The 54,804-nt window shown below is 63.8% G+C and carries 59 protein-coding genes and 1 tRNA gene (2 of these 60 cut by a window edge); 19 read left to right on the top strand and 41 right to left on the bottom strand.

The genetic code is table 11. From position 1 onward, the window contains the following. On the bottom strand, positions 1–65 hold the start of the coding sequence (locus BN2694_RS04475; protein WP_135662991.1) for a universal stress protein. The gene continues 355 nt to the left of window position 1, outside the view; the window shows 65 of its 420 coding nt (coding positions 1–65); it begins with the start codon at positions 63–65; its stop codon lies off the left edge, out of view. Positions 66–162: 97 nt separating this feature from the next. Here BN2694_RS04475 and BN2694_RS04470 point away from each other — a divergent pair, with 97 nt between their 5' ends. Continuing rightward, the gene (locus BN2694_RS04470; RefSeq protein ID WP_135662989.1) at positions 163–1,416 is read left to right on the top strand and encodes an MgtC/SapB family protein; all 1,254 of its coding nucleotides are present in this window, start codon (positions 163–165) and stop codon (positions 1,414–1,416) included. Between the two features lie 49 nt (positions 1,417–1,465). Here BN2694_RS04470 and BN2694_RS04465 read toward each other — a convergent pair whose 3' ends face one another. Genes BN2694_RS04465 through BN2694_RS04455 form a run of 3 tightly spaced genes read right to left on the bottom strand, consistent with a single transcriptional unit; the run spans position 1,466 to position 5,186 of the window. Beyond that, on the bottom strand, positions 1,466–2,221 hold the full coding sequence (locus BN2694_RS04465) for a metallophosphoesterase (protein ID WP_135662988.1): 756 nt from the start codon (positions 2,219–2,221) through the stop codon (positions 1,466–1,468). Continuing rightward, complete coding sequence (locus BN2694_RS04460; RefSeq protein ID WP_135662987.1) at positions 2,221–3,915, bottom strand: hypothetical protein; 1,695 nt, start codon at positions 3,913–3,915, stop codon at positions 2,221–2,223. The genes BN2694_RS04465 and BN2694_RS04460 overlap by 1 nt, the downstream gene beginning before the upstream one ends. Next, positions 3,912–5,186: a Single-stranded DNA binding protein gene (locus BN2694_RS04455; protein ID WP_135662984.1), complete on the bottom strand. Its 1,275-nt coding sequence runs from the start codon at positions 5,184–5,186 to the stop codon at positions 3,912–3,914. Before BN2694_RS04455 ends, BN2694_RS04460 begins: the two co-directional genes overlap by 4 nt. 116 nt (positions 5,187–5,302) lie before the next feature. Between BN2694_RS04455 and BN2694_RS04450 the strand changes: the two genes are divergently transcribed. Both BN2694_RS04450 and BN2694_RS04445 read left to right on the top strand, forming a co-directional pair. After that, positions 5,303–5,962 (top strand): 2,5-diamino-6-(ribosylamino)-4(3H)-pyrimidinone 5'-phosphate reductase, encoded by a 660-nt coding sequence (locus BN2694_RS04450; RefSeq protein ID WP_135662982.1) that lies wholly within the window; start codon positions 5,303–5,305, stop codon positions 5,960–5,962. Positions 5,963–6,087: 125 nt separating this feature from the next. Next, positions 6,088–7,500: an Hvo_1808 family surface protein gene (locus BN2694_RS04445; RefSeq protein WP_135662980.1), complete on the top strand. Its 1,413-nt coding sequence runs from the start codon at positions 6,088–6,090 to the stop codon at positions 7,498–7,500. 137 nt (positions 7,501–7,637) lie between these two features. Here the strand turns inward: BN2694_RS04445 and BN2694_RS04440 are convergent, their stop codons facing one another. Continuing rightward, entirely contained in the window at positions 7,638–7,946 is a 309-nt protein-coding gene (locus BN2694_RS04440; RefSeq protein ID WP_135662978.1) for a DUF7545 family protein, read from the bottom strand. A 160-nt stretch (positions 7,947–8,106) separates the two neighbouring features. On the opposite strand from BN2694_RS04440, the gene BN2694_RS04435 reads away from it, so the two are divergent. Both BN2694_RS04435 and BN2694_RS04430 read left to right on the top strand, forming a co-directional pair. Further along, positions 8,107–8,433 carry a 4Fe-4S dicluster domain-containing protein gene (locus BN2694_RS04435; protein ID WP_135662976.1) on the top strand — a complete coding sequence of 109 codons (327 nt, stop codon included), beginning with the start codon at positions 8,107–8,109 and terminating at the stop codon, positions 8,431–8,433. A gap of 100 nt (positions 8,434–8,533) precedes the next feature. Beyond that, the gene (locus BN2694_RS04430; protein WP_135662974.1) at positions 8,534–8,962 is read left to right on the top strand and encodes a hypothetical protein; all 429 of its coding nucleotides are present in this window, start codon (positions 8,534–8,536) and stop codon (positions 8,960–8,962) included. Positions 8,963–8,973: 11 nt separating this feature from the next. Here BN2694_RS04430 and BN2694_RS04425 read toward each other — a convergent pair whose 3' ends face one another. The 3 genes from BN2694_RS04425 to BN2694_RS04415 form a co-directional block, all read right to left on the bottom strand. Then, positions 8,974–9,474, bottom strand: coding sequence for a GNAT family N-acetyltransferase (locus BN2694_RS04425; RefSeq protein ID WP_135662972.1), 501 nt, complete (start codon positions 9,472–9,474; stop codon positions 8,974–8,976). Then, complete coding sequence (locus tag BN2694_RS04420) at positions 9,471–9,839, bottom strand: universal stress protein (protein WP_135662969.1); 369 nt, start codon at positions 9,837–9,839, stop codon at positions 9,471–9,473. Before BN2694_RS04420 ends, BN2694_RS04425 begins: the two co-directional genes overlap by 4 nt. Positions 9,840–9,982: 143 nt before the next feature. Continuing rightward, positions 9,983–10,336 carry a winged helix-turn-helix transcriptional regulator gene (locus BN2694_RS04415; protein ID WP_135662967.1) on the bottom strand — a complete coding sequence of 118 codons (354 nt, stop codon included), beginning with the start codon at positions 10,334–10,336 and terminating at the stop codon, positions 9,983–9,985. A gap of 139 nt (positions 10,337–10,475) precedes the next feature. Between BN2694_RS04415 and BN2694_RS04410 the strand changes: the two genes are divergently transcribed. Further along, a complete protein-coding gene (locus tag BN2694_RS04410; protein WP_135662965.1) occupies positions 10,476–10,892 on the top strand; it encodes a DoxX family protein in 417 nt (138 codons plus the stop codon). Positions 10,893–10,952: 60 nt separating this feature from the next. Here the strand turns inward: BN2694_RS04410 and BN2694_RS04405 are convergent, their stop codons facing one another. The 3 genes from BN2694_RS04405 to BN2694_RS04395 all read right to left on the bottom strand — a co-directional run bounded on the left by BN2694_RS04405 (position 10,953) and on the right by BN2694_RS04395 (position 13,452). Next, positions 10,953–11,882, bottom strand: a complete 930-nt coding sequence (locus tag BN2694_RS04405; protein WP_135662963.1) for a ring-cleaving dioxygenase — start codon at positions 11,880–11,882, stop codon at positions 10,953–10,955. Between the two features lie 237 nt (positions 11,883–12,119). Further along, complete coding sequence (locus BN2694_RS04400) at positions 12,120–12,581, bottom strand: SHOCT domain-containing protein (RefSeq protein WP_135662961.1); 462 nt, start codon at positions 12,579–12,581, stop codon at positions 12,120–12,122. Positions 12,582–12,678: 97 nt separating this feature from the next. Beyond that, on the bottom strand, positions 12,679–13,452 hold the full coding sequence (locus BN2694_RS04395; protein WP_135662959.1) for a fumarylacetoacetate hydrolase family protein: 774 nt from the start codon (positions 13,450–13,452) through the stop codon (positions 12,679–12,681). 103 nt (positions 13,453–13,555) lie between these two features. Here BN2694_RS04395 and BN2694_RS04390 point away from each other — a divergent pair, with 103 nt between their 5' ends. The 3 genes from BN2694_RS04390 to surE all read left to right on the top strand — a co-directional run bounded on the left by BN2694_RS04390 (position 13,556) and on the right by surE (position 16,607). After that, positions 13,556–14,320 (top strand): prephenate dehydrogenase/arogenate dehydrogenase family protein, encoded by a 765-nt coding sequence (locus BN2694_RS04390; protein WP_135665448.1) that lies wholly within the window; start codon positions 13,556–13,558, stop codon positions 14,318–14,320. Next, complete coding sequence (locus BN2694_RS04385; protein ID WP_135662957.1) at positions 14,313–15,728, top strand: methyltransferase; 1,416 nt, start codon at positions 14,313–14,315, stop codon at positions 15,726–15,728. Before BN2694_RS04390 ends, BN2694_RS04385 begins: the two co-directional genes overlap by 8 nt. Before the next feature lie 81 nt (positions 15,729–15,809). Beyond that, positions 15,810–16,607 (top strand): 5'/3'-nucleotidase SurE, encoded by a 798-nt coding sequence (gene surE / locus BN2694_RS04380; protein WP_135662956.1) that lies wholly within the window; start codon positions 15,810–15,812, stop codon positions 16,605–16,607. 27 nt (positions 16,608–16,634) lie between these two features. Here the strand turns inward: surE and BN2694_RS04375 are convergent, their stop codons facing one another. The 3 genes from BN2694_RS04375 to BN2694_RS04365 all read right to left on the bottom strand — a co-directional run bounded on the left by BN2694_RS04375 (position 16,635) and on the right by BN2694_RS04365 (position 18,241). Next, entirely contained in the window at positions 16,635–16,808 is a 174-nt protein-coding gene (locus BN2694_RS04375) for a DUF5786 family protein (protein WP_135662954.1), read from the bottom strand. Between the two features lie 65 nt (positions 16,809–16,873). Next, the gene (locus tag BN2694_RS04370) at positions 16,874–17,713 is read right to left on the bottom strand and encodes an HD domain-containing protein (protein WP_135662952.1); all 840 of its coding nucleotides are present in this window, start codon (positions 17,711–17,713) and stop codon (positions 16,874–16,876) included. Positions 17,714–17,764: 51 nt separating this feature from the next. After that, positions 17,765–18,241, bottom strand: coding sequence for a redoxin domain-containing protein (locus BN2694_RS04365; RefSeq protein WP_135662950.1), 477 nt, complete (start codon positions 18,239–18,241; stop codon positions 17,765–17,767). A gap of 145 nt (positions 18,242–18,386) precedes the next feature. Here BN2694_RS04365 and BN2694_RS04360 point away from each other — a divergent pair, with 145 nt between their 5' ends. From BN2694_RS04360 to BN2694_RS04350, 3 genes are all read left to right on the top strand, one after another. After that, a complete protein-coding gene (locus tag BN2694_RS04360; RefSeq protein ID WP_135662948.1) occupies positions 18,387–18,686 on the top strand; it encodes a Sec-independent protein translocase subunit TatA/TatB in 300 nt (99 codons plus the stop codon). A 63-nt stretch (positions 18,687–18,749) separates the two neighbouring features. After that, a tRNA-Arg gene (locus BN2694_RS04355) sits at positions 18,750–18,822 on the top strand. A 413-nt stretch (positions 18,823–19,235) separates the two neighbouring features. Beyond that, the gene (locus BN2694_RS04350) at positions 19,236–20,768 is read left to right on the top strand and encodes a cryptochrome/photolyase family protein (protein ID WP_135662946.1); all 1,533 of its coding nucleotides are present in this window, start codon (positions 19,236–19,238) and stop codon (positions 20,766–20,768) included. A 19-nt stretch (positions 20,769–20,787) separates the two neighbouring features. Here BN2694_RS04350 and BN2694_RS04345 read toward each other — a convergent pair whose 3' ends face one another. Next, entirely contained in the window at positions 20,788–21,825 is a 1,038-nt protein-coding gene (locus BN2694_RS04345) for a sulfite exporter TauE/SafE family protein (protein ID WP_135662944.1), read from the bottom strand. A 3-nt stretch (positions 21,826–21,828) separates the two neighbouring features. Then, positions 21,829–21,978: a DUF7512 family protein gene (locus BN2694_RS16975; protein ID WP_167879962.1), complete on the bottom strand. Its 150-nt coding sequence runs from the start codon at positions 21,976–21,978 to the stop codon at positions 21,829–21,831. 380 nt (positions 21,979–22,358) lie between these two features. Between BN2694_RS16975 and BN2694_RS04340 the strand changes: the two genes are divergently transcribed. Further along, positions 22,359–23,198, top strand: a complete 840-nt coding sequence (locus BN2694_RS04340) for a universal stress protein (RefSeq protein WP_135662942.1) — start codon at positions 22,359–22,361, stop codon at positions 23,196–23,198. 304 nt (positions 23,199–23,502) lie between these two features. Here the strand turns inward: BN2694_RS04340 and BN2694_RS04335 are convergent, their stop codons facing one another. Together BN2694_RS04335 and BN2694_RS04330 are read right to left on the bottom strand one after the other, a co-directional pair. Beyond that, the gene (locus BN2694_RS04335; protein WP_135662940.1) at positions 23,503–24,312 is read right to left on the bottom strand and encodes a mechanosensitive ion channel family protein; all 810 of its coding nucleotides are present in this window, start codon (positions 24,310–24,312) and stop codon (positions 23,503–23,505) included. Then, a complete protein-coding gene (locus BN2694_RS04330; protein WP_135662938.1) occupies positions 24,309–25,304 on the bottom strand; it encodes a hypothetical protein in 996 nt (331 codons plus the stop codon). The genes BN2694_RS04335 and BN2694_RS04330 overlap by 4 nt, the downstream gene beginning before the upstream one ends. Positions 25,305–25,457: 153 nt before the next feature. Here BN2694_RS04330 and BN2694_RS04325 point away from each other — a divergent pair, with 153 nt between their 5' ends. Continuing rightward, a complete protein-coding gene (locus BN2694_RS04325) occupies positions 25,458–27,440 on the top strand; it encodes a PAS domain S-box protein (protein ID WP_210408911.1) in 1,983 nt (660 codons plus the stop codon). A 10-nt stretch (positions 27,441–27,450) separates the two neighbouring features. Here BN2694_RS04325 and BN2694_RS04320 read toward each other — a convergent pair whose 3' ends face one another. The 5 genes from BN2694_RS04320 to BN2694_RS04300 all read right to left on the bottom strand — a co-directional run bounded on the left by BN2694_RS04320 (position 27,451) and on the right by BN2694_RS04300 (position 31,785). Then, positions 27,451–28,623 carry an inorganic phosphate transporter gene (locus tag BN2694_RS04320; protein ID WP_135662936.1) on the bottom strand — a complete coding sequence of 391 codons (1,173 nt, stop codon included), beginning with the start codon at positions 28,621–28,623 and terminating at the stop codon, positions 27,451–27,453. 23 nt (positions 28,624–28,646) lie between these two features. Continuing rightward, positions 28,647–29,096, bottom strand: a complete 450-nt coding sequence (locus BN2694_RS04315; protein WP_135662934.1) for a DUF6691 family protein — start codon at positions 29,094–29,096, stop codon at positions 28,647–28,649. Continuing rightward, on the bottom strand, positions 29,096–29,587 hold the full coding sequence (locus BN2694_RS04310) for a YeeE/YedE family protein (RefSeq protein ID WP_135662932.1): 492 nt from the start codon (positions 29,585–29,587) through the stop codon (positions 29,096–29,098). The genes BN2694_RS04315 and BN2694_RS04310 overlap by 1 nt, the downstream gene beginning before the upstream one ends. 9 nt (positions 29,588–29,596) lie before the next feature. Continuing rightward, on the bottom strand, positions 29,597–30,790 hold the full coding sequence (locus BN2694_RS04305) for an MBL fold metallo-hydrolase (protein ID WP_135662930.1): 1,194 nt from the start codon (positions 30,788–30,790) through the stop codon (positions 29,597–29,599). Positions 30,791–31,191: 401 nt separating this feature from the next. After that, a complete protein-coding gene (locus BN2694_RS04300; protein ID WP_135662928.1) occupies positions 31,192–31,785 on the bottom strand; it encodes a winged helix-turn-helix transcriptional regulator in 594 nt (197 codons plus the stop codon). Positions 31,786–31,915: 130 nt separating this feature from the next. Here BN2694_RS04300 and BN2694_RS04295 point away from each other — a divergent pair, with 130 nt between their 5' ends. Continuing rightward, positions 31,916–33,289, top strand: a complete 1,374-nt coding sequence (locus BN2694_RS04295) for a PQQ-dependent sugar dehydrogenase (protein WP_135662924.1) — start codon at positions 31,916–31,918, stop codon at positions 33,287–33,289. Positions 33,290–33,309: 20 nt separating this feature from the next. Here BN2694_RS04295 and BN2694_RS04290 read toward each other — a convergent pair whose 3' ends face one another. From BN2694_RS04290 to BN2694_RS04270, 5 genes are all read right to left on the bottom strand, one after another. Next, positions 33,310–33,903 (bottom strand): DJ-1/PfpI family protein, encoded by a 594-nt coding sequence (locus tag BN2694_RS04290; RefSeq protein ID WP_135662922.1) that lies wholly within the window; start codon positions 33,901–33,903, stop codon positions 33,310–33,312. Between the two features lie 110 nt (positions 33,904–34,013). After that, positions 34,014–35,387, bottom strand: coding sequence for a hypothetical protein (locus tag BN2694_RS04285; protein ID WP_244605357.1), 1,374 nt, complete (start codon positions 35,385–35,387; stop codon positions 34,014–34,016). Continuing rightward, positions 35,384–36,178 carry an ABC transporter ATP-binding protein gene (locus tag BN2694_RS04280; RefSeq protein WP_135662921.1) on the bottom strand — a complete coding sequence of 265 codons (795 nt, stop codon included), beginning with the start codon at positions 36,176–36,178 and terminating at the stop codon, positions 35,384–35,386. Before BN2694_RS04280 ends, BN2694_RS04285 begins: the two co-directional genes overlap by 4 nt. A gap of 146 nt (positions 36,179–36,324) precedes the next feature. Continuing rightward, positions 36,325–37,812, bottom strand: coding sequence for a PH domain-containing protein (locus BN2694_RS04275; RefSeq protein WP_135662919.1), 1,488 nt, complete (start codon positions 37,810–37,812; stop codon positions 36,325–36,327). 2 nt (positions 37,813–37,814) lie between these two features. Next, positions 37,815–38,267 (bottom strand): PH domain-containing protein, encoded by a 453-nt coding sequence (locus tag BN2694_RS04270; protein ID WP_135665442.1) that lies wholly within the window; start codon positions 38,265–38,267, stop codon positions 37,815–37,817. A 480-nt stretch (positions 38,268–38,747) separates the two neighbouring features. Between BN2694_RS04270 and BN2694_RS04265 the strand changes: the two genes are divergently transcribed. Then, the gene (locus BN2694_RS04265; protein WP_135662917.1) at positions 38,748–39,305 is read left to right on the top strand and encodes an NAD(P)/FAD-dependent oxidoreductase; all 558 of its coding nucleotides are present in this window, start codon (positions 38,748–38,750) and stop codon (positions 39,303–39,305) included. A 49-nt stretch (positions 39,306–39,354) separates the two neighbouring features. On the opposite strand, the gene BN2694_RS04260 is transcribed toward BN2694_RS04265, so the two are convergent. From BN2694_RS04260 to BN2694_RS04250, 4 genes are all read right to left on the bottom strand, one after another. Then, complete coding sequence (locus tag BN2694_RS04260) at positions 39,355–41,097, bottom strand: hypothetical protein (protein WP_135662915.1); 1,743 nt, start codon at positions 41,095–41,097, stop codon at positions 39,355–39,357. 74 nt (positions 41,098–41,171) lie between these two features. Next, positions 41,172–41,333, bottom strand: coding sequence for a hypothetical protein (locus BN2694_RS16970; protein ID WP_167879961.1), 162 nt, complete (start codon positions 41,331–41,333; stop codon positions 41,172–41,174). Between the two features lie 78 nt (positions 41,334–41,411). Beyond that, positions 41,412–42,389, bottom strand: a complete 978-nt coding sequence (locus BN2694_RS04255; RefSeq protein WP_135662913.1) for an aldo/keto reductase — start codon at positions 42,387–42,389, stop codon at positions 41,412–41,414. Between the two features lie 59 nt (positions 42,390–42,448). Next, positions 42,449–43,792 (bottom strand): FAD-dependent oxidoreductase, encoded by a 1,344-nt coding sequence (locus BN2694_RS04250; RefSeq protein ID WP_135662911.1) that lies wholly within the window; start codon positions 43,790–43,792, stop codon positions 42,449–42,451. A 118-nt stretch (positions 43,793–43,910) separates the two neighbouring features. On the opposite strand from BN2694_RS04250, the gene BN2694_RS04245 reads away from it, so the two are divergent. Continuing rightward, entirely contained in the window at positions 43,911–44,123 is a 213-nt protein-coding gene (locus BN2694_RS04245; protein ID WP_135662909.1) for a hypothetical protein, read from the top strand. Positions 44,124–44,170: 47 nt separating this feature from the next. Here BN2694_RS04245 and BN2694_RS04240 read toward each other — a convergent pair whose 3' ends face one another. From BN2694_RS04240 to BN2694_RS04225, 4 genes are read right to left on the bottom strand one after another with little or no spacing between them, the layout of a single operon-like run. Then, positions 44,171–45,346 (bottom strand): radical SAM protein, encoded by a 1,176-nt coding sequence (locus tag BN2694_RS04240; protein WP_167879960.1) that lies wholly within the window; start codon positions 45,344–45,346, stop codon positions 44,171–44,173. Positions 45,347–45,402: 56 nt separating this feature from the next. Continuing rightward, complete coding sequence (locus BN2694_RS04235; protein WP_244605418.1) at positions 45,403–46,452, bottom strand: ABC transporter permease; 1,050 nt, start codon at positions 46,450–46,452, stop codon at positions 45,403–45,405. A gap of 46 nt (positions 46,453–46,498) precedes the next feature. Next, the gene (locus tag BN2694_RS04230) at positions 46,499–48,334 is read right to left on the bottom strand and encodes a PrsW family glutamic-type intramembrane protease (protein WP_135662907.1); all 1,836 of its coding nucleotides are present in this window, start codon (positions 48,332–48,334) and stop codon (positions 46,499–46,501) included. Positions 48,335–48,336: 2 nt separating this feature from the next. Beyond that, positions 48,337–49,251: an ABC transporter ATP-binding protein gene (locus tag BN2694_RS04225; protein ID WP_135662905.1), complete on the bottom strand. Its 915-nt coding sequence runs from the start codon at positions 49,249–49,251 to the stop codon at positions 48,337–48,339. Between the two features lie 99 nt (positions 49,252–49,350). Here BN2694_RS04225 and BN2694_RS04220 point away from each other — a divergent pair, with 99 nt between their 5' ends. Both BN2694_RS04220 and BN2694_RS04215 read left to right on the top strand, forming a co-directional pair. Next, positions 49,351–50,064: an SDR family oxidoreductase gene (locus BN2694_RS04220; protein ID WP_135662903.1), complete on the top strand. Its 714-nt coding sequence runs from the start codon at positions 49,351–49,353 to the stop codon at positions 50,062–50,064. A 262-nt stretch (positions 50,065–50,326) separates the two neighbouring features. After that, complete coding sequence (locus BN2694_RS04215) at positions 50,327–51,709, top strand: sodium-dependent transporter (RefSeq protein WP_135662900.1); 1,383 nt, start codon at positions 50,327–50,329, stop codon at positions 51,707–51,709. Positions 51,710–51,776: 67 nt separating this feature from the next. On the opposite strand, the gene BN2694_RS04210 is transcribed toward BN2694_RS04215, so the two are convergent. From BN2694_RS04210 to BN2694_RS04190, 5 genes are all read right to left on the bottom strand, one after another. Further along, positions 51,777–52,403 carry a uracil-DNA glycosylase family protein gene (locus BN2694_RS04210; protein WP_167879959.1) on the bottom strand — a complete coding sequence of 209 codons (627 nt, stop codon included), beginning with the start codon at positions 52,401–52,403 and terminating at the stop codon, positions 51,777–51,779. Between the two features lie 71 nt (positions 52,404–52,474). After that, positions 52,475–53,476: a DUF5784 family protein gene (locus BN2694_RS04205; RefSeq protein ID WP_135662898.1), complete on the bottom strand. Its 1,002-nt coding sequence runs from the start codon at positions 53,474–53,476 to the stop codon at positions 52,475–52,477. Between the two features lie 60 nt (positions 53,477–53,536). Continuing rightward, entirely contained in the window at positions 53,537–54,361 is an 825-nt protein-coding gene (locus BN2694_RS04200; protein ID WP_135662896.1) for an inositol monophosphatase family protein, read from the bottom strand. A gap of 56 nt (positions 54,362–54,417) precedes the next feature. Beyond that, a complete protein-coding gene (locus BN2694_RS04195) occupies positions 54,418–54,684 on the bottom strand; it encodes a hypothetical protein (RefSeq protein ID WP_135662894.1) in 267 nt (88 codons plus the stop codon). Between the two features lie 69 nt (positions 54,685–54,753). Next, positions 54,754–54,804, bottom strand: partial view of a hypothetical protein gene (locus BN2694_RS04190; RefSeq protein WP_135662892.1) — the final stretch only. The gene runs 159 nt beyond the window's last position; 51 of the gene's 210 nt are visible here — the last part of the coding sequence; the start codon falls outside the window, past its right edge; it ends in the stop codon at positions 54,754–54,756.

Genomic DNA, 54,804 nt, shown 5'->3' with positions numbered 1-54,804 from the left:
GTGACTGCTTCCTCGATTGCCTTGCGGGCCGGCTGTGACCCGTCGTATGGGACCAGTACTGCCATACGACCGCTCGGACCGCGGCGACAATAAAACTCGACCTCCAATGAGGTCGATCCGCATGGGGTATCTTGACAAGCGTTCCCCCGAGACGTCTAGACGATGGTCGATCCGACAACGGCCCCACTGTTCGGGGTGGTCCTTCATCTCGCACTCGCGTTCGGCCTCGGTGCACTGATCGGGCTTGAACGCGAGCAGAGCAAGTCGGGCGGGACCTTCGCCGGGAGTCGAACGTTCCCGCTGCTCGCGCTGTACGGAGCACTCGTCCAGGCGTTCTTCCCGGACGCACTGGCCATCGCGATCGCCGCACTCGTCGTGCCACTCACTGTCGCCTACGTCGGGAAAGTCGTCTCCGAGGGTGATATCGGTCTGACCACGTTGCTGGCCGCGCTAGTGACTGTTCTGTTGGGTGCGTTGTCGATGCATTCCGATCGGGGGGCGATCGTCGCGATCGTCGTCGGCGGTTCCGTGACGATCCTGCTCTCGGTCAAGGACCCGATCCACGAGTTCGCAGACCGGATCGAGGAGCGCGAGCGCCGGGCCTCGGCGAAGTTCATCCTCGTCGCTCTCGTCGTCTTGCCGGCACTGCCGGATCGTTCGGTCGATATGCTCCACGGACTCAACCCTCGTTTCGTCTGGCTGATGGTCGTCTTCGTGACCGGACTGGGTTTTGTCGCCTACGTGCTCGGCCGGATCGTCGGGCCGGAGCGTGGCATCGCCCTTACGGGGATCCTCGGCGGGTTCGTCTCTTCGACCGCGACGACCGTCTCGATGGCCGGGAAGACGATCGGAAACGAGACGCTGTATCACGTCTGTGGCTTCGCGGTCGTCACGGCCTCGATCGTCATGTTCCCGCGCGCACTCGTCGAGGTCGCCGTCGTCAATCCGAGGCTGGCCCCCAGTGTCGCGCTCCCGCTCGGCGGAATGACCGTCGTCGGCGCGATCGCCGCCGCCGCACTCTACTGGTGGACGACCGCCGAGCAGACGGTCGAACCCGATCGCCTCAAGAATCCGTTCCGTCTCAGGCCGGCGTTGCTGTTCGGGGCCGTCTTCGCCGTCGTGTTGCTCGTCTCTGAGTATGCCACCGAATGGTTCGGATCCTCGGGGCTGTACGCGACCGCGTTCTTCTCGGGGCTTGCCGATGTCGACGCGATGACGATCACGGTGAGTCAACTCGCCTCCCAGGGGGCCGTCTCGACGCCGGTTGCGACGACGGCGATCGTGATCGCGGCGATCGCGAACACGCTGGTCAAGGTGGCTCTGGTGTGGATCCTCGGCACCCGTCGTCTGGGCACCCTCGTCTCGGCCGTGCTGGGCGTCGTCATCGTGAGCGGCCTCGTCTTTCTCGCACTCTGAGTTCAGGCCCGTCTCGGTGTCTGCGTTCACACTCGGCTCTTCGCATGATTTAGATCTGGTCGTACGGACCCAGACGCGTCCCGTCGAGCAGGTAGGCGTCGCCCGCTTCGAGGGCGTCCGGTAGGAACGGCGAGAGGAAGGATTGCCCCTCGACGTTGACCCACGTCCCGCCGGAGAGGTCGTTGAACGCCGGGCAAACGACCAGTTCGCCGTCGATTTCCGGGCAGTCCTCGCCGTAGTGCGCCTCGAACGGCGCCGGATCGATCGGTCCCCGTAGCCACACTCGCTCTTTGCGGCCCCCTCCCACTTCGTCCTCCAGCCGGACCACAGGGTGTTCGTGGCCGACACACACTGTCTCCGCACCGAGAACAGCCCGGGCGGGCCAGGTATGGCCGTGTGCCAGGCCGAGGCCGCCGAATCGGATGCCTTCGCCGCCGGTGATCGTCACCCCGTCGCGATCGGCCAGTAACGACTCGATCTCGCCGTCGTGGTTGCCCTTCACTATCGTCAGCGGCACGCGCTCGGTGACGGCCGAGACCAGCGTCTCGAGTTCCTTGCGTTCCTCGCGCGAATGACTCCCGATCGCGTGGCCGACGTCTCCGAGGACGATCAGGCGGTCGGCGTCCGTCCGCGCGAGCAGGTTCAAGATCGTCTCGCGACGTTTTCCAGCTTCCGACGGGAGTTCGACACCGTTTCGGCGGAGTCCAGCCTCGATGCCGGCGTGGATGTCCGCGAGCAACAGTCCGCGTCCATCCGGGAGCTCAACCAGCGCGGCGGGGGTGTCGGGGACCGGTTCGACGACCATCAGATCGGCTTCAGCGTCCGTTCACCCGGTTCGTAACACCGGCCGTTCATCAGCGCTTCTTGGATGGCGTCCTCGACATCCCCGATCGGTACGCCGTGGTCGTTGCTCACCTGTTCGATCACGGCCTCCCGGTCGGCACCGTCGCCCTCGTCGAGGGCCGCCATCGCGTCCATCACCGCGTCCTCGAGGTCGACCGCTGTGTCTTCGTCGTCTCCCTGCGTCTCGTCCTGCTCGACGGACGTATCGGTCGGCGCGTTGGATTCGGTCGTCGGTTCCGTGGTCGTCTCTGGTTCTATCGTCTCCTCGTCGGTGGTTTCCGGCTCCGGATCGGGCGTGTCGATGCCGGCCTCGCCGGGTTCCTCGACCTCCGTTCCGGACGTGAACTCGGTACCGAACTCCGATTTGATCTCCTCGCGCTCCTCGTCGTCGAGTTCGAACTCGCCGTCGAACTCGCCGAGCTCGGCCCCCTCGCCGACCGCCGCCCCATCGTCCGCCGTCTCGACGGTGCTCGATGCGTCGGCTTCGCGGCCTGTACTCCTTGAGGCGTCGGTGGCACTGTCGGCGGATTCGTCACCGCCGTCCTCGCCGCTTTCGGCCGCCGTCGTGGGATCGGCTTCGGTGGCGGTATCCGTCTCGGTCGACCCGGGTTCAGGCGTGCCTTCGGTTTCCGTTCCCGTCTCGGGTTCCGATGTCGCTTCGGCCGCTCCGCTCTCCGCTTGCTGTGTTGACTCGGCGGTCTTGCTCTCCGCTTGCTGCGTTGACTCGGCGGTCTTGCTCTCCGCTTTGGACGTAGCGGTGGCGTCTTCGCTCCCGGCTTCCGCCCCGGTCTCGGTACCCGTCGCTGATTCGGCCTCCGTGGTTAGGTCTGACTCCGTGGCAGTTCCCGCAGGCGTCGTCGTGTCTTCCGACCCAGCAGTGTCTGTTGCCGACTCCGTTGTCGCTCCGAGGTCGGCAGCCGCCACCAGGGCATCGAGAGCAGCTTCGCCGCCCTCGTCGGGGGATAGCGCAAGTGGTTCGACTTCTTCTCGCTCATCGGCGACGATCTCTGCCGCGGAACGGGCCAGTTCCCGCACTGCAGCGAGGTACCCGGACGTCGTTCCGTAGTGTTCCAGGGCGAGCGGAATACCGGCCGCCAATCCCTGGGGGACGCCGCGTTCGCTGAGTGCGGCGGTCAATTCCTCGCCGTCCGCGTCGAGCTCCATCGCGGTTGCCATCGTCCCGATGCGTTCTATGGTCTGTCGGGCTGCCCCGACGGTCCAGCGGTCGCGCGTGGCCGCGTCGACTTCGTTGAGGCTCTCCGGTCGGATCGAGGTGTAGACCACGCTGCTGTCCTCCGGCTGGAAGGTTCGCGCTTTCCCGGTGACGGCCACGTATGTCGGTGGCTCGGCGCGTTCGAGGAACGTCTGGGCGTCCGGTTGGTACTGGCCCGCGTAGACGACGAACGTCCCCGTCGGATCGGCGATCCGGGCGCGTAGAACCTCCTCGCCGGCGGGCTGGACCTCCGTCAGCACGCCCACGGCGAAGACGCGATTGACTCTCCCGCCGGTGGGCGTGATCACGTAGTTCGGTGCCCGTTCCTCGTCGCTCTCTGAGTACCCATAGTCGGCGTCGTCGAATTCGGCGGCGAACAGCCGATAAGCGACCTCGCGACGGCCCGGGCTTGTGCCACTGCCCTCGCTGTCGTCGGTGCTCATCGGCCCACCTCTGCGAGCAACTCGCGGGCGCGATCCGCCGGATCGTCCTCGCAGGCGTCGAAGGCGGTGGCGTTCAGTGTCGCGCCGTAGTCGTCGACGCTCAGCGATCCCCGGATCTGGAACTCTTTGCCGACGATCGCTTCACGGATCGCGTCGGTCACGACTTCTCGATCCATCGCGTCGCGTGCGTGTTCCCGGGCGTCCTCGAGACCGCCGCCGTAGACGTCTGCGGTCAGGTCCTCGTCGAGAACCGCCGTTACCGTTGCCGTCCCGTCGTCGATGATCACCTTCGTCCGGAGGTCGTCCTCGCCCTCGACCGCACCGTGGCTGCGACACTGGCCGTTCTGGACGACCCGGCCACACTCGGGACAGCGCTCGATGAGTCCCGAGCCGTCCCGGACGGCGATCGCCGACCCCACTACCGCCACGTCGAAGAGCCCGCCGCTCTCGACGGCCTCCTGGATCGTCATTCGCGGTGCCTCCTCGGTCACGCCGACTGCTCGGTCCAGGGCCGTCACCGTCGAGAACTCCGAGACGTTGATCGACGGCGCGCCCCGGAACTCCCGGACGAAGGCGTCCTCGATCCGGACTGACGCACGCTCTTCGATCGCGTCGTGAGGCTCCCAGTCGGTGAAGGGCAATCGGGTCGACTCGTCGCCGACCACCCCGCTCAATATCTCGGTCTCACCGTCACGGCCCTCGATAAGTTTACGTTCGCACTCAAGCACCTGTACCGTGACGTTGACGCCGCGATCACCGGCTGCTAGTTCAGCAAGCGCCCGGTCGCCACCGATCTCGTAGGGGATATCGAGGTCCTCGTCGCTTACGGCTATCGTCGTACGCTCGCCCAGGTTGAGTTCCGGATCGCCCTCCCACTCGCGGATGCCAGCGTTCTCTATCCGTACGATGTCGCCGGGCTCGATTCCAAAGTCGTTCCAGGCCGTATAAGAGATCTTCCCCGTTTCGTCGGCGAACTCCCCCTCGAATATGACCTCCTCTGTGCCCTGATACTGGATCGAGCGCTTGCCGACGGTCAGGACGACCCCGCCCACGGTGACGCCGTCGTCCGCTGTCGTGATCTCGGCGACGTCACGCTCCGGCGGTGCGTCGTTTCCGCCGCTTCCGCCCTCGCCGTACTTACGTCGGAGACTCCCGACGGCCTCCTCCAGCGGTACGCTGTAGGAGACGAGATTCTCCAAGTCTTCTTTGACCTCCTCTTTGTCGACGCCGAGGTCGGAGGCGAGTTCCTCGGCTTTGTCTTCGACATCCATGCAGAACCGTTCGACCGGAGTGAATAAAAAGGCCGTCCTCGCAGCCAGCGTCCCGGAGACGCGCTCACTGCTCGCCGTCGAAAGTGGTTTTCGGCCCCCGCCCCGACGTGGCACCGATGCACGTCGTCGTCAATGCTGCGATGAGCGCCGACGGCAAGCTCTCGACGCGCGACCGCGAGCAAATCGCCATCAGCGGCCCGGCGGACTTCGAGCGCGTCGATCGGATGCGAGCCGCGAGCGACGCCGTAATGGTCGGGATCGGGACCGTCCTCGCTGACGACCCATCCCTGACGGTCGACGCCGAGGAGCGTGTGGCTGACCGGCGCGACCGTGGCGACGCGCCACAGCCGGCCCGCGTCGTGGCCGACTCGCGGGGCCGCACCCCCGCTGGTGCCCGCGTGTTGAACGGCGACGCCGAGACGTACGTCCTCGTGAGCGAGGCGGCCCCCGAAGACGAACGCGAGCGGCTGGCCAGCGACGCGACTGTGATCGTGGCCGGCGAAGAGCGGGTAGACCTAGATGGTGCTCTGGACGAACTCGACGCACACGGCGTCGACCGACTCATGGTTGAGGGCGGTGGCGAACTCATTTTCTCGCTGTTCGAGGCTGGTCTCGTCGACGAGTTGTCGACGTTTGTCGGCCCGACGGTTCTCGGCGGCCGTGAGGCCCCGACCCTGGCCGACGGTGAAGGGTTCGTGGGTGACTTCCCTGACCTCGACCTGCACGACGTCGAGCGCCTGGACGGGGGCGTCTTGATGCGGTGGCGGGTTCGATGAGACGGCTGTCAGTCGGTGAGTTTCGGCCACAGGCAGACGTTCGACGTGCTTTCCTCGGAGTTGTTGTCTTGATCGTTTTCGGGGCTCTAACTCTCGTTGCCATTCCGATGGGAGGGGCCGCACAGGTGGACAACGCCACCGCCCCGGCTGATCCCGAGACGGACGTACTCGGGTGGGAGAACCGGTACTGGCACAACGAGTCGATCGATGTAGAGCAGTCCGACGGTCTCACAGCGCCCGAGCGCGAGCGGCTTCTCGCCCGGACGATGGCGCGAGTCGAGCACCTTCGCAGACTGGAGTTCGAAGAGACTCCCCGGATCAAGTTCGTCTCCCGCGAGGGTGTCGAAACCTACGTCGACCGCAACGTCACGCAGTTACCCGGGGGGAACCAGACGTGGGAAGCGCTGTTCGTCTTCGGTGAAGATACCGACGCTCGTCTGGCGGTACGGGAGACGATCCTCGCGAGCGTCGGTGGCATGGCCGCCGAGGAAGGGGTCGATCACGTCGTTCTCGTGACTGATGACTCCGAACGGCCCCAGGTCTCGGGATACGTCCTCGCCCACGAACTCGTGCACGTCCTCCAGGACCAGCACTTCGACCTCTCTGGGCCCCGCTACCGACGCTCGACGCTCGACGGGGAACTCGGAAAGGACGGCCTCGTCGAAGGCGAGGCCTCGTTGATCGACGGCCTCTATCGGCGCCAGTGTGCGAGCGGCGAGTGGTCGTGTCTCTCCGGTGGGATAGCGCCGTCGTCGAGTGCTTCGGTCACACCGGCAGTCGCTAGCCTCCTGAGTATGCCTTACCGGCAAGGGGCGAGCTACGTTGCTGCACTCCGGGACCGTCGCGGCTGGGAGAGCGTCGTCGCCGCCCACGAGTCACCACCGTCGACCGTGAAACCGGTGTTGCATCCCGGTCGCGACGCGGTCCTCTCAGAACCGATCGAATACACGGATCGCTCCGGTTCGGAGTGGTCTCGAACCGACGGCGCCCAACGCCTCGGCGAGGCGGGAATCCGGACGCTGTTCGCCCGGCAGAACGCGACTCGACGTGTGGCGCTCCCGCGCCCGAACGGGACAGCCAGTCTTCGCACGGTCGTCACGTCGCTGGCCGACGGGTGGGAAAACGACTCGTTGTACACGTACACGAACGGCAGCCACGAGGGCTACGTCTGGGTGACTGAGTGGGACTCGCGGACGGATGCCGCGGAGTTTGCGGCCGCCTACCGTGCTGTACTCGATAGCTACGAGCCCCTCGGGGTCGGCGACTCGCAGTACGTCATTACGGACGGTCCCTTCGCGGACGCGTTCGACATTCGACACGACGGGACGCGCGTGACGATCGCCAACGCTCCCGACCGGTCGGCGCTGGCCGAGCTATCGGACCGGTTCGAAGTCGATCCGGGAGAGACACCACAGCGTGACACTACTGCGACTGCCACCACGACGACGAACGGACCCGGGTTCGACGTTGCGTCGACACTCGTTGCGTTCGTTGCTCTGGTCGTGAGTTTCCTCTCGGCTGGCAGGCATCACCGGTAGTGACTGATAGGGCGTGGTCCGTACTGTCCGGGGTCGTCGAAGATTGTCCGGGCGTGGTCCGTACTGTCCGGGGTCGACGAAAACTGACCGGTCGTGATCCGTGCTTGCAGGCGCGGTCAGTGACTATCCGGGCGTCGTCAGTGGCTGTGGTCGAGGAGGTCTTCGAAGCTTGAGCCGAACCGTTTCTGGAACTCCTCGTCGGTCGCGGCCTCGATGGCTTCGAGGTCAGCGTCGAGGCCCGCACTCGGGTCGCCGTCGCTGTGGTGGACTGCCGTGTGGACCCGCTGGGCAAGTCCAAACATCGCGATGTCACCGACCACCGTCGGGACATCTTCGCTGTCCTCGTCGGTCAGTAGGTCGATCAGCGCGATCGGGATCTCGAGCGTATCGGTTGCATCGTCTGTTTCCACGGTTACCGTCGTCGTTTCGAGTTCGTCTGTTGCCATGGGCCTCGTTCGCGGACCGGACTTATCCGTCTGTTGGGACGAGTGCGATCCGGGATCGTCCCTGTACGCGCCCGAGTCCGACGACGTGACGAGTGGTTCCCCGGTCGAATCTTCCCGCTGACGTGGATTTAAGGGGGCTCACGTGCGAGTACTAGCCATTGTGCCTATCGATCCGGCGTTCAGCGTGAACCGGGAGGTCGTCGACGAACACGAGGGTCACGACGTCTGGGGACCACTCGAAGAACCCGAAACGCTCGGCATCCACGGGACACACGTCGCTGTCGACTTCGACGCCTGTCTGGCCGATGGGGCGTGCCTGCAGGACTGTCCCGTCGACGTCTTCGAGTGGGTCGAGACACCAGACCACCCGGTTAGCGAGCGGAAGGCAGATCCGGCGAACGAATCCCAGTGTATCGACTGTATGCTCTGTGTCGATGTCTGCCCAGTCGACGCGATCGACGTCGATCCGACCCGGGCGACGGAGTGACCTCGCCGTCGGGTCCCACTACGGCGGATCCGGTAATCTCGTGGGGTATCCGTCAGCAAATAATGTGAAGAATGCGTGTCTCGATCAGGGGGATACCGATATGTGTCGCACGTATCGCATCCGCATTGCGGCCCTCGCCGAGCGGGCCGGGCGCGCACGAAGCGGTTTCCTTCCGCCCGAGGAGCCGCCGGCTCGCGACCGGGCGCTGGAGTATCTCCGGGACGGCGTCGGCCCGGCCGTGGCGCTCTACCAGGAAGCGTCGATCGATGGGGCCGAGACGCTCTCGCCTCCCGAATCGCGGCGACTGGACTGCGTCTTCGAGGAGTGGATCGAACTCTACGCGGCGTGTTACGGCGTCCACCTCGACGTCGAGGCGTCCGTGGCGGAGGCGGCGACGCTGCTCGGGGACGGTCGTTCCCTCCGGGAGACGGCCAGACGGTTGACGGGTGTTCCCGAGCGCGCTGCCGACGGCAGGCAGTCCACATCAAACGCCCGCGTCGGGGCGCGAACGCGTTCAGAACACGGCTGAGACTCCTCCTTCTAGCTCTCCTCGAAGGTCAGGCTCATCTCGAGTTCAGTTTCACCGGACTCGACCGGTTCGAACCCGACCGAGCGGTACAGCGAAACCGCGACCGAATTGCTCGGCCTGACACACAACCAGACATCCTCGACGTCGGCCTCGCGTCCACACGCGAGTAACGCACGGATCAGCCGGGAACCGATACCTGCGAGCTGATAGTCCTGGTGGACGAAGATCATCAGTTCGTGATCCTCCGGGCCAGCCAGCAATGCGGCGTGACCCACTGCTCGATCGTCGTGCCAGGCGATCACGTGCAGCCCTGCCTCGATCGTCGTCAGCCACTCTTCGATGCGCTGGCGACCGGCCGGTGGGAGTCCCTGGGCGCGTTGGTGCGGTGCGAAGCTGTCGTACATGGTGACCAGGGCGTCCCGGTCCCCCTCGCTCCGTTCGATCCGAATCGGTCGCCCCTCCTCGTCGACGAACGTCACCGGCGGTGGCTCCAGCGGGGGAGACTCGTTCATCGAACGAGCTTTACGGTGACGTGGGAGTTAAAGAGGACGAATTGTGCGATACTGTCCAGCTGGATCTTCCCCATCGGCGTCCGCGCCCCGTTTCCGATCACCAACTGGTTGAACCCGCCGGTCTCGGCGATCTGTACGAGCTGTGATCCGGGATCGCCGTCGACCTCCATGAGGGGTGGATCAACCCCGCGCTCGGTCACGATCTCCCGCACTCGATCCCGTACCTGTGCCCTGGTCAGGCCCGCCGATGGGTCGTCGAAGACCGCCACTGTAAGTTCATCGTCCGCCTGCTTTGCCCGCTCGACGGTACTCTCAAGCGCCTCGAAGGACCGCCCCGTGCCGCCGACACCCACCAGGACTTCCATAATCGATTGTCCACGTCGCTTGCTCAAAGGTTTTGGCCTCGTGACACTGTCCGGCGGGACGTTCCGCAGCCGATCAGTGGTCGCTGGTGTCCAGTGGATCAACCGGCTCCATTCCGTCCGACCGTCCCACCCCGGACCACGCTTCACCCCTCGACGCTCTCGATCCACTCTCCCGCCCAGGATTCCAGTTCCGCGAAAACCGGACACAACGCTTCGCCCTTCTCGGTCAGTGAGTAGTACGTCGCGATCGGTCGATCCTCGACACGACGGTCGACTAACCCGGTATCCTCGAGGTCGTCGAGGACTCGCGAGAGTGTCCGCGAGCTCGCGCCCGTCGAGCGCTTGAGTTCGTTGAACCGCTGTTCGCCGTCGGTCAGATTCTGTAGTACGATCAGGCGCCACTCCGAGCCGATCTGTTCGACCGCCTCGACGACTGGGCAGGCCTCGGCGTTCTGTTCGTCAATCGTCTCTGTCCCGGTGACTGTCTCGGGTGACATCGGTGTTATCTGGTCACGATATTGTCGCCGAGATCATAAGTAGGTTCGGAAACGAACCAACTAACGCAATGACACTGACTATGGGAGCCACGAGAGACTGGATTGATATCGACACACCGGGACGAGGGGTGGTCGTCTGATGGCGTTCACTGGAACCGAGGGGGCAATCCTCCTCGCTGGTCGCGTGCTGTTTGGAGTCGTCCTGGCGTTCATGGGGCTGAATCACTTCCAGCAGCGCGAGGCGATGACCGGCTACGCCGAGCACAAAGGTTTGCCCGCCCCCGGCTTCTCGGTAATCGCGTCGGCTGTTGTCCTCATCGCGGGGGGACTCAGTATCGTCGTCGGGTTCTATCCCGTCGTCGGTGCGATGGCCATCGCCGGGTTCCTGCTGGTCGCCGCGGCGACGATGCACGACTTCTGGGCAGTTCCCGAGGACCAGCAGCAAGACGAGATGACACAGTTCCTGAAGAACGTCGTGATGGCTGGCGGGGCGCTTATCGTCGCCGCGGTCGCCAGCCAGTCCTGGACGTATAGCGTCGGCGTCGGTCTCTTCTAATCCGGATTGAGACCATCCCGATAGTTGCGAATAGTCCGACAGCACCGAGTAGACGACGTTTCAACCGTCAGTCGACAGCGACGGCAGTCCGCTCTCGATTTGCCCGCGGCGGTCCTCGAGCCACTCGGGCAGGACGAGCCGTTCGCCCAGCCCTTCGAGGTCTTCGTCGACTGTATACCCCGGCCCCTCCGTGGCGTACTCGAAGAGGACACCGCCCGGTGTCCGGGTGTAGACCGACTCGAACCACTTGCGGTCGATAATCTCCGTCGGGCGCAGTCCCAGGTGCTGTAACTTCTCGCGCCAATCGGCCTGATCGTCGCTGGTGACGCGGAACGCGACGTGGTGGATCGTCCCCGCACCAGGTCGCCCGTCGGCCACGTCGGGATCGTCGAGCAACTCGACGACGTATCCGAGGTCCCCGTCGGTTTCGTAGCGGAGCCGGTTCCCCTCGTTTCCCGTCCGTTCGTAGCCCATCGTCTCGAGGACCCGTTCCGTGGCGTCGGTCTCCGACAGCGCGAGCGTCACGCCGTAGAACCCGCGGATCGCGTGCTCGGCGGGGACCGGCCCCTCCGGCGGATCGCCGGCAGGAGCGTTCTCGACGCCGATCAGTTCCAGGGGGAGGCCGTCGGGATCCTCGAATGAGAGGACAGTGTCGCCGAAGCGCTCGTGGGGGTCTCCCGCGTCGACGCCTGCCTCGGCGAGGCGATCGACCCAGTAATCGATGGCTTCGGCAGGGATCAGGAACTGCGTCGTGCTGACCTGCCCGGTGCCGACCCGCCCCGGCCGTGCGCCGGGGTACGGGAAGAAGGTCATGCTGGTGCCCGGCGATCCCGAGTGGTCGCCGTAGAAGAGGTGATAGACCGAGGTGTCGTCCTGGTTGACGCTCCGTTTGATTAGCCGGAGGCCGAGTGTCTCGGTGTAGAACGCCAGGTTCTCACCGGGATCGCTCCCGATCGCTGTCACGTGGTGGATACCGGGGATGTCGCGCATGTGGTCGAGAAACGTTCGCGAGCCTGATAGCCGTTCGGACAGTGGTAACGTTTCCTACCGGCCGGCTGCCTGGATGCAAATCCGATTACGGCGACGGAGCCACATTGCCGGGGCGATCGGCTCGTTGACCGACCATACTGCGGACGGACTGAACGCCGTCGGCCCATCGTCGACACGTTGTGAACCTCACAGGCGGGTGCCCGGAAACGAGTGGTGATGGTACTCCACTGGAGTTCGTCACGTCGAGCGTTCCTCGTCCATCAGGTGCTCCATCTCGCGCTCGAACTCTTCGTCGCTGATCTTGCCGTCTACGTACTGCGATTTGAGTTGTTGCTGTCTGTCCTCGACTGTCGGTTCGACCCGTTTTGAGACATCGAACTGTCTCAAGAGGGGATACTCGTGTTCGAGTCGCTCGACGATCGCGGCGAGTCGGTCATCGCGATGTAACGAGGTGTTCCGGAGCACAGAGACGATCGTCGCAACGAGGAACAGGACGGCAATGAGACCAACGACTACGGCCGCGACGACCCACTCGCCAGCCCGTCCGAGCATCGCCAGCAATACGAACTCCTCGCCATAGACAACCGCGCCGCTGGAGAGCACTGCCAGCGCGTCGAGCACCCCCATCAGAACGACTACGACGAGTGCCAGTCCCGTGAGGACAAACCCTCCGAAGTACAGCCAGTGTCGGGATGCCATGAGCGGTGGTGCGTTCCTCGAGCAAAAAATAGCCACGAAACGTCGTTATCGCCCCATCAACACGTCGTGTGCGGTTTCGATTGGGCGAGAGCTGCGATCACGGGATGTGAACGCCGTGTTCGAGCGTCCCGATGCCCTCGATCTCGATCTCGACGGTGTCGCCGTCGGCGAGCGGACCCACACCTTCGGGCGTCCCCGTTGCGACCACGTCCCCGGGTTCAAGGGTCATGTAGGCGGTGATCTCTTCGATCAGTTCGGGCACGGCAAAGACCATGTCTTCGCGGCTGCCCGACTGACGCGTCTCGTCGTTGACGCGGCACTCGATGGTCGCATCTGCCGGGACCTCATCGGGGGTCGCGAGCACCGGTCCCATCGGCGCGGCGTTGTCGAAGGCCTTCCCGCGGACCCAGTTGGTTTCGACGCGCTGGTCGTCGCGGTTGGAGATGTCGTTGAAGCAAGTGTAGCCCGCGATGACGTCCTCGGCGTCGTCGGCGTCGACGTTGTGACACGTCTCGCTGATGATCACTGCGAGTTCGGCTTCGTAGTCCAGCCGTTCCTTGTCGGGCAGCAACGAGACCGTCGAGCCGTGGCTGGCGACGGTGTTGGGGGGTTTGAGAAAGAGTAGCGGCCGATCGGGGACATCGGCGTCCTGTTCGTCGGCGTGGTCGGCGTAGTTGCGACCGATCGCGACGATTTTCGTCGGTTCGGCGGGCGGGAGTACGTCGACCGACTCGGCCGGATACGTGTGTTCGTCCGTCGCGACCGTCTCCGGTTCACCCAGTGCCGTCGTCACGTATTCTTGGCCGTCCTCGACGAGCCATCGACCGCCGCGGATGGTACCCGTCGGGTCGCGAAAGCGGACGCGTTTCATGTCTTTCGCTATCGCGTCGGGCCTGTTAGCGTTTTCGACCCGGACCGACGCCGCTGGCCCGGCAGACGAACGGCTTTTGACTCATCCAGCGGTACGCCAGGACATGGACCTACTCGTCGTCGGCGCGGGGGAGATGGGCCGGTGGTTTGCCCGCACGCTCGACGATCACCTCGACGATCCGCCAGCCGTCGCCTTCACTGACGTCGACTCCGCTGTGGCTCGTGCTGCGGCCGAGGAACTCAACGGCCGCGCGGTCGCCCCGGACACCGACGAGCGCTTCGATCTCGTCTGTGTGGCCGTCCCGATCCCGGTGACGGCCGATACGATCGAGACCCACGCATCCAAGGCCAGTGTGGCGATCTGCGACCTCGCGGGCGTCATGGCCCAGCCCGTTGCAGCGATGGCCGAACACGCTCCCGATTGCGAGCGTGTGAGCTTTCATCCGCTGTTTGCGCCGGCGAACGCGCCAGGTAACGTCCCGCTGGTGGCCGACCAAGCGGGACCGGTCACCGACCGCGTCCGCGCGGCGCTCGCGGCGGCTGGCAACGACCTCTTCGAGACGACGCCAGCCGAACACGACGCAGCGATGGAGACCGTCCAGGCTCGCGTTCACGCTGCGATTCTCGCCTTCGGCCTGGCCGCCGAGCCGATCCCCGAGCGCTTCCAGACACCGATTTCGGCCGGCCTCTTCGATCTTCTGGAGGGAGTGACTGGCGGGGAGGCCCGCGTCTACGCCGACATCCAGACCGCCTTCGAGGGGGGCGCTGACGTGGCCGAGGCCGCTCAGGAGTTGGCCGCAGCCGACGAGGAGACCTTCGAGCAACTGTACGAACAGGCCACACGCCGGAGCCATCCCGACGATGAGTGACCAGCGACAGGCGATCGTCGACACGGCGAAGTACCTCCAGAACGTCCGGCCGATCGATCCCGAGGAGATCCAGGACTACGTCGAGGAACAGCCCCACCCGGGCGTGATCAAGCGGACGCTCCGCGAGGAGGCCTTCGAGTTGGGACTGCGCGAGCGCGAGGACGGGACGTTCGTTCCGGCGCCGACGGGGCCGCTCGATGCGTCGGTCGAACACGTCCAAGCGTTCCCCGAACGGTACGCACGCGTCCTCGAAGACCTGCTCGTTGCGGAATTCGGTGCCGGGTGGCCCGAGGGCGAGTCGGGCGATCGACTCCGCGAGCGGATCCGCGAGGTCAAGGCGGCCTACCTCGAGGATGCGGCCGTCGAGTACGACCGGCTCACCGCTCTGGCCTACGCGGTTTATCATCTGCCGGACTACTACGCCGTCGGGCAGTACGCACTCGATTCGTTGGTGGAAGACGATCGGCTTCCGTCTCGGGTTCGCGTCCTCGACGTGGGTGCCGGCGTGGGCGGCCCCGCGCTCGGACTACTCGATCTCCTGACCGATGCCGGCGGGATCGTCGAGTACCACGCCGTCGAACCGGGCGACGGGGCCGCGACGGTCCTCGAATCGGTCCTCGCGGAGACGGGACCGAACGTCCACACGACGATCCATCGAGACCGTGCCGAGACGTTCGAAGCCGATGGCGAGTTCGATTTGATCGTCTTCGCAAACGTCCTCGACGAACTGGACGAGCCGTCGAGCGTCCTCCGTCGCTACGCGGACGCGCTGGCAGGGGACGGCTCGATCCTGGCGCTCTCCCCGGCGGACAGGCGGACCGCTACCGGCCTCCGGGAGACGGAACGGGCTGTCGAGGACACCTACTCGGTCTACGAGCCGACGGTCCGCCTCTGGCCCGGGGAGACGCCCGGCGGCGAGTGCTGGTCGTTCACCCGCGAGGGCGATCTGGCGATCCCCCCGTTCCAGCGGCGACTCGACGAGGCTTGCGACGACCACGACCACGATCCCGGCGAGTTCGTCAACGTCGATGTCCAGTACGCCTACTCGATCCTCCGAAGGGACGACGAGCGGGCCATCGACTACGTGCCCGATCAGTCACGCGTCGCCAGGATGGCCGACGCGGAGGGATACGTTACCGACCGGATCAACGTCGTGGGGATCAAACTCAGCCCGGACCTGCGCGAGGATCCCGACGCCAACCCGGTTTTTCTCGTCGGCGACGGTAGCGAGCGGATCGATCACTTCGCCGTATTGACTCGCGAGTCGGTCCTCAACGAGGAGCTGCGGACGAGCGAGTACGGCGATCTCCTCTCCTTCGAGAACGTCCTTGCGCTGTGGAACGACGACGAGGGCGCCTACAATCTGGTCGTCGAGGCCGAGACGGTCGTCGAACGGATCCCGGTGTGAGGCCGACTCGGACGCTGGATGGTCACGCTGCCCACGGTCGAGCGAGGACAGGCTTTTGCCCGATTGGATCGGAACCCACCCATGGACGAGGAGCCGAGGATTCTGTTGACCAACGACGACGGGATCGACAGCGTCGGCCTGGGTGCGCTCTATGAGGCACTCTCGGCCGTCGGCGAAGTGACGGCTGTCGCGCCGGCCGACGATCGGAGTGCAGTCGGACGATCGATCTCAACCAACGTCGAGGTGAGCGAACACGAACTGGGGTATGCAATCGACGGGACACCGGCCGACTGCGTCGTCGCCGGCCTGGAGGTACTCGTCCCCGAGACAGACATCGTCGTGGCAGGTTGCAACGACGGCGCCAATCTCGGGGCGTACGTCCTCGGGCGGTCTGGCACAGTCAGTGCGGCAGTCGAGGCAACATTCTTCGACGTCCCTGCCATCGCCGTCTCGATGTACGTCCCTGTTCGGGACGACGAGAAGTGGGAGCCACTGACCGAGGATCCGGCCTCCTACGCCAACGCGACTCGCGTGGCCCGCTATCTGGTCGAGCACGCTCCTGATGCCGGCGTCTTCGAACAAGCCGACTACCTCAACGTCAACGCGCCACTCGCCGAAAACGGCGTGGCGACGGCCCCTGTGGAGATCACAGAACCGTCTGACGTCTACGAGATGGGCGCTATCCGCGAGGGCGAAGAGATCGAACTCCACGATCGTATCTGGGAGTGGATGGCCGACGGGACCATTCCCGACCCGGATGGAACAGACCGGCGAGCCGTCTTCGAGGGGCGGGTAAGCGTCTCGCCGCTGACTGCACCGCACACGACCGAACACCACGAAACGCTCGATGTACTCGCGGACAAATACGAAACAGAGTAGAGAGCGGAAAGAGAGTTCTCGGCTGCGTCAGTCCTTCATGTCCTGGAGTTTGTCCAGAAGTTCGTCTTGGGACGCGTTGGACTCGAAGTTGACCTCGCCGTCGTGGTCGGTCGCGTCTACATCGACGCTCTCGCTGTCGTCGATGTCTGCCCCGTTGGCCTGGTTCCCCTGTTCGGATTCATCGTAGCTACCAAAGCCCATAACAATGTAATAGACAACCCGGACGCCCTAAAACCGTCCGGTGTCCGTTCCAGGGGCTGGTCGGTTCACAGTTCGATTCGCTCGACGATTCGATCCGCATCCTCGCGAGTGTTTATCGCGACGATCCGAAGATACGCTTCCAGTCCCGAGTCGTGAAGCTTCGCCTTCAAGAGGTTGTCAACCTGGTAGACGCCGGCCGCGTTGGTCATTCCGATCTCGACGAGGACCGGAACATCCTCGCCTGGCCGGAGGTTCACTGCCTCGATAGACTGACTTGACACAGTGTTGATCCCGCGCCCGCCCTGTTCGTATGGGAACCGCGATCGGCCACTCTCCATGTCGAGGGCGTCGGCAACGCGAACGACACCGGCCTCCAGCGTCAGGGGTTCCTCCTCGGTGTGGTGACAGAGGATTGCGTGGAGAACTTCGGCTTTGAGGCGGACTGTCTCGGCCACGTCGTAGAAAGACAATTCGGGGAGGATCCGATCGAGCAGATCCGCGGCCAGTGGGATCGAGTAATAGGGGTGGTTGTCACGGTGGACGACATGGCCGATATCGTGTAACGTGGCTGCTAACGCGATAATGACGGGTTCGTCAGCTTCCCCGAGATCCTGTTCTCGCGCACCGTTGAATGTGACACTACCCTGTTTCAGCAGGTCGTACAGACACAGCGCCCGATTGCGGACGATCTCGACGTGTTTCGTGCCGTGGTCGTTGTACTGTTTGCGCGTCACCGGGTTGACGTTCTGGGCAGTGAGGTACGCCTGGATCTCCGGGTCGTCCTCGAGGTACTCCAAGACTTCGTTGAGTCGTTCGTCCGGGAACGCGTGTTCGGCGTCGGGATCGTAAATCCGTCCTTCGGTTTTGCCTTCGTCACCCGTGCCCACGTCTGTCGTATCACTCATACGAACACCCAACAGTCGTATCGAGAAAAGTCGGTCGGGTCGGCGAGCCGATCAGGCTGCGTCGGTGGCGGCCTCGATTACTTCGTCGTAGTCCGGTTCGACGCCGGGATCGTCGCTAACCCACGCGTACGTGACCTCGCCGTCCTCGTCGACGACGAACACCGAGCGCTTGGCGACGTCGTAGACGCCGAGTTCGCCGAAGTCCATCGTCAGATCGTACTTCTCGACGATCTCCTTCTCGGCGTCACTGATCAGGCCGAACGGGAGTTCGAGCTTGTCGCGGAACTCGTTGAGTGCGAACGGCGAGTCGACGCTGATCCCGTATAGCGTCGCGCCGGTGTCCTCGACCTCTTCGATCCGGTCGCGGAACGCAGTCATCTCGTGGCTGCAGACACTGGTAAACGCGCCCGGGAAGAACGCCAGCACGAGCGGTGCATCGTCGAGATTTTCCGTGAGTGTGAACGAATCGACGTCGCCGTTCGCGAGCGGTGCGGTGAAATCGGGGGCTGTGTCGCCTTCGGTAACCATTGCACTGCCGAGTATGACTGGCGACCCAAAAGATGTGCCGCTCGCGACAATAGGCGAAGCGGCCGCTCGGAACTGTCAGTGGACTCCGTTGGGACTGAGCGGAGCAAAAAGACTATAATAGACAGTAGGTAAATCCCAAGTAGCGATGATCGATGGATTGATCCTGCAACTCGGTGGCATCCCGGGCGGGCCCGAAGTACTGCTGATCCTACTGTTGGCAGTGCTCCTGTTCGGCGCGAACAAGATCCCCAAACTCGCCCGATCGACGGGTCAGGCGATGGGCGAGTTCCAGAAAGGACGCCAGCAGGTCGAGGAGGAACTCGAAGAGATGCAAGGTGGAGACGACTCTCCGGCAGAGCCCAACACGGCGAGCGAGGGGACGACCACGACGAGAACCGCGGACTCTTCCAGTGAGTCCACCGAAACGAACACGACCTCGGAATAAGTCCTATCGTTTTTTCGCGGCGTATCACAACCGTTTTTCTCTGGCCAGGTATACCATGGGGCAGGACGCGTGGCCTAGGGGACAGGGCGAGGGGTTCCTAACCCCTCGATCGCGGGTTCGAATCCCGCCGCGTCCGTCAAGGTTCCTCGCGTCCGCTCGTCACACACGACGGACGCGGCGACCTTCGCGAACGCCCCGCGTTCGCTCAGTCCCGCCGCGACCGCTGAGTGACGAACGCAGTGAGGAACAAAGCGGTCGCGGCGTAGATCGCAAACGCTTCGCGTTTGCTCACTCCCGCCGCGTCCGTAGCAACGAACAAAGTGAGGAGCGGAGGACCAAGGAATTCGAATCACGCGAGACGAACACAGCAAGTCTCGCCATCGGGTTCGAATCTCCGATAGACTCGCATACGCTCGTCTATCGACGTTCGCTTCGTTTCACTCAGCGAACTCCCGCCACGTCCGTCGCGGTTCCTCGCGTCCACTCGTCCCAGGCGTGCATTTAGGGAGCGGGAGCGAGAATTCGGCCTATGCCAGTGAGGTGTCCCCAGTGACGGTCTGGGTGCTGGGTGACCAGCTCACGACCCACCACGGGCCTGTTGAGGATCGTCCGGAAGAGTCGATTCTGCTGATCGAGGCCCACTCGTTCGCCAAGCGCTTGCCCTACCATCCCCAGAAGCTCGTTTTGGTGTTCAGCGCCATGCGTCACTTCCGAGACAAACTCCGCGAGAGCGGTCGCGAAGTACGGTATTACCAGGCAGAGACCTTCGGTGACGGGCTTGACATGCACTTCGAAGAGTATCCCGACGACGAATTGACTCTCATGCGTCCAGCCGGGGGTGGAACCGATCGTCTCGAAGGGATGGTCGAAGATCGTGGAGGCTCGCTGAACGTCGTCGAAAACACGCTCTTTTGCTGTTCGAACGAGCAGTTCGACGACTGGGCAGCCGACAGGACCGGCGATGGCTACCGCCACGAGGATTTCTACCGGTTCATGCGTCGAGAGACGGGCTATCTGATGGACGGCGACGAACCGGTCGGCGGCGAGTGGAATTACGACGACCAGAACCGCGAGACGCCACCCGACGACTGGACGCCGCCCGATACACCCGAATTCGATCCCGACGCGACCACTCGCGAAGTACGCCAGTGGGTGACCGATCGGTTCGACGGCAGCTACCACGACGCGCCCTACGGCGGGTCCTGGGCCGATCCGGAACCGTTTCGGTGGCCCGTCACCCGCGATCAGGCACTTGTGGGACTCGAGGACTTCTGTCAGAACCGCCTCGCGGAGTTCGGTCCGTATCAGGATGCAATGGGGCGTGATTCATGGGCGATGAGTCACTCACTGCTGTCGAGCAGCCTGAATCTCGGGTTGCTCCATCCCCACGAGGTCATCGAGCAGGCGATCGAGCGCTACGAGCGGGGCGAGGCGCCGCTCAACAGCGTCGAGGGGTTCGTCCGGCAAGTGTTGGGCTGGCGGGAATTCATGCGTCACGTCTATCGTCGAGAGCAGGACACCTTCGCCGGGGCAAACCAGCTGGACGCGACCGAACCGCTCCCCGAGTTATTCTGGACCGGCGAGACCGACATGGCGTGTCTCGCGGGCGTGATCGACGGCGTTCGACGACGGGGTTACTCCCATCACATCGAGCGGCTGATGGTGCTCTCGAACTTCGCAACCACGTTCGGGATCGATCCGCAAGCTATCAACCGCTGGTTCCACGCCGCCTACGTCGACGCGTTCCACTGGGTGACGACGCCGAACGTCGTCGGGATGGGAACGTTTGCCAGCGATGCCCTCTCGACGAAACCCTACGCGGCTTCGAGTAACTACGTCGATCGGATGAGCGACTACTGTGGGTCCTGCCCGTACTACAAGACGAAGACGACCGGCGAGAACGCCTGTCCGTTGAACGCACTGTACTGGGACTTTCTGGGGCGCAACGAGGATCGACTCCGGTCGAACCACCGGATGGGACTGGTTTACAGCCACTGGGACGACAAAGACGAAACAGAGCGAGAGGCGATCACCGATCGAGCGGCGGCGATTCGACAGGCGGCGCGCGACGGCGAACTGTGACCGGTCGGCGACCGGCTGATCAGTCCGCCGGGACGACGTCAGTCGACTCCCCCTCTTCACGGATCGCGCTGACGGCACTGTAGATGACGGCGCTTCCGACAGCCAGGGCCGAGAGCATGATCAGGACGAAGCTGATGAGCTTGAGTTCGTTGATTCCGTATGCGTTGCCGAGTTGTCGCAGTGCGACTGCTATCGATCCTCCAAGCAACATCAGCCCGAAGTAGATCTTGATCTCGCTTTCCTCGACCAGACTGGTCGCCGTCGAGCCGATCCGGGCGCCGAGTGCGCTCCCGGCGAGCAAAGGCACGACGATCGAGAGGTCGACAGCCCCTTCCAATCCGTAGAGGAACGAGCCGAGACCGCCCGAGAAAACGATCTCGAAGAGGTCGGTCCCCACGGCGATCGGGACGGGCACGCCGATCAGATAGAACATCGCGGGCATCCGGATGAACCCGCCGCCGACGCCGAGAAACCCGGAGAGCAGTCCCGTCGCGAAGGCGACGCCGAGCACCATCCACAATGAGACCTTGATGCCGCCGCCGATCGTCATCATCGGCGGAATCGTGTAGGATTGGATCTTCTTCGCGATGTCCGGGATATCGTCGGGGTCGATCTCTGCGTTGGCATCGTGGTGGTCGACATCGCTCTCCTCGCGGTCGTCCGTGAGCGCGTTCCGGGTGACGAACAGGCCGACGCCGCCGAGCAAAACGACGTACGTGACGCCGACGATCAGGCCGGCCAACCCCCGGTCCTGGAGGAAATAGAGTCCGATCCGTCCGACTTCGATGCCAGCGGTCGTCCCGACGATCATCAGCCCCCCCAGCTTGTAGTCGACCTGGCCGAGATCACGGTGCTTCAGCGTCGCGATCACCGCCGTCCCGAAGACAAACGCCATCCCGCTCCCGACGGCTGTGGTCGTCTCAAAGCCCATGATCATCAGCGCGGGCGTCACAAGGAACGACCCGCCCATCCCGAAGAACCCGAACAGCACACCGACCATGAAGCCGAAACCGACGAACAGCAGTAGCATGCTCGCGGCGAGTCCGAACAGTTCCATGGGTCAGAGAGTGCGAATGCGTTCGACGAGTGGTTCGGCGAGTACGTTCGAGAGTGCACCGTATCCCAGATAGAGGACGACCGCCTCGAGCAACACCGCGCCCACGGGTGCGGCCGCCCCGAGAATCTGGGCCTGCGATCCGAGTCCGATCATGCGTTTCCCCTCTCCAGTGCCAGCGGTTGTGTGCGGCTCATGGTTGACCCTTCAATACTCCTATTCCACGGGTGCGTAAAATGCTTTTGAACATACCACACAATATTACAAACGCGTATCTGCCACATAACCGACGAAAATATTTTCTTAAGTTATATGGATATAGAATATGCGGCAGGAGCCGTCTGATACTGCCTGTCAAAAACCGCGATAGGAGATATTTGCCGGCTATTCCGCCCTGGTTCACGATCCTTCAGTTCTCGCGGTATCACTATCTACGCTGCAGTGCAAGCACAGGGTCCCGATGGTGGGTCGGCCGGTGATGGATATAGTATTGTCTAATCGAAGCAATATTATGGGGCCAGCGTCAAGGGTGTCGTATGAAGGCCGTCTACGCGACAGATCTCTCGGCAGCGAGCGAAGCGACGATCGCCAACGAGACGTGTCTCGAGTGTCTGGACAGGATCGGCGTCGAGGAGTTTCACCTCGTGACAGTCGTCCCGTCGAACGTCCACTCCGGGATGCCAGGGATGGACTTCGAGAAGCGCCGCAAGACAGCGTTAGATCGCTATCGAAGGGCCTTCGAGGACGCCGGATTCGGGGTCGAAACCCACGTCGTGCGCGGGACACCGCATCGTCGCATCAACGGGATCGCCGAGTCGATCGGCGCGAACCTCTCGATCGTCGGATCACGGGGGTCGAGTCCGCTGGAGAACCGCTTTATCGGCTCGACGGCCCGGAACCTCGCGCGTACGTCCGTGACGCCGCTGCTGGTCAACCGGATCCAGCGAGCGACTGACGATCCTGACGTACTGGAGGAACACCTTTTCCAGCGGATGCTCTACGCGACGGACTTCTCTGATAACGCCGGGGAGGCCTTCAAGGCGTTTTCGTACCTCCGGCACGCGACCGAAGAAGCGACGCTGGTCCACGTTCGGACACCCGCCGATCCGGACACGGACGAGGACCCTCACGATCAGCTCGACGAGCTGGCTGGCCGACTCGCGGGGTGGGACATCGAAACACGGATCGACGTGCGAGAGGGTGATCCCGTCGAGGAAATCCTCGCCGCCGAGTCCGATCACAACCCGAGCACGACGCTGGTCGGTTCGCGGGGCCACAGCCGGCTGCGACGGCTGCTGCTGGGGAGCGTTTCCGAGGACATCGTTGCGAAGGCCGACGGTAACGTGATGCTCGTTCCGCCGAAGCGGGTGGCCTGATGTTTCCTGCTCTTGGTGGATCTGTAGAGAACGGATTGAGGGCGTTTTGTATTCCATCACACATTTCTTGAAAGATGTGGTATACGATCTGAAGTGGAAGGCGTTGCCTATCCGATACTCATCACCAAAGATGTGCCAGATATAACCTATCTATTCCGCAAAATCACACGTTCATTTCAGGGAGTTGGAAGTGGGCCAATCCGTCACAATGAGCTGGTATTCACCGGGTGTAGACAATTGCCTCCAGCATTGTCCATCGGGACATTCGTTTCGATCAGATGAGACTGATAGGCGACATGCAGAGTCAGCGGTGCTCGGAAATGCGAACGGACGTCTCGGGCATTTCGATCCCTTCGCTGGCGAAGGCGGCCATCGAACGCTCTGTCACGTCCGAAGCGAACGCGAACTCGTCTCGCAGGTCGGCCACGTAGGCCTTGCCGCGGATTGTCCGATAGTAGGACTCGTCTTCGATGATCACCGCGAACGGATGGTCATCGTCGACGTAGACGTACTTCGAGGTCACCATGGCCTCCTCGACGATCGCACTCGCTCGCTGGACGTCGGCCTTGGATGTGACCGAAAGCTCGATAACGACCATCATTTCGGGGCTGCCGGTGTTGGCATTCGAGACGTTTGCGGTGAACAGCGTGGCGTTTGGCACCCTGACGGCGGTGTCGTCGGGCGTCACCACCGTCGTCGCCCGGAGACCGATGTCGGTCACTTCGCCGTAGTCCCCGTCGATGGTGACTTTGTCCCCGACCTGGTACGGACGCTCGGTGATGAGTACCAGCCCGCCGATCATCCCAGCAAAGAGGTCCTTGAGGCCGAACCCCAGGGCCGCCCCGAGCAGTCCCGATACCGCGAGCAACTGTGACGTTGACAGTTGGAGCAACGGCCCCAGAACGAGAAACGCTGCGATCCCGTAGATGAGAAACCGCGCGATGGGAACCACCATCTTGATACTGATCCGCCGGGTGGGGCTCCGCTCGGCGATAGCGATAAGCCCATACCCGACGAGGCGACTGGCCAGATACGCGGCCACGACCACACCCACGATCCCCACGATCGTCCCCTGGTCGATCCCCAGTTCCACCAGCACCTGCAGTGGAATCATAGTATCTGGCCCCGTTCAGTCTTCTTGGTGGCAGCCGGCACCGCCGCCGGTATTAGTTCCACGAGGCCATCCTCGACCGTGACGAGGCCATCGCGCGAAAGCCGCCCGAGGACCCGGTCGAGTCGGTCAACCATTCCCGTGAGCTGTGTCCGGGTGACCCGCTCTTTCGCGAGGACGATCCGCAGACAGAATGCCTCCTCGCGATCCAGGTCCCGATCGGATGTGGGGGCCGCGGCATCGCTCGGCCGCACCTCCAGCCCGTGATTGGTCTCCCAGATCGCCGTGGCGACACCGAGGTTCCCGTTCGAGACCGCAGCGAGTCGGCCGAACGTGACATCCTTTGGATCCAACTCCCCATCCGAAAACTGGCTCTTGACTGCGACTGGGTCTAGCTTCGGAATCGGAACCGATACCGACCAGTCCCGCCAGCCAAACTGGTGTCGCGTCGTGACGATCAGGCTCCCTCCATCCGGATCCTCTGGGACGAACGTCGGCATCTCGTCGTATCGATCTAGCACGAGCTCAGCGATCCGTTCTGCGGAAAGGGGCTGGGCCTCAGCGACGACGGGAAACTCCCGGTCGAGCTCTTGCACCGCCGCGAGGTACGCCCACGCGTACTGGTTCCAGCCGGTCACCACTCTCGTATCGATGCTCACCAGGTCCTCGAGAAACGCAGACAGCTCCTCGAACCCCCCAATTCGACGTTCGTAGAGGTGCTGGCAGTCTTCGATCACGATAGGTCCCCCGTTGATTTTCGCCCGGATTTCGTCGATCCCGTCGCCGGGGGCAAGGCTGACCCGTTCTGCGTCTAGTTCCTGAACAGCACGGTCTAAGACTGCCCCGCGTCCGGAGAACGGTTCGCCGACGACGGCAACCGGTCCGGCTTCCTCGCCCGAGAGGACTGCCGTGAACGCCTCGTGATCCTCACCGAGGAGCGTCGGGACGTCGATGTCTGGCTCTTGACGTCCTCCTTTGACGGCATCGTCAATCATTATCTTCTCGCTTTTGCGTCCAGGCGATTGAAAATATCGAATCCGGGTTGTTTCGGCCAAACGATCCAAAGCGTGTGGCGTAGATCGTCGGAGACCAGTCACCCGCGTACCGGACGCCGAACTGTTTAACTTCGGTCGGTGGGTGGGCTGTCTATGGTCGAGACGATCCGCGTCCTCTACGTCGGCAGCGATCGGGATGCGGACACACCGCCGGAGATGCACCTCGAATACGCGGACGACCGACTCACCGTCGAGAGCGTGCCGAACGCCGACGCCGGAGTGGATTCGATTGCTACTGGAGTCGTCGATTGTGTCGTCGCCGAGTACACGCTCCCGGAAACGACCGGCGTGGCTCTTCTCAAGGCTGTTCGCGAGGACTACCCGGAGATCCCGTTCGTGCTTTTCAGTGCTGATGGATCAGAAGCCGTTGCCAGCGAGGCGATTTCGGCCGGCGTGACCGAGTACGTCCGCCGGGACGAACAAGACGCATACGACAGACTCGCGGCGCGGATCGTCGATGCCGTTCGAGGTAGTGACACTGCTGTGCCGGGGCCGTCGTCCGGAAACGCCGAGACGTCAGCGTCCACCGACGAGCGGGCGACGCGCCTGCGGGAACTCGAACGCACCGAGGCGCGCTTCGAGGCGCTTGCCCAGCAGACGACGCTCGGCGTCCTGACCATCGACGCCGAGAGCGTCGTCCAGTACGCAAACGACGGCATCACGGAACTGTTCGGCTATCCGCCCGAGGAGATGGTCGGCGAGTCGTTACTGACGATCATACCCGAGCGATTCCACGACGATCATCGTGCCGCGATCGCTCGCTATCTCGACAGTGGGGACCGACAGCTCGACTGGGAGTGGATCGAACTCCCGGGTCGCCACCGCGACGGCACGGAAATTCCGCTGGGGATTTCCTTCGGCGAGACGACGATCGACGGCGAACGCCGGTTTACCGGGATCGTCCGTGACATCTCCGAACGCAAGCGACAGCAACGCCAGCGCACGGAGACCCTCCAGGCCCTCCAGCAGTTGTACGAGATCACGGCCGACACAGACCGCTCGTTCGAGGAGAAAGTCACCCGCCTGCTCGAGTTTGGCTGTGAGCGGTTCGACTTCGAGTACGGCTTTCTCTCTCGGATCGAGCCGGGACCGGACGGTGGCGAGGGGTCCGGCACTCAACGGATCGTCTATGCACACGGCACGCACCCGTTGCTCCAGCCGGGCGAGACGTGCCCACTCTCGGAAGCGTACTGTCGAAAGACGATTCAGGTTGAAGATCTGCTGGTGGTCGCCGACGCCGTCGAGGCTGGATGGGAGAGCGATCCCGCCTACGAGACGTTCGAACTGGGGAGTTACGTCGGGGGCAAAGTCCGTGCCAACGGCGAACTGTACGGCACGTTCTGTTTTGCGTCGAGCGAACCACGCGAGACGCCGATCACGGACGCCGAGCAGACGCTCGTCCGGTTGATGAGCGAGTGGGTGAGCTACGAACTCGAAACCGGCCTGGTCACGACCGAACTCGAACGCCAGAACGAACGCCTTGATGAGTTCGCCAGCGTCCTCGCCCACGACCTCCGGAACCCGCTGAACGTGGCGACGGGTCGCGTCGAGATACTCCGGGACGAATCCGAGAACGAACACCTCGAAACGGTCTCCGACGCGCTCGATCGGATGGACACGCTCATCGACGACGTCCTGACGCTCGCCGAGGGCGGCCGGACGGTTACCGACACCACAGCCGTCGAGCTATCGGTTATCGCCGCCGAATCCTGGGAGACCGTCGAGACCGACCGGGCGACACTCCAGACGGAGGGGAACGTGACGCTGCAGGCAGACAGAAGCCGCTTTCGACAACTGCTGGAGAACCTGTTTCGCAATGCGATCGACCACGTCGGCGAGGACGTCACGGTCACTGTCGGCGCGCTCGAGAACGGCTTCTTCGTCGCGGACGACGGGCCGGGAATACCATCCGAGCAGCGGGGTCAGGTCTTCGAGAGTGGCTATACGACCGCCGAGGACGGGACCGGCTTCGGGCTGGCGATCGTCCGGGAGATCGCCCAGGCACACGACTGGACGGTCTCCGTCACCGAGGGCGACGACGGCGGCGCTCGCTTCGAGATCATGACCGGGTCCTGAGCACACTTCGTCATCCCGCAACGAACAGCGTCGCTGTTCCATAGCCAAGTCCCAGCGACAGTGCGAGTGAGCCGATCCAGGCGAGAACGGTCACGCCCAGTTTCCGGCGGCTGACGTCGGCTCCGCCGACGGCCAGGCCACTGCCGACGATCCCGCTGACGATGATCTCGTTGAACGAGACCGGCACGCCCAGTAGCACCGCGAGTTGGGCGATCAGAAACGAGGGGACGAGCGTCGCGATCGACCGGCGCGGCCCCAGCGAGGCGTACTCCTGGGAGAGGGCGGTGATCATTCGCGGCGCGCCGGTCCAGGACCCGACGAGCATCCCGACGCCCCCACCCAACAGGATGGCGACCGTCGGAACGACCGACTGCCCCTCGAACAGGGGAACCAACGGCCCGACGGCGAGGCCGACCTGACTTGCGCCCGCCGAGAACGCGACGAGCGAGCCGAGTGCGAGCAGGAACCGCCGGAGTCCACCGGTCAGATCACGGCGAATGTCCCACCGGACGACGAACGCGCTCGCGACGGCAGTGAACGCAGTGACGAGCGCCATTGCCAGACCGCGACCGACGGGTATCACGCGCCCGCCAGCGGCAGCCATCGTCCCGCCCACGCTCGCCAGAAACGCGAACTCCAGGTTCACGACGACGGCTCCAACGAGCGCGGCGAGCATCGGGACGCTCACGTCTTCGGGGATGTCCGGCCGCGGGAGCGTCCGGGCGATAGCGAACGCGACCGCGCCGCCGCCGAGCGGCGTCAGGATCCACAGTGCACCGACTTCCCGGTATTTCGCCCACGCGGGATCCCCTCCCAGTGCCAGCCCGACACCGATCACCGCGCCGGTAACGGTGAACGCAGTCGCGATCGGGTAGCCCGTCTTTATGCCGATCGCCATCAATCCGGCACCGATCAACAGGACGGCGATGACGCCCGTCGGCGGGAGCGTGACTCCCTCGACGAGCCCGCTCCCGACGGCTTTCGAGACGGTTCCACCCTGGGTCACTGCGCCGAGAAATCCAAGTATACCGACGACCAGCGCCGCCCGGAGCGTCGAGATGGCGTTGGCACCCACGGCGGGGGCAAAGGGTGTCGCGCCGCTGGACCCGGCGCCGATGACCCACGCCATGAACAGGCTTGCGAGGCTCGCGACGACAAACAGTCCGATCGTGGCTGGATCCATAACGTGATAGAGAGAAAAGACGATCAGCTAATCAGTTCGCGCCAGACGCCCTGGAGATACGCGCCCATGAACATGCCGCCGATCGCGATCAGGATCGGCCAGTTGCCGATTCCGAGACTGGCGTACCCCGATCCCGGGCAGACCCCGGAGATGCCCCAACCGAGGCCGAAGATGGCCCCGCCGATCAGAACGTTCCGATCGAAGGACTTCAGTCGACGACCGTAGGTGTCCCCCGTCAGGGGCGCACGCTCGCGGAGCTGTGGAATCACCGCGAAGGCGATCCCCGAGACGATCGCCGCGCCGAACATCACGAACAGCAAGCCGAGGTCCGTGAGTTGCAGAAAGTCCAGCACGACCTCCGGCCGTGCCATGTGACTGACGGCCAGTCCAAAGCCAAAGACGAGTCCGCCGAGCAGGATCACCGGCATGAACAGTGGATGCCGACCACCGTCGGGTCCATTTGCGCCCGCCATTAGGGGCTCACCCCCACGGCCATGACGAGTTGAGCCGTCGCGATGGCGACCGCCAAGAAGGTGATCACGCCAACCAGTGACGTTTTCGAGCGCGAGCCGATCCCACAGACGCCGTGCCCGGAGGTACAGCCCTTCCCGATTCGAGTGCCGATTCCAACGAGGATCCCGCCGGCCAGGAGCCGCCACCACTGGACGTCGGTCGTCCAGACCTCGCCTTGCCAGATGACGGCATAAACGGCCGCCCCGAGGACGATCCCGACGGTGAAGACGATCCGCCAGTCACGGGAAGCGCGATACTGCTGGAAGCGCGGGCGGTCGGAAACGTAAGTCAGCGTCGACTCGAGGAACGAACTCGCGCCGGGGGCGATGGCCGTCGCGGCGTAGATGACGGCCGTCCCGAGGCCGACAAACAGCCCACCGATCGCGTAGCGGGCGATCCCTTCCGGGAACAGCGTCTCGAACAGCGACAGGACGATCAGATCCGGGAACATGCGCTTCGATCAGTCTCCGGCGAGTGAGTCCTGACTTGCCGCGCAGTTGTTCGGGCCGAGTTCGAGGCTGAAGGCCTCGTCGTCGTCGATCTGCTTTTGGCCGAGGTTGGTCGCGATGATGTCCTCGTAGTTGGCCGGGCGGGGTGGCATATCGGACAGGATCAACTCGACGAACTCGTCTTCGTTCATCGAGAGGGCGTCCATTTTAGCCTGGAGGTCGCCCAGCGTTGCGGTATAGGTCCCGTCGGTGGCGGGTTCGGCGACGTCGCTGGTGTGGCCACCGGCGATCAACACGTCGTCGGGCAGTGTGAGAATGCGCTCCTGCAGCGTCTCGTAGAGTTGCCTGGCGGCGTCTTCGGCCCCTTCGTCACCGTCTTCCAGGTCCGGTCGGGCGACGCTCTCGACGAACAGCCCGTCACCGGTCGCAAGGAGGCTGTCTCCCACGAGGTAGGAGGTCATCCCGGTCGTGTGACCGGGGGTGTGGATCGCTTCGATCTCGACATCGCCGACGGTGAAGACGTCGCCGTCTTCGGCGGCGGTCAGGTCCCCAGCGTCTTCGACGCCCCGGTCGATCGCCGCTGCCGGCAGGACGGCTTGGACACCCTCCTCAGCTAGATCACGGATCCCGGAGACGTGGTCGGCGTGGACGTGCGTGTCCAGCGCGTAGACGAGATCCGCGTCGTGTTCCGTGGCGTCCTCCAGATAGCGGTCGGTGAACGCTCGGAGGGGATCGATTACTGCGGCCTCGCCACCGTCGACGACGAGATAGCCCAAACAGCCACTGGAGGGTCGCTGGTACTGGTAGACGGTTCCCTGTCCTTCGTAGCTCGTGACTTCGACGGCCTCGTAGATCTCCGCCCAGCCGTTCATCCCCTTGGCGACGTTGACGGCGTCGTAGCCCTTCTCTTTCAACAGACCCGCGACGTAGTCGCTGGCTTCGCCCTTTGCACAGACGACCGTTATCTCCTCGCTCTCGGGGAATTGCTCGAAGACGCCCTCGCCGATGTCGTCGTCCAGGAACTCGTAGTAGGGCACGTTGATCGTCTCAACTGACTCGCCTTCGATGTGCCACTCCTCGTACTCGCCACTCATGCGAACGTCGAGGATCGTGACCGCCTCCCCGGCCTCGATCCGGGATTTAAGCGTCGTTGGTTCGATTGTCGCTGCGGAAACGTCCGGTTCGGGGAAGTCAACGTCAGTCATTGATGTCACCCGGTCGTACTGCCCGCTTACATATAAGCGTTCTCATAGTCTTGGAAAAAACACACAATTTTATCCGCAATCTAGATGGGTTGTCGTTCCGGCCAGTCCGTCGATAGATACGTATAAGATATTCTAATACCTCTATATTTGGGTATATTTAGGCAGATGCCAGATGCACACTACACAGGTTCGAAAGTTAGTCTTGCAAGTTATATGCAATAACAGTCTTCCAGGAGATCGTCATGGTGGGACTTTTGCCATCTCCCTCTTCGATTCCGGTTCTCGATAGACGTGAATCGTCGACGGCGGCGGTCATTCGGCCCGGGCATTGTCCGTTGCCTTCGGACCGATACGGTCTAGACACCACTCGGGAGAGTACCGGCCTGTGGGTGAGTTCGGTCTCAGCTGTCGACGCCCGCAGCCAGTTCCTCGTAGCGATCGACGAACTTCGACCGACAGGAGGGACAGCAGAAGTGATAGACGTCGCCGTCGAGCGTCGTGGTCTCTCCTTCGGTCGTCACGGTGTTGCCACACTCTGCACACTCCGGTGCGAGTTCGCCCGTCCCGAGGCGTGGCGTCCACTCGCTGTCGGCCAGCAACCGGACGTCGATCTCTTCGACCGTCGCCAGGTCGACGTGCTCGGCGAGGAACGCCTTGACGTTTCGCTGATCGATGTGGGCAATCACGAGAACGTGGCCCTCGGCAGTCCGGAAGACGTGCTCGACCGCATCTACCTCTTCGACCCTGTCTGTGACTGTTCCCGCGTCGGGTCGCGTCTGCAATTCGATCAGCACCGGGACGCCGTCTCGTAGCATCGAGCGATCGACCTCGAGCGTGAACCGTTCGATCAAGCCGATCTCTTCGAGTCGTTCGACGCGATCCGAGACGGCCGGTGCCGAAAGGTCGACCGTGTCGGCGATGTCGCTGTAGGGACGTCTGGCGTCTTCGAGCAGCAGTCGCAGGATCTCCCGATCGGTGTCGTCGAGTCCGCGCATGATTCGAGCCTCGTTCCCCCGGCGTTTACTTCTTTGGCCGTTCGCACCCTGCTCGGCGACGCTCAGGCACGATCGCCCCGTTCTGCCGACTGACCAAAGGTTAACCCCGAACGCAGCCCAGTACTTTGACATGCGTTCACGCCTGACGCGACGGGGCTTCCTCGCTTCCGGAGTGACGGCGCTCGGTGCTGGCGTCGCCGGATGTACCGAACGGTCGGGGATGACCACGCGATCGACGACTGTTCCCGGGGTGACCACGACCGATCGGTCATCGTCGACTCAGTCGAACGGGGATTCGGATCTACCCGACGCCGTCGGGGGAGACCTCGTTGCCGAGGGATTTACGGCACCCCTCGCCGTCGAATTCTTCGGCGAATCGACGCTGTTGGTCGCCGATCAGGCAGGAGTCGTTCGCGTCGTCACCGACGGGACTCTCCGCGATCGCCCCGTCGTCGACGTCCGCGACAGCATGGTTTCGTTATCGGGCTACGAGGAACGTGGGCTGTTGGGACTCGCCGTTCACCCGGAGTACCCCGACGACCAGCGGATCTTCGTCAGATATAGCGCCCGGCCCCGGTCGGGGATGCCGGCACGGTTCTCCCACCGGTTCGTTCTCGCCTCCTTCGAGGTCGATCCGGATACGCTCCTGGCGGATCCGGATAGCGAGCGGACGATCCTCGACTTTGCCGAACCACAGGACAACCATAACGCGGGAGCGATCGCCTTTGGCCCGGAGGGCTACCTGTACGTCGGCGTCGGCGACGGTGGCGACAGCAACGATACCGGATACGGACACGTCACTGACTGGTACGGCGACAACGCGGGCGGCAACGGACAGGACGTGACCGAGAACGTCCTGGGGAGCGTGCTGCGGATCGACGTCACGGACACCGGCGACGAACCCTACACCGTCCCCGACGACAATCCGCTCGTCGGTCGTGACGGGCTGGACGAACACTTCGCCTGGGGCTTTCGCAATCCCTGGGGAATATCCTTCCACGAGGGCGAACTCTACGCGGCGGATGTCGGCCAGAACCGCTTCGAGGAGATCGATCACGTTCGGGCGGGTGGCAACTACGGCTGGAACGTCCGGGAAGGTGCCCACTGCTTCAGCACGGACGCGCCGAGTTCACCCCCCGAATCGTGCCCGGACGAGACGGCGGACAGCGAGTCGCTAATCGACCCCGTGATCGAGTACCCGCACGGGGGCCAGCCGATCAGCGGGGTGGCGGTCATCGGCGGGTACGTCTACGCCGGGGAGGCGATCCCCGGGCTGGCCGGCCGGTACGTCTTCGCCGACTGGCAGGCCGACGGGAGCCTCTTCGTGGGGACGCCGACCGACGAGACGCCCTGGCGGACCGACCGACTCTCGGTGGAGGGGTCCTTCGGGTCGATGGTGCTCGGCTTCGGCCGTGATCCGTCGGGCGAGATCTACGTCTGTACGACCGAACGGCCCCAGGTGGCCGGATCGACGGGCGCGGTGTATCGGTTGACGCCGGCCTGAACGGGGCCGGTGCTCACCGATCAGTCGTCAGCCGCCGCAACCGCGCCGTGTTCGATGTCCGTCCCCAGCAGATCGAGGAATTCCGCGAGCCACTCGGGGTGATCCGGCCAGGCTTGCCCGGTCACGAGATTCCGATCGCGGGTGACGCCGTCGACCCACGAACAGCCGGCGGCCTCTACTTCAGCCTGCACTGCGGGATAGGCCGTCATCTCGTAGCCGTCCAGCACACCGGCCGCGGCGAGGATCTGCGGGCCGTGACAGATCGACGCCACCGGCTTTTCGGCCTCGAAGAAGTGCTGTACCGCCTCGATGACCGCGTCGTAGCCACGGAGGTACTCGGGTGCTCGCCCGCCGGGGACCACCAGGCCGTCGTACTCGGTCGGATCGACCTCGCTCATCGTCGCCGTCAACTCGAAGTTGTGGCCCCGTTCCTCCAGATACGTCTGGTCGCCACGGAAGTCGTGGATCGCGGTCTTGATTGTCTCGCCCGCCTCTTTCTCCGGGCAGACCGCGTCGACCTCGTGGCCGGCCATCTGTAAGGCCTGGAACGGCACCATGATCTCGTAGTCTTCCCCGAAGTCGCCGACGATCATCAGGAGTTGCTTCCCATCCATTGTGAATCACGCGCTCGTGCGCAACTTCTATAACGATTGTTTGCTAGATAAACGTTCGTGTGGACAGTGAGCAGGTCGTGGCTGGCGACGGGATGTTCTCGGGCGGAAGCTTACCGTCGCTTTCGGTCCCATCGCGGACCTGCCCGTTCGGCGAGTACGACGCCGACAAGTCCAGCCACTGCCGCGATCGCCAGCGCGAGCGTCGGAGCGATCGTGGAATATTGCCATGCCACAAGTGCGAGGACGACCAGCGGTACTGCGACGAGGATGACCGCCCCGCCGAAGACGGCAAAGCGGACCACGTCGAACAGCAGCGCGGTCGGCGAGAGTCCGGCAACCGTCGCCGAGACGCCGAAGACGTAGATCGCGACGGCGGGAAGGACGGCGACGCCGATCAGCAGGTCGGCTGGCGGGAACCATACGGCGGCGACCGCGAGCACGGCGAGACCACCGGGGACCGCCAGCGCGAGGAATGCGAGCAACTTCCCGCGGAACAATCGACGGGGTGAGAGCGGATAGCGATCGAACTCCGCGGAATCGTCGAACTGGGTCACCCAGGCGTAGGTTGTGAACGTCCCGAGGCCGAGTATCGTTCCGAAAGCGATGCCGGGCGCGAGTTCGAGTCCGGCCGCGTCGGCGACAGCCACGAGCAGCCAGCCTGTGATCGCGCCGAACAGCGACAGCGAGAACAGCACCTTCCAGACCGACCCGCTGGAACGGGCTACCTCACGGAGCGTCCGGCCTGCGACGCCGTACCCCACCGGCAGCGGCGGCACGCGGGACGCGCGCTCGCTCGTCTCGATCGGCTCGAAGAAGGCGAGCGCGAGTGCCCCACTGACGACGATCGGCGCCAGGGTTCGCAGTACGCTCCCGAGGGTCGGATCTCCGTAGAGTCCCGCCGGCGTGAACGCGATCGGATCGACGTTTCCGGCGACGACGAGCGCGACCATCGTGGCTACGATGGCCAGGAGAGCGATCGCGGATCGCGTGGCGACGGTGATCACTGCGAGGCTCACGGTCACGCCCATCGCGAACGCGAAGACGAGCGTCACCCACAGCAATCCGACGTCGATAAGGCTCCCGCCCAGCAGCGTTGCACGAGCGGCGTCGGCCAGCGCCAGCGGCCCAAGGATTAGGCCAGCGTAGTACAGCAGGTCCTTGAGGAGAAACGTCGCGAACACGCGTCGCCACGAGATCGGCAACGATCGGGAACTCCCGAGGAGTAGCGACACGTCGCCGAGCACGTTTCGCATTGCGTCACGGCCCACCAGCCCTATCGTTCCGACCTGCAGGCCCAGAAACGCGACGACCGCGTGCAGCCCACCGACGACAGTCCCGCGAGCGACACCCAGTTCGGCGAGCAGCGTCAGGCCAGCGGTCCCGATCACGAACATGACCGCCGGGAAAGCTGCGAACCGCCGCCCGCCGAACAACTGGGTGTGCAGTCGCCACTCCTCGCGGAGCATCGCGCCGAGCAGATTCACGGATCGGGGTCCCCCTCGCCGGCTCCCGGCGTCGCAGTCATCCGTTCATCGACCCCGCGCGAGCGGTCACCTGTCGTCGCCACGCCGCCGCCATCGACGGTCTCCATGAAGTACGCGAGCAGATCATCGTCGTCGAACGCGTCCGTCTCCTGGGTCCCCCGGAGGTGCCCGCCGTCCAGGACCCCGACCCGATCACAGAGGTCGGCCGCGACGTCGACGAAGTGCGTCGAGAGAAAGAGCGTGTTCCCGGCGTCGCAGTAGGCCCGCAACTCACGCTTGACTCGCTCCTGGAGGATCGGATCGAGGTTCACCAGCGGCTCGTCGATGAACACCAGGTCGGGATCGTGGACGAACGTGGCCCCGAGCATGACGCGCTGGCGCTGCCCCTCTGAGAGGTCCGCGGCGACGGTATCGAGGGTCTCTGCGAACTCCAGACGGCCGGCCCACCGTTCGATCCGATCGTCGATGTCATCGAGGTCTCTGACGTCGCCGACGAACCGGAGATACTCACGGGGCGTGAGGAAACTCGGCGGGTCCTCGCGTTCGGGGAGGATCCCCACCGCCGCGCGTACCTCTCGCGGGTTCGCGACGGGATCGATGCCCAGGACGCGTGCGGTCCCGGCGTCGGGGCGGCGCTGGCCCGTCAGGATCTCGATCGTCGTGGTTTTGCCCGAACCGTTCGGCCCGAGCAGACCGAACAGCGAACCCGACTCGACCGACAACGACAGCTCCGCGAGGGCGGTGAGGTCGCCGTATCGTTTCGTGAGCCTGTCCGTCTCGATGGCGACCATTCAGGGCGCCCTCCGGTGTCCGATCAGTCGGCCTGTCACTCCGCTACGGCGAGTCCGAGGCATGGCCGAACGCTGAACTGACGGCCTTATCAACTTATCCCCATGACGGCTGTCGGTCCCGTTCCGTACGGACGAGCGTGGGCTGGTTAGCCGAGAATCGGCTCTTCTCCTGGGGTGGTGTCGTCACCGAGCCCACGGTGGCGGATCGCCTCCTGGAGGCCGTCGGCAACCCCTTCTCTGAGACGGTCGGCCGCGTCGGCATCGATGTCCGCCGCGACGGCGTCGTCACCCATCAAACTGCTCGAGCCTGCCGTGTCGACGACGACCGATGCGAGATGCCGCCGTCGCTGGAAGATCGTCCGCGAGGAGATCACGGTCTGGACGCGGTAGTTCGGGACGACCGTGATCCGGCGCGACCAGAACCCATTGCGGGTGATCACATAGTCCTCACCGAGGACGTATCCCCTGTTTCGCCATTTGAGGTGGGCCGCGATCGGTACCGGCACCAGCACGACCGCTGCCAGGTACCACGGCCCCGAGATGTCCGGGACGAGCGTCACTGCGTAGGCGCCCGCGATCACCGCCAGTGCGACCAGCAGATACCTGACGGCGTAGCGTTCTCTCGCTCGCTTGGGCGGCCGTTCGAACGTCACGTCGCCGAACGGTTCGATCGACTGGGCGAGTGAAATCACCCGGTCGCGTTCGGCGATCGGGATCGCCGACTGGGAACGTGCGCCCGAGCCCTGACCGGGTGCGTATCCTGCTGTCTCGATCGTCAGGCTGGCGTATCCCAGCCAGCGGGCCAGTACGTTCTCCCGGATCGAGACAGTCTGGACCTTCTCGACGGGGATCGACCCACTGTAGCGCTGGATGAGTCCACGCTCGTAGCGGTACTCTTCCCCGACCGAGTGCAACTCGAAGTCGTAGTACTGCAGCATGGAGACGATACCGCTGACGATCGCCAGGGCGACGATCGTTCCGAGACCGACGAGCGGGCCGATCAGGAACAGTTGATCGACGTCCGGGAGGACGCTGGCGATGGCCGCCGGGCCGAACACCGACAGCGCGACCAGAACGAGCGGGACGAGTCGCAGATCCATCGAGACAAAACCGAGGATGCCCAACTCGCGGGGTGTGATGGCGAAGAGTGTCGTCGATTCCTGTTCGTCAGTCGAGTCTCCCTCTGGCTCCTCCGCGCGCTTCCGTCGGCTGATTTCACTCTGGAGGCGCTCGGCCTCCTGACGGGAGACGTACTCGAGTGTGGCCTCCGTCTGGCCGCCGCCAGCGGTCTCCAGGCGAACTTCGGCGATGCCCAGTAGCCGCTGGATCACGTTCTGTCGGATGTCGACGTTCTGGACCCGATAGTACGGGATCTCTCGATCACGACGTGAAAAGACCCCGGACTGGATGTCGAACGTGTCCTCAGTGAGTTCGTAGCGGAACCGCCGGTGGTAGGCAACGTTCCAGCCGGCGACGAGACCGACGCCGAGGAGCGCGATGCCGACGAAGATGAGCGCACCTTCGAGGAAGTCGCTGCTACCAGCACCGGCGACCGCACCGAAGACGATCGCCCCGCCGACCTGGAGGCTGTTCTCGGCGATTCGGTAGGGGATCGAGAGTGGATCGAGTCGCATGGTTAGACGGCGTCGTCACCAGTCGATTCCTTCGCGAGCATCTTCAGGCGATCCTGGAGATCCTCGGCATCCTCGGGGGTCAATCCGGGGATCGTTACGTCGGCCCCCCGCGAGCCGGCCGTGTAGACGACCAGTGACGAGAGGCCGATCACCCGGTCGATGGGGCCACGACTCGTGTCGATGTGCTGGACGCGGACGAACGGGACGACGGTTTTGACGTGGGTGACCACCCCACGCTCGAGGTAGAGAGCGTCCTCGCGTACCTCGTATTGCCAGGTGCGATACAGCCACAAGACGTGCCCGATGCCCACTATCGCGACGAGGACCCCGACACCGACGCCGGGGAGTGGCCCCCATTCGAGGGCGAATATGCTGATCGCCCCGACGACAGCACCCACGACGGCTGCCGTAAGTAGCGCCCCGATCCCCCACTTCAAGCGGATCGCCCCCTCGATATTCCGGGAACCTGTCACCAGTTCCTGCGCTGGCTCCCGCTCGCCGTCCGATAGCCCGTCGCCTCCTCCGTTATTGTCGGTCTCCGCCAGGACTTCCGCTCTGACCTCCGTCGACCCCTGGTCTACGTATTCACCCGTTTTATCGGTCTCGGACGCACGTTCACTGGGCGGCCGATCGTCTTCGGTCATGCTTGGACGTTCCGATAGCGAGGGGTTTAATGGTGCTGCCGGACTGCAGACCACGAAGTCACTATCTCGCTTGCGTCGGGACGGCCGACGGTGCTCTCAACCGTGGCAATAGGCTGGCGAACGAACCCGGGAGCGGCCAACACCGCACCCGGATCGCGCGATGAACAGCGAACGGCGATCGGGTTTTCAAATCGTCTTCGTTGCGCGGTCGTGTTCTCGAAGTGAGAGGACCTTCGTCCAGCCTGACCCAGCCGAACAAGCCTTATTGTGTCAGCGATGCACTGTCCGGACATGGCAGACGTAATTGTCGTCGGCGGCGGTCCCGCCGGCCTGAGTGCCGCACTGTTCACTGCGAAGAACGATCTGGAGACGGTCGTTTTCGACACGGACGAAACCTGGATGCACAAGGCCCATCTGTTCAACTATCTCGGGATCGAGTCGATGGACGGCAGCGAGTTCATGGATGTCTCACGCGAGCAAGTCCAGGAGTTCGGTGTCGAACGAAACCAGAGCGAGGAGGTAACGGCCGTCACGGAGACGGACGACGGATTCACCGTCGAAACCGAAGACGGCGAGTATGCGGCCGAGTACGTCGTGCTGGCGACTGGCGCGGATCGCTCGCTGGCCGAAGAGTTGGGCTGTGCGACCACCGAGGACGGCATCGTCGACGTGGACGTCGACATGGAGACCAGTGTCGCGGATGTCTACGCGACGGGTGCGATGGTTCGGGCCGAAGAGTGGCAGGCCGTCATCGCTGCGGGTGACGGCGCGGCAGCCGCGCTGCATATCCTCTCGAAGGAAAAGGGCGAGCACTTCCACGACTTCGACATGCCCGCCGACGCCGAGTAGGGAACGCGACTGGACTTTTTTTCGAACGATCAGTGTCTCGACTGCCCCGTCAGTTTGCCGTCTCGTTGTCGGTCGCGCGCTCGTCGTCCGGCGCGACAATCTGGGTATCCTGGCCTGCTTTGACGGGGATCCGATCGACGACTTCCCCGTTGTCGTTCGTGATCAGGACGTAGTAGAGCACGTCTTCGCCGTCCGGTGCCGGCTGGACGTTGGTGCCGTTTTCATCAGTATCGATTTGATCCTGGTCGATATCACCGCGAATGAACTCTCGGATCGCTGTGTCGTCGCTGAGTTCGATTGCTGTACCGGAGTCAGCATTGACGAAGACGTTCCGCGTCACGTCCGTAAAGTCGGTGGGCACGACCTTGATGTGCCACCAGAGGTCACCGTCGACGGTTACTGGGACCGGTTCCGTGACGACGAAATTGTCCCCCCAGCCAGTCTGGGGACCTTTTGATTTGGCCTTCCCCATCGCTTTTTCGGGACCAGTCAGCGTCTCTTCATTGGTGCCGAAATAGGTATACTCGCCAGTATCGGCGTCGGCGAACCACACTTCGTCCAGCCCACGCGTATCCTCGCCGTACGGTTCCATCGCCGTGACGTAGGACATCCGCTCGCCTTCGAGGTCGATCACGAACGGCTGTTCGTTATCGGCATTCTTGGGGAGGGTCGCGACCTCGACCTCTCCCTTGTGGGTGCCGATCACCGACATTTGGTTGATGATCCCCTCACGGTACCCGAGCGATCCCATCTCGGTTCGGGTCAACGTCATCGGATAGAGCCGCTGGCCGTCGAGGATTTCGTTCGCTTGTGCCGCTTCGGGTGAGAGATGCTCAATGGTTCCGTCGGGACGGACCAAGGCACCTCCGTTCCACTTCGGCGTCGTGTGCGGGAACGGGAGCAGGTGCCACTCGTGGCCCGTCTTTGGGTAATAGAGGTAGGGCTGTCCGTCGTGGCTAAACTCGACGGCTTCGTCGTTGTACTTCGATAGATACCCGCCGAGCTTGACGTTCCACCGGGCCGAGCGGTGGAGCCACATGCCCTCTCCGTGCTCGAAGTCTTGTTCGTAGACATCGATCTGTTGTTGATCCATAGACGTCATGTTTGCGACGAGGACACCACGTTGATTCTCCAGCAACTTGTTCCGGGCTCCATCGGGTTCGATCGGGTACGACCACGCCAGCGAACCGTCCTCCTGTCTGGCGATGTCGCTCGTCCCCAGACGGTGCGTTCGATAGGAGACTGACCCACGGGTAGTTACGTCCGAGACCGCACGCGGCACAACGCGTGGGTTGGCAGGATTGGACTGCGGAAACTCTTCGAGTTCGGTCGCGTCGGCCATGGTCTGCTGGGCCAGCGTCCGCTTTTCCAGCGCCCCCGCCGGCAGACTCACGAGCATCGAGAGGACAAAGAGGACGGCCAGGACGCCACCCAGTAGGCTGAGTTTTCGCATCGCCGTCCCGCTCCCCGAAAAGGCGGTGTTGATTTGGACTTCTTCAGAGCCGAACACCACCGTCGGGCCGTTGGAGTCGCGCTGGCCCCCATCGAGACGCCAGGGCGGATAGAACCACAGTACCAATGCCGTGACAGTGCCTCCGCCGATCAAAACGAGTCCGGACGGCGAAAACAACGCGGCGTAGACCACACCGTGGACCAGTGGCCGAACCAGATACAGGATGCCCACGACGATCGTAAGGATTAGCATGCGCGTTCCCAGGAAGTACGGCAACCGGGACCCCGACGACGGGATGGAGCCCGACCCGTCGCCACCGAGACTGTCGATGCCTGTCATATATCGGTTGGACGGCCGGTTCGATTAAATACTGTGGGTTCAGGCTGGCATCATCCGACCGATAGCCATCACAATCAGTCTCGTCGAAACTTGGGTGGTTCGGCGTCGTCCGAGAGAAAGATGCTATCGAGGTCGGGGTCGAAGTACACTTCCAGCGCGCGGAGCGCGCCAGCGTACGCAGAGATCATAATGAACGCGAAGACGACGATGGCTGGCAAGACGAACTGGAGGACCATGCCTCAGCCGAGAGACGGCGCCCGCAAAAATGTTGGTGACTCGTCTCCAACAGTGTATCCCTATGTCACTCGGGGGTGTCACTCGTGTCCGGAGACCGCAACCGGCTCGTACGGTTCCTCCAGATACGCTTGATCTGACTCGCTAAGGTCAATCTCCAACGCTTCGACGGCGTCCTCAAGATGCTCGACACTCGTCGTGCCGACAATGGGTGCATCGACGGCATCCTGTTCGAGCAACCACGCCAGCGCGATCTGGGCCATCGTCACGCCGTGATCGGCTGCCAGCTGCGCGACGCGCTCGTTTATCTCCCGGCCACCGCCCTCGAAGTAGGGGTGTTCGCGGGCGTAGTCGTCGGTCTGTCCACGCGTCGTGGTGTCGAAATCCTCGTGCGGTCGGGTGAGATAGCCACGCGCGAGCGGACTCCATGGGATGACGCCCACCCCTTCTCGCTCACAGAGCGGGAGCATCTCGCGTTCTTCCTCGCGATACAGCAGATTGTAGTGGTTCTGCATCGTCTGGAAACGTTCGAGATTCTCGCGATCGCTGGTCGCTAAGGCGTCGGCGAACTGGTAGGCCCACATCGAGGACGTGCCGACGTATCGCGTCTGTCCACGACGGACGGCGTCGTCCAGCGCAGCGAGCGTCTCTGCGATCGGCGTGTCGTAATCCCAGCGGTGGGTCTGGTAGAGATCGACCGTCTCCATACCCAGCCGGTCGAGGCTGTTCTGCAACTCCTGCTCGATGGCCTTCCGGGAGAGGCCACCCGAGTTCGGATTCTCGTCGTCCATCTGGAAGAACCCTTTCGTGGCGACGACCTGCTCGTCGCGGTCGTAGTCAGCCAGGACGTTCCCGAGGACGCGCTCGGACTCGCCCAGCGAATACATGTTGGCTGTATCAAAGAAGTTGATCCCCAGGTCGATCGCGCGCTCGATGATCTCACGGGATTCGTCTTCCTCGAGGACCCACTCACGCCAGTCACTCGATCCGAAGCTCATACAGCCCAGACAGATCCGGCTGACCTCCATGCCTGTGGAGCCGAGGGTCGTATACTCCATGCCGACGGCCAGGTTTGGCGCGGAGAAAAGGGTTCGGCCGGCGGGTGTCCAGTAGTTGATTATTCCGCCGAGCCACGCGGGAAGTTCCCGATCGTCGCCTCGCGGAAGGCATCCTCGTCGAAGTCTGCGTCGAGCCACTCGGTCAGTTGTGCGGCGTCCCGCATCGCGTTTTTCAGACACGTCGAGGCACCGGGCGAGGGCGTGATGTTGAAAATGACGGCGTTCCCGGTGAGCTTGGCTTCACCCATGTCCAGGGACTTCGTCTCCGTGTTGACGATCTGTGGACGGACGCCGCCGTATCCCTTCGCGCGCCCGATGTCGTCGGCCTCCATCGTCGGGACGACTTTCTGGACGTGCGGGAGGAAGGCCCGTTTGCCGACGGCGGGCAGATCATAGAGCAGGTTCTCCAGCACGTACGGCAGCAGCGTCCGATCGGCGAGGATGTTCGCGTAACTCAACACGGAGTCCGGGGTGAGTTCGAACACGTCGAAGAAGTCGGCGACCGTCGAGAGTCGACCGCGCTCTAAGGCGGGCACGACCTTCGCCGTCGGCCCGAACCGTGTTAGTCCCTGATCGTGGACTTCGGCGTCGCCGTGGACCGCCGCGAAGGGGAGTTTCGCCATCTGGAGCGTGTAGACCTTGCCGTTCAGGAGGCCGTCATCGGCGACGAAGAAACTGCCGGCGACCGGCAGCAAGGACAGGTCCTCGCCGTAGCCCATTTCTTTGGCGATCTGGAGGCTGTGAGACCCGGCGGCGACGACTGTCGCGTCGCTTTGGTACCAGCCACGTTCAGTCTCGATGAGGAATTCGTCGTCGGTTTCGTTGACGCTCTGTACTTCCGTCCCCGTAAAGACGTCTACCCCGTCCTCGCCTTCGACCGCCCGGACGAAGTCGATCGCAAGCTCGCCGTAATCGACCGTGTAGCCGTCGGGCGTCTGCAGCGCGAGCATCTCGGTGTTCGGGTCCCGACCTTCGACGACCTTCGGCTCGATCTCCGCGATCTCCTCGCGATCGATCGCGTCGAGTTTCGGGAAGAGGTCGCCAAACCCTTTCTCGTCGTAGCGGCGTTCGAGCCGATCGACTTCCTCGTCGCCGACCGCCAGCGCCATCTTGCTGCGCTTTGCGTGCATCTCGCGGTCGGGGTCGTTGTCTTCGAGGTAGCCGGCGACCATCTCCGCACCCTCTTTTACCTCCTCGGCCTTCTCCAGGGAGTAGTTGGTCTCGATGTCCCCGAAGTGCAGCGTCTGGGAGTTGTTCGTGTGGTGGGAGTTGATCGCCGCGATCTCGGGTTCCTTCTCGAAGAGCGCCACGGACTCGACATCGGTGAACTTCTCGACCGTATACAGCAACGAGGCCCCGCTGATGCCGCCCCCGACGATGACGAGATCGTATTCACCTTGCATAGCCTGATCGAGGTCGGTCGGATACTTGAGTGACGCGCCGGCGGAACGGGATGCCTTGATACCCCCTACTCGTCGCGACCACGACAGACTCTTTTGAGGGACTTGCCTAGTTGTCGGTATGCCAGAGTATCCGATCGTCGTCCGCGAGATCGGCGGCCAGAACCGGCTGGGTGTCGAGGAGGCCGACGACCTCGCGGCGGACGTCCGCGAGGTGGTCACCGAAGGCTACAATCGGATCGACATCGAGGAGCGATCCGACGGCGAAGCAGTCGGAACCGTGGTGGCGAGTGACGATCGCCAGACGATCGAGGACGTCCGCTGGGACACCTGATCGTGACGTTACTAGCCGAGAACGACCGGGTGACCCACCAAAGAGAGTCAGACGACGTCTCGAACCTGTTCGACCCACGGACACAGCGGATCGCTCGCAAGCGGATTTCCCGTCACCGCATGTGCCCGCGAACGTGACCCGCCACAGATGTCCAGATACTCACACGTCCCGCAGGAGCCGACGAACTGGTCCGTATCGCGGAGTCGCTCGAAGAGATCGGCGTTCCGGTAGATGTCCACCAGACTCCGTTCGGTGACGTTCCCGGCGCTTTCGGGGAGAAAGCCCGACGGATAGACCTCTCCCTCGTAGCTGACGAACACGAAGCCTTTGCCGGCCCGCGTCGAGCCGACGCGAACGCCCTCGCCGGACTCCCGCCGTTCGAGTTCGTCCGCGACACGTCGATAATGTGGCGATTCGACGGTAATCACTCGATAGGAAGCCTCACGGCCGCGGCGGTAGAGCCACTCCATCACCTCGACTGTTCGTTCGGGATCGAGTTGGGCCAGCTCCTCGCCGCGGCCGATCGGCACGAGGAAAAACACCTCCCACATCGCGGCGTCGAATTCCTCGACCATGTCGGCGATCTCGGGCAGGTCCTCGACGGTGTTCGCGGTGACGGTCGTGTTGATCTGGATCTCCATGCCCGCCTCGCGGGCCTGCCGGGCGGCCTGCTCGACGCGGGTGAACGATCCCTCCTCGCCACGGAACTCGTCGTGGGTCTGGGGTGTCGCGCCGTCCAGCGAGAGCGCGATCCGCTCGACGCCGGTGTCGGCCAATTGTCCGATTACGTCCCCGGTCAGATTTTCCGTCGGTGCCGGCGTGACGGCCGTCGTCACGTCCCGATCGTCGGCGTGATCGAGCAACTCCAAGAGATCCGGCCGCTCTAGCGGGTCGCCGCCGGAAAACACCAGGATGGGCTGGGGGTGGCCGAAGTCCGCGATCGAGTCGATGAACGCCTGTCCCTCCGCCGTCGAGAGTTCGGCCGGATCGCGGTCGGGCTGAGCCTCAGCCCGGCAGTGGTCACACTCGAGTTCACAGGCCTGGGTCACCTCCCAGGTGACGATCAGTGGCCGCTCGTCGTAGTTCCGGGTTCCGGGATGGCCACCCGGATGGCCGCTGTCCGACGAGCCGGGCTGACCACCGGGATGGCCTTCGATTGAGGACTCTGGGTGACCGTTCGAGCCTGCTTGCGATCGCTCGCCGTACGGGTGATCCCCTGACATCAGTCCGCTGGAGGTGGGTGCCCGACGGCCTAAAGTCCACGGTCGATTCCCGGGACTCAGTATCGCTCGGGGTCGATGGTCCCGGCGTAGCGTCGCATCGCCGCGTAGAGGGCGACCGCCGCGACGACCAGACCGACGACCGTCGCGGTCGTCACCGTCGTCGCACTTCCGACGGCGAGTTTCGCCGCCACGGTCGCGGGATGTTCGGGCAGCAACGCCATCGCGGCGAACCCGCCAAGCACTACGATCGAGTACAGCAACTGGGCCTCGCGGCGCTTTGCCGTCACCAGCCCCAACACGACGCCGATCACGACGACCAGCACTGCCGCCGCCGAGACGAGAGCGATCAGGGGGAGGACGTTCCGGATCGTGATCCCGTTGAGCGTGAGCAGCACGATCCAGAGGATCGCCTGCAACGGCGCTAGCACCGCCATCCCGAGGGCCTTCCCGTCGACGATGTCCGTGAGCGAGACGGGCGCGACGCGCAGGAGTTCCAGCGTCCCACGTTCGATCTCTTCGGTGATGGCGTCGACCGCGATGGACCCGCTGATAAAGGGCGGCAGGAACAACAGCAGCGGGACGAGCACCGTGTAGGTGAACGCGAAGTACGGACTGGCATTTTCTTCGGGCGGCAGGTCGACCGGCTGGCGCGTCAGCCACTCGGCTCGCTCGCTCCGCTCGGTTCGCTCCAGGCTCTCCAGGACGGAGCGGATCTGAACCACCGCCAGCGTCGAGCGGATACTGCCTTCCGGGATCGACGCCGTCACCTGTATCGTCCCGTTGACCGTGTTTCCGTCGAGCAGTGCATCCACCCGGCCACGCTGGAAGCCGGCCTGCGCGTCGGCGTAACTTCCGAACTGGACCGGTCGCACGCCATCGACCTCGGCCGCTGCCTCTTGGAGTTCCGCGGCGGCGTCGCCCGACACACCGACTTCGAGGCCCCCGGCTTCGACCGAGCCGGGATCGTACAGCGAGGTCAGCCCGACGACGAGGAACGACGAGAACGCCGCGATGAACAACTGGATCAACAGTGCGAGGACGATCGTCTTCTCCCGGGACAGGGAGGCGACGTCCCGGCGGGCGATCCGCAATCGAACGTCGGTCAGCCAGCCGTCGGTGCCGGACTGTCCACGCTGCTCGTCGATGGAACGATCACCCGACAAGGACGGTCACCACCGTTAGGTTGTACGCGAGATGAATCACGATTGCCGCTGTCAATCCGACGACGTATCCTCGACGGCTATAGACCGCGCCGAGCGCCGAGGCACTCGCCGTCACGGCGTGTAACGCGAGCGGTGCCAGCAATAGCGCGATGGCGAGCAACGGCGACACCTCACCGGGCGCCCCACTCGTGGCGAAGGCCGCCTGTTGAACTTCCGGGAGGTCGGTCCCGAGCAGTTGGACGATGAGACCGAGTTTCTCCGCGATGAAGAATCCGAGTCCCGACAGCGATCCGACGATGATCGCGTTCCGAACCGTCCGGGCGTACTTTTTGTGGACGAACCCGGCATAAAGGTGGAGACTCTTTGCGAGTTCCTCGATGACAGCGACTGCGATCAGGATCGCCGGGATCGAGAACGACTGCGGGACGGCAAACAGCATCGCGACCGCAACCAGTTCCGTGACCAGCACAAAGGGCAGCAGGATGATCGAGAGCTTCGCCGCGCTCGTCCGACGTTTGATCCGCCCGGAGAGCGAATCGAGTATCTTCAGCGGGATCGGCCGCTGGGTGAACATGTCTTCCTCGCGGTAGAGTCCGGCACCCAGTCCGAAGGTGACGACGGCCGTCAGGAACGGCGGCAACGTCGAGAAGGTAAACTCGACGAGACTGATTGCCTGACCCTGGAGGTCACGGACGACCAGCGTCAGCGGCGAGATGAGCGCGATCGGTGTCACGTCGGTGAAAATCGCCGGTACGAAGGCGTAACTCGTCAGCGCGACCGTGATCGTCACCGTCACGAAGGTCAGTTCCTTGAACGACCGGGCGAACATCGCCCCGGTGAACGTCGCCCCCAGGAACAGCAGGACCAGCGGTATCACCGCCAGCAGCGAGATCCAGCCTGTCGCCGCCGACGGCCCGACCGCCAGCAATCCCAGCGTGATCAGCACCTCGAAGGCCATCGCACCGAGGAAGTACGGCAGCGTCTTTCCGGCGATGATGTCCCCCCGCGAGACCGGCGAGACGAGCATCAGTTCCCCCCGTCGGTTGATACGCTCGCTGAGGATCGTGCTCCCGTAGGCCTGGATGACGAAGTTCAGCGGCAGGACGAACACGAACGCCAACACGAGCGACCCGAAGGGGAACGGCGGCGAGATGTCCGACGGCGACCCGGTCGTTCCACCGCCGCCGAGGCCACCAAACAGCCCGCCGAGGCCACCCAGCGATCCGCCCCCCTCGCCTTCGGAGACCGAACTGCCGCTGTCACTGGAACCCGTCTCGCCGCTACTCCTACCGGATCCCGAACTCCCCGTGTCTCCGTCCGTGCCGTCCTCACTACCACTACCAGTCCCGTCAGCTCCGCCCGTTGGGCCAGTCGACACCGACCGGTCGACGTAGCGCAGCGACACTGAGACGGGGAAGGCCGCTGTCCGGTTGTCTTGTCGACCCATGACCTCGTCGTTGTAGCGCTGGGTCGCACTCCGCAGCTCTGATCGTGCGGCTCGACCCTTCGATGAGTCTGCCGTCTCGACGATACGTTCACCGTCGATCTGTAGGTCGAGCCGTCCGTCCTCGACGCCGTCCGGGTCCGGCGGGCGGACGGCGAACGTCGACTCGTTGGTCACGACGTCGTGATATGGGCTGGCTTCGTCGACGCCTACCCGATAGATGCCTTGATCTAGTGCGATCCCCTGGCTGGCGATGAGTGGTGCAAGCGCCCCGACCAGCACGATTGCCGCGGCTGCGATGGCGACCGTCCGGCGGTCGATCCCGCCCGCATTCTTGGTGACCTCCCAGCGGGCGATGCGGAGGACCTTCCTCGCCCGCACGTTTAGGCCCCCGAACTGGCACTCTCTGCATCGACCGTCTGCTCCTCACCGCTGCCCGGTTCGGCCACGTTGAGGAACACCTCCTCGAGACTCGACTCCTCCGTGCGGATGTCGACGACCTCTCCCCCCTTCTCGGCGGCGACTGTCCGGGTCTCTTCGACGGCGGCCATCGAGGTGACGCTGCGTTTGAACCGGCCGTTCTCCCGGACGCTGTCGGGCACCTCGACAGTCGTGTAGACGTGATAGGTCGTCTCGCCGTGTTCGTCTTGCAGCGCGTCGAGAGGACCTTTCGCCACGATCGTCCCTTCGTTCATGATGGCAACGCGATCGCAGATCGACTCGACGTGATAGAGGTTGTGGGCGCTGAAGACGATCGTCTTGCCCTCCGCGGCGAGTTCGGTCGTAAAGTCGATGATGAAGTTCGTCGTCAGCGGGTCCAGCCCGCTGGCCGGTTCGTCGTAGATCAACACGTCCGGATCGTTGATCAACGACCGCGCGATAGCCACTTTCCGTTTCATCCCCTTCGACATGTCGCCCAGGGGCCGCTCGCGGTGTTCGAGGTCGAGTCGATCGAGCGTGTCGTGCATTCGCCTGGTCGCTTGGTTTTCCGGGACGTCATAGAGGTCTGCAAAGAAGGAAAGATACGAAATCGGCGTCATCTCCTCGTAGAGAGGTGACTCCTCGGGAAGGAACCCGAGCCGACGACGCATCGCCGTGTCGTCGGTTTCGAGGCCGGCGATCTGTACGTCGCCAGATGTCGGTTCGACCAGCCCAGCAAGCATCTTCAGGGTGGTCGTCTTCCCGGCCCCATTGGGGCCAATGATCCCGAACACTTCGCCCTGGTCCACCGAGAAAGTACTGCCCTCGACGGCCGCGAAGTCGCCGTACTCTTTGCGCAGATCCCGGACCTCGATCATGCTGGCCGAGCTAACGGGGCAAGGAACGTATACTTTGGCTCTCGGGCGATCTGCTCCCGGCGGCATACTTTTTTGATCCCGGCCCTTGTTTGAGTGATAATGTCTGTCAGTTTCGATTTCGAGGGGCAAACGGTGCTCGTCACCGGGGCCGGCGGCGCACTCGGTAGCGAGACAGTCGAGGCGTTTCACGCGGCCGGGGCGACTGTCCACGCCGCCGACGTGATCGCGCCCAGCGACGACGCGTACCGCCTCGATCCAGGCTCGGACGGGATCGAGACCCACGTGGCTGACTTCACCGACCCGGAAGCTGTTCGGATGACCGTCGCCGACGTGATCGAGGCCGACGGCCGTCTCGATGCCGTAGCGTCGATTGCGGGAACCTGGCGGGGCGGCGATCCTATCGAGGAAACCGATCCGAGTACGGTCTCTCTCCTGTTCGACGTGAACGTGTACACGGCGTTCCTCGCCGCGAAGTACTCCCTCCCGCACCTCCAGGAGTCGGAAGGCTCGATCGTGGCCGTCGCCTCCCAGTCGTCGCTTTCCGGTGGTGCGGGCGACGGTCCCTACCGGGCTAGCAAAGCTGCCGTGCGATTGCTCACCGAATCCATCGCCGCCGAAAACGCGGGTGTCGTCCGGGCGAACGCGATCCATCCGGACGTGATCGATACGCCGGCCAACCGCGAGATGATGCCCGATGCTGACTTCGCGGAGTGGGCCGCTCCCGCCGACATCGCCGACGTTATCCGGTTTCTCTGTACTGACGCCGCTGGGCCGATCACCGGCGGGTCGATCCCGATCGGCGGCGAGTCCTGAGCTGATTTCGAGATCGACGACGAATATTGCGCGAACTTCGAAGGCGAGGGGAGGTCCTGTGTCTATTTCGAGACTGACAACAAATATTAAAAGAAATTCGACATACTACGATAGATAATACGTATGTCAAACGAGATGATGGGTCCTTCACGGATATACACTTTCAGGCCTCGAATCATAGGAGAACTTACCGGATAACGGTTGACACATCCCGGTAAATATCGATGTTTTAATTGCGAGGGGTGTGAAACGATATCATCGCATGAGCACTGGTGAAGGCGTTCGTGAATCGTGGTCGACACGAATCGGATTCATCCTCGCGGCGGTCGGCAGTGCCGTCGGACTAGGTAACATCTGGCGGTTCCCCTTCCAGGTGGGTCAGGAGGGTGGCGCAGCGTTCCTCGTGATGTACCTGGCGTTCGTGTTGCTGATCGGGTTTCCGGCGATGCTCGTCGAGTTCGTCGTCGGGCGCAAGACGGGGCTGAACACGGTCGGAGCGATCCGGGAGTTCGCCGGGGGTGCCTGGAAGTACCTCGGGGGACTGTTCGTGTTCATCGGCTTCGTGATCCTGTCGTACTACAGCGTTGTCGGCGGGTGGGTAATGCGGTACATTGTCGGGAGTGTCACTGGCGGGTACGTCGGCCCCCCCGCGGCCGACGGAACGCCACAGGCCGCCCAGTACTTCGGTAAGATCGCGGTCGGATGGGACGCGCTACTCTTCCACGCGCTGTTCATGCTGGTCGTGATCGCCATCGTCGCACTGGGCGTCCAACGCGGCATCGAACTGGGTGTGAAAGTCATGGTCCCAGGGATCATCGCGATTTTCGCCGTACTCGCGATATACACGTTTACACTCTCTGGTGCGGCCGAAGCCTACAGCTACTACCTCACCCCGGATCTGGGGTACCTACTGGCTAACTGGCAAAGTATCGTTCCCGCCGCGGCGGGACAGGGCTTTTTCACACTCTCACTCGGGATGGGCGTGATGATTACCTACGCGTCGTACCTCTCGGAGGACGAGAACCTGGCGGTCGACGGGGGAAGCATCGTCGTGTTCAACACCGGGATCTCGATTCTGACGGGGCTAATCGTGTTCCCAATCCTGTTCTCGGCCGACGTTGATCCGGGTTCTCCCGGCGCGGGCGCAATCTTCGTCAGCGTTGCCGAGGCGCTCGGTAGTATTCCATTCGGAGCGGTCGTCGGTGTTCTGTTCTTCGGGACGGTCGCGATCGCCGCGCTCTCCTCGGCGATCAGCCTGATCGAGGTCGTCGTCTCCTACGCCATCGACGAACTCGGTGTCACTCGAATGACTGCGACGGCTGTCGTGGGTGGTGCGATCTTCTTCCTCGGGGCTCCGGTCACCTACGACACCGTCATGGTCGACCTCTATGACATCCTGGCAGCGAAAATCCTGCTCCTCAGCGGTGGTATTCTGTTGCTCGTTCTCGTCACGTGGATCCACGCCGATGAAGCCCTCGAGGAACTCAGCAAAGGTGTCGGTAGACTCGGATCCAACGGACAGGTCTGGTTGTGGATTGTGCGGGTGCCAGTCTTGATTGTCTTGATCGTCTCGCTTGTCCTCGGCGTTCTCGAATATATGGAATTCTTGACCGGCCCCTTCGCTGACTTCCTCAACTCCCTCTAATCGGTGTCCCTGTTCGTTCCCCGCTTTCGCCGCCGAAAAGTTACGTGTCAACCGGTTTTTCGAGGCACTACCGCACGTAATAGGGTTCGTCGCCACCGACGAGGCGTCCGAGATCCGCCTCGCGGCGATAATCCTGTTCTTGCAGTTCCGTCAGCGCGTCACTGAGCTTCCGGCTTTCATCCTCGCTCCACGTGTCCGGATCGGCGATCGGCATTACCAGCCACCCGCTGCCGATCACCTCCGTCGCGTGCAGTTTCTCCATGTCAATATCCGTCGTCGACCTGGTGGTCATGTTCTCGAATACCCACCGGGTCGCTCGCTCGCCCACAGGCAACAGCACATGCGCTGCAATCGCCCGCACCTCCGCCTCAGCGAAGGACTCATAGCGGGTGTAATCGGCTTCTGTCGGCGCACTGTCCGGGACACAGAGGTGCAGATACGAGAGGTACGTCGAGGCGACCGTCGGCGGGGTCCCCGCCTTCCGGAGTAGGTCTCCCCGGAGCAGTGCTCCCTGGAGTACCTCGGCACTCGGTGTCTCTGTGAACGGGGTTCCCGACGTGGTGCCGCCGTGGACGCCTGGATGGTTCCCGATCACGTGGAAGTCAGCCTCGACGTCGCCGAAGCCTGGCACGAACCGTTCACAATCCGGTCGGTACCCGAACGGGTTGGATTCGACATCTGCGACGTAGGTCACAGTATTGGCTCGGCCGCTCGACTGCAAGAACGTCTCGGTTCTGATCGGCGACGCGTTCCGTCCTCCAGCGCTCACCGCACGTCCACGTATCCCGGCAGATCGACTGGGACTGTGCCGTTCGTGTATGCCTGTGTCGAATTGCCTGGCTGCACTCTGAAAACCACCGCCGGTCGGTGGCCGACCGAGGGGCGCTCGGAGAGCAGTCGCCCCCACTCGCCGTCGTCGAACGAGGAACAGTCGACGAACAGTGTCACGCCACCGCCGTGAGCTTCGAGTTGCCCGGTCGTCTTGGTCTCGACGGTTTCGCGGATCGACCGAACGGCCGACCCCGCACTCCGGTCTCTGGGTGCCATCGGCCGGGTTACCTCCACTAGGTTGCCGGTCCCGTCCCGGTCGGCCCGGAAGTCGATAGCGTGGCCCGTCGTGACCTCGATCTCGGGGGTTACCTCGTACCCGGCGTCGACCAGTAGCTTCGCCACGGTAAACTCACTCATCGTCGCACTCATCCGCGTCAGATCGAGATGTTCGGCCGTCCCCAGTTTCGCCGCCATGACGTGGCGTTCCTCGAACGGTTCAGTCGCCAGAAACTCCTCGTAGAAGGACAGGCCCGCTTCCCTGGACGCGTCCGGGAACCCGGCCGCATACTCTCGGAAGAACTCCCTGGAAGTGTGTCTCCCGTCCTTCGAGAGCAACACCGGGAGAAAGAACCGCGAGATGGCAGGGTACTTGGCCAGCCAGGGTGCCTCCTCGTGCAACTGGGCAAGCAGTTCCTGCTCGGCCCACTGGGCGACCGGCGTCGGCACCTCCCTGAACGTGTACTTCTCGGTCCCCCAGAGCGCCCGCGGTGTCTCTGTGTTCCCGATCCAGAATCCGCCGTCGTCGTTCCAGGCGAACAGCGCGACGTCCCCGTTGTCCATCTCGAAGCGCCGAGCGTCGTACCCCTCCGGCTGGCGATACCACGGACTGGACATCGACGCACCGAGGTTCGCGTCGAGTGCGGCGTGGAGGTCCGAACGAACGCGACCGGCGGTCCAGCGTTCCGTCGAGCGCCGGAACCGGAGTGGTTTCGCCACACCGACAGGAACGGACGGCTGGGTGTTACGTGTTTCGCGTCGGCGAGTCCGGGCCGTCGATCACGTTCTCCGCCCGGTCGCGGTATCGACCAGTCGCTCCAGTGTCCCCTGCAGGTGTCCGTTCGTGGCGACGACTTCGTCGTCCATCGCTGGGGCCGACCGCCGTCGCACCGTCCCGCCGGCCTCCGTGACGAGCAACTCGCCGGCCGCGTAGTCCCACTCGTTGCTCGAGAGCACGACGTACCCGTCGGCGGTACCGCTGGCGACCTGACAGAGGTTCAGGGCTGTGCTCGCGGTTCGACGCAGTTTCACGCCCCGCTCGAGCAGCGTCGTCGCGACCGCGAGATCCCGGGCTCGCCGGGCCCCGTCGCGTTCGCTCACGCGGCAGTGGACCAGCGCGCCGGCGAGGTCGCCGTACTCGCTCACCCCGATCGGCTCCCCCTCGCCGTCGTCCGTGGCACAGTACGCCCCCTCGCCTGCCACGGCGTACCAGGTGCGACCCAGGGCAGCCTCGGGCGAGTGGACGACTCCGACGTGACTTTTCCCGTCGACCCGGAACGCGATCGAGACACAGAAGTACGGGAAGCCGGTGGCGAAGTTGGCCGTTCCGTCGATCGGATCGACGATCCACTCCCGGCCGGCGTCCTGCCGGTCGGCCGTCCCCGTCTCCTCGCCGACGATCCGGTCGTCGGGGAACTGTTCGGAGATCGCCGTCACGATCCGCTCTTGACACTCCCGGTCGACCGCCGTAACGATATCGTTGACGGCGCTCTTCTCGTCGGTCGCCGTTGCGGCACGGAACTCCGTGCCGGCCTCACTGTCGATCAGTTCACCTGCCGCTCTCGCCGCACGCCGGGCCACGGCGAGTTCCGCGTCGAAGTCCATACCCGCGTGTTCCTCCGGGCGGGGTTAGCACTGGCGGTTCGACCGTCCTCGGCTCGTCACTCTCGGCCCTCGATCGCCATCAGCACTGTGGCGAGGGCGCCGAAGACACCGAAGAACGCGGCCATCACTCCAAGCGTCGCGAAGACGACCCCACCGAGGAGTGGCGTCAGTCCATCGCCCGGGTTCGAGACGACCGTGCGGATCACCGACACACCGGAGACTACCAGCGGGATACCGATGCCGACCGGGATCGCGTACGGGACGGCCGCCGCTGCGATCTCCGAGGTTGGAGGGGGACCATCTGTCGGGCGGTCTGTCGCCATAGCCTGCGGTTTACGGGGTCTCCCTATCGGTCTTATGGTCCGGGTACGTGGCCTGTTCTTGGGGGACGGTCACCTGTTTACGGAACGAGCCAGCGATCGGAACTCGCCAAGGAGTTTCCG

Source organism: Halorhabdus rudnickae, from assembly GCF_900880625.1.
In the GTDB taxonomy this organism is placed as follows: Archaea; Halobacteriota; Halobacteria; order Halobacteriales; family Haloarculaceae; genus Halorhabdus; species Halorhabdus rudnickae.
Note: the sequence above shows the minus strand (reverse complement) of the source record. Positions and strands in the feature narration are given on the sequence as shown.

Excerpts from the sequence above, each read along its gene's own strand:
- BN2694_RS04450 (WP_135662982.1), top strand. The coding sequence starts at position 5,303 with ATGCACGTCGTCGTCAATGCTGCGATGAGCGCCGACGGCAAGCTCTCG.
- BN2694_RS04465 (WP_135662988.1), bottom strand. The coding sequence starts at position 2,221 with ATGGTCGTCGAACCGGTCCCCGACACCCCCGCCGCGCTGGTTGAGCTC.
- BN2694_RS04400 (WP_135662961.1), bottom strand. The coding sequence starts at position 12,581 with ATGGCATCCCGACACTGGCTGTACTTCGGAGGGTTTGTCCTCACGGGA.
- BN2694_RS04420 (WP_135662969.1), bottom strand. The coding sequence starts at position 9,839 with ATGGAAGTCCTGGTGGGTGTCGGCGGCACGGGGCGGTCCTTCGAGGCG.
- BN2694_RS04370 (WP_135662952.1), bottom strand. The coding sequence starts at position 17,713 with ATGAGTGATACGACAGACGTGGGCACGGGTGACGAAGGCAAAACCGAA.
- BN2694_RS04375 (WP_135662954.1), bottom strand. The coding sequence starts at position 16,808 with ATGGGCTTTGGTAGCTACGATGAATCCGAACAGGGGAACCAGGCCAAC.
- BN2694_RS04310 (WP_135662932.1), bottom strand. The coding sequence starts at position 29,587 with ATGTTCCCGGATCTGATCGTCCTGTCGCTGTTCGAGACGCTGTTCCCG.
- BN2694_RS16970 (WP_167879961.1), bottom strand. The coding sequence starts at position 41,333 with ATGGTCCTCCAGTTCGTCTTGCCAGCCATCGTCGTCTTCGCGTTCATT.
- BN2694_RS04295 (WP_135662924.1), top strand. The coding sequence starts at position 31,916 with ATGCGTTCACGCCTGACGCGACGGGGCTTCCTCGCTTCCGGAGTGACG.
- BN2694_RS04455 (WP_135662984.1), bottom strand. The coding sequence starts at position 5,186 with ATGGATGTCGAAGACAAAGCCGAGGAACTCGCCTCCGACCTCGGCGTC.
- BN2694_RS04410 (WP_135662965.1), top strand. The coding sequence starts at position 10,476 with ATGGCGTTCACTGGAACCGAGGGGGCAATCCTCCTCGCTGGTCGCGTG.
- BN2694_RS04425 (WP_135662972.1), bottom strand. The coding sequence starts at position 9,474 with ATGAACGAGTCTCCCCCGCTGGAGCCACCGCCGGTGACGTTCGTCGAC.
- BN2694_RS04330 (WP_135662938.1), bottom strand. The coding sequence starts at position 25,304 with ATGATTGACGATGCCGTCAAAGGAGGACGTCAAGAGCCAGACATCGAC.
- BN2694_RS04250 (WP_135662911.1), bottom strand. The coding sequence starts at position 43,792 with ATGCAAGGTGAATACGATCTCGTCATCGTCGGGGGCGGCATCAGCGGG.
- BN2694_RS16975 (WP_167879962.1), bottom strand. The coding sequence starts at position 21,978 with ATGATCGGACTCGGATCGCAGGCCCAGATTCTCGGGGCGGCCGCACCC.
- BN2694_RS04395 (WP_135662959.1), bottom strand. The coding sequence starts at position 13,452 with ATGAAACGCGTCCGCTTTCGCGACCCGACGGGTACCATCCGCGGCGGT.
- BN2694_RS04360 (WP_135662948.1), top strand. The coding sequence starts at position 18,387 with ATGATCGATGGATTGATCCTGCAACTCGGTGGCATCCCGGGCGGGCCC.
- BN2694_RS04345 (WP_135662944.1), bottom strand. The coding sequence starts at position 21,825 with ATGGAACTGTTCGGACTCGCCGCGAGCATGCTACTGCTGTTCGTCGGT.
- BN2694_RS04215 (WP_135662900.1), top strand. The coding sequence starts at position 50,327 with ATGAGCACTGGTGAAGGCGTTCGTGAATCGTGGTCGACACGAATCGGA.
- BN2694_RS04255 (WP_135662913.1), bottom strand. The coding sequence starts at position 42,389 with ATGGAGTATACGACCCTCGGCTCCACAGGCATGGAGGTCAGCCGGATC.
- BN2694_RS04460 (WP_135662987.1), bottom strand. The coding sequence starts at position 3,915 with ATGAGCACCGACGACAGCGAGGGCAGTGGCACAAGCCCGGGCCGTCGC.
- BN2694_RS04260 (WP_135662915.1), bottom strand. The coding sequence starts at position 41,097 with ATGACAGGCATCGACAGTCTCGGTGGCGACGGGTCGGGCTCCATCCCG.
- surE (WP_135662956.1), top strand. The coding sequence starts at position 15,810 with ATGGACGAGGAGCCGAGGATTCTGTTGACCAACGACGACGGGATCGAC.
- BN2694_RS04280 (WP_135662921.1), bottom strand. The coding sequence starts at position 36,178 with ATGGTCGCCATCGAGACGGACAGGCTCACGAAACGATACGGCGACCTC.
- BN2694_RS04265 (WP_135662917.1), top strand. The coding sequence starts at position 38,748 with ATGGCAGACGTAATTGTCGTCGGCGGCGGTCCCGCCGGCCTGAGTGCC.
- BN2694_RS04275 (WP_135662919.1), bottom strand. The coding sequence starts at position 37,812 with ATGCGACTCGATCCACTCTCGATCCCCTACCGAATCGCCGAGAACAGC.
- BN2694_RS04415 (WP_135662967.1), bottom strand. The coding sequence starts at position 10,336 with ATGTCACCCGAGACAGTCACCGGGACAGAGACGATTGACGAACAGAAC.
- BN2694_RS04300 (WP_135662928.1), bottom strand. The coding sequence starts at position 31,785 with ATGCGCGGACTCGACGACACCGATCGGGAGATCCTGCGACTGCTGCTC.
- BN2694_RS04470 (WP_135662989.1), top strand. The coding sequence starts at position 163 with ATGGTCGATCCGACAACGGCCCCACTGTTCGGGGTGGTCCTTCATCTC.
- BN2694_RS04320 (WP_135662936.1), bottom strand. The coding sequence starts at position 28,623 with ATGGATCCAGCCACGATCGGACTGTTTGTCGTCGCGAGCCTCGCAAGC.
- BN2694_RS04195 (WP_135662894.1), bottom strand. The coding sequence starts at position 54,684 with ATGGCGACAGACCGCCCGACAGATGGTCCCCCTCCAACCTCGGAGATC.
- BN2694_RS04390 (WP_135665448.1), top strand. The coding sequence starts at position 13,556 with ATGGACCTACTCGTCGTCGGCGCGGGGGAGATGGGCCGGTGGTTTGCC.
- BN2694_RS04440 (WP_135662978.1), bottom strand. The coding sequence starts at position 7,946 with ATGGCAACAGACGAACTCGAAACGACGACGGTAACCGTGGAAACAGAC.
- BN2694_RS04225 (WP_135662905.1), bottom strand. The coding sequence starts at position 49,251 with ATGATCGAGGTCCGGGATCTGCGCAAAGAGTACGGCGACTTCGCGGCC.
- BN2694_RS04240 (WP_167879960.1), bottom strand. The coding sequence starts at position 45,346 with ATGTCAGGGGATCACCCGTACGGCGAGCGATCGCAAGCAGGCTCGAAC.
- BN2694_RS04315 (WP_135662934.1), bottom strand. The coding sequence starts at position 29,096 with ATGGCGGGCGCAAATGGACCCGACGGTGGTCGGCATCCACTGTTCATG.
- BN2694_RS04365 (WP_135662950.1), bottom strand. The coding sequence starts at position 18,241 with ATGGTTACCGAAGGCGACACAGCCCCCGATTTCACCGCACCGCTCGCG.
- BN2694_RS04340 (WP_135662942.1), top strand. The coding sequence starts at position 22,359 with ATGAAGGCCGTCTACGCGACAGATCTCTCGGCAGCGAGCGAAGCGACG.
- BN2694_RS04290 (WP_135662922.1), bottom strand. The coding sequence starts at position 33,903 with ATGGATGGGAAGCAACTCCTGATGATCGTCGGCGACTTCGGGGAAGAC.
- BN2694_RS04305 (WP_135662930.1), bottom strand. The coding sequence starts at position 30,790 with ATGACTGACGTTGACTTCCCCGAACCGGACGTTTCCGCAGCGACAATC.
- BN2694_RS04405 (WP_135662963.1), bottom strand. The coding sequence starts at position 11,882 with ATGCGCGACATCCCCGGTATCCACCACGTGACAGCGATCGGGAGCGAT.
- BN2694_RS04430 (WP_135662974.1), top strand. The coding sequence starts at position 8,534 with ATGTGTCGCACGTATCGCATCCGCATTGCGGCCCTCGCCGAGCGGGCC.
- BN2694_RS04385 (WP_135662957.1), top strand. The coding sequence starts at position 14,313 with ATGAGTGACCAGCGACAGGCGATCGTCGACACGGCGAAGTACCTCCAG.
- BN2694_RS04200 (WP_135662896.1), bottom strand. The coding sequence starts at position 54,361 with ATGGACTTCGACGCGGAACTCGCCGTGGCCCGGCGTGCGGCGAGAGCG.
- BN2694_RS04325 (WP_210408911.1), top strand. The coding sequence starts at position 25,458 with ATGGTCGAGACGATCCGCGTCCTCTACGTCGGCAGCGATCGGGATGCG.
- BN2694_RS04220 (WP_135662903.1), top strand. The coding sequence starts at position 49,351 with ATGTCTGTCAGTTTCGATTTCGAGGGGCAAACGGTGCTCGTCACCGGG.
- BN2694_RS04245 (WP_135662909.1), top strand. The coding sequence starts at position 43,911 with ATGCCAGAGTATCCGATCGTCGTCCGCGAGATCGGCGGCCAGAACCGG.
- BN2694_RS04335 (WP_135662940.1), bottom strand. The coding sequence starts at position 24,312 with ATGATTCCACTGCAGGTGCTGGTGGAACTGGGGATCGACCAGGGGACG.